Origin of the sequence: Amycolatopsis coloradensis (genome assembly GCF_037997115.1) — a bacterium.
In the GTDB taxonomy this organism is placed as follows: Bacteria; Actinomycetota; Actinomycetes; order Mycobacteriales; family Pseudonocardiaceae; genus Amycolatopsis; species Amycolatopsis coloradensis_A.
Map to the genome: position 1 here is coordinate 345,079 of NZ_CP150484.1, position 49,429 is coordinate 394,507.

At 69.3% G+C, this 49,429-nt stretch carries 46 protein-coding genes; 24 read left to right on the plus strand and 22 right to left on the minus strand.

Annotated features, from left to right (window positions below):
* Window positions 1-70 precede the first annotated feature (70 nt).
* From LCL61_RS01395 to LCL61_RS01415, 5 genes are read right to left on the minus strand one after another with little or no spacing between them, the layout of a single operon-like run.
* Entirely contained in the window at window positions 71-862 is a 792-nt protein-coding gene (locus LCL61_RS01395; RefSeq protein ID WP_340685157.1) for an alpha/beta hydrolase, read from the minus strand.
* Window positions 863-893: 31 nt separating this feature from the next.
* Window positions 894-1,940, minus strand: coding sequence for an NAD(P)H-dependent flavin oxidoreductase (locus LCL61_RS01400; protein WP_340685158.1), 1,047 nt, complete (start codon window positions 1,938-1,940; stop codon window positions 894-896).
* Window positions 1,937-2,662 (minus strand): CoA-transferase subunit beta, encoded by a 726-nt coding sequence (locus tag LCL61_RS01405; protein WP_340685159.1) that lies wholly within the window; start codon window positions 2,660-2,662, stop codon window positions 1,937-1,939. Before LCL61_RS01405 ends, LCL61_RS01400 begins: the two co-directional genes overlap by 4 nt.
* On the minus strand, window positions 2,659-3,519 hold the full coding sequence (locus tag LCL61_RS01410; RefSeq protein ID WP_340685160.1) for a CoA transferase subunit A: 861 nt from the start codon (window positions 3,517-3,519) through the stop codon (window positions 2,659-2,661). Before LCL61_RS01410 ends, LCL61_RS01405 begins: the two co-directional genes overlap by 4 nt.
* Complete coding sequence (locus LCL61_RS01415) at window positions 3,519-4,268, minus strand: enoyl-CoA hydratase family protein (protein WP_340685161.1); 750 nt, start codon at window positions 4,266-4,268, stop codon at window positions 3,519-3,521. Before LCL61_RS01415 ends, LCL61_RS01410 begins: the two co-directional genes overlap by 1 nt.
* Window positions 4,269-4,359: 91 nt before the next feature.
* Here LCL61_RS01415 and LCL61_RS01420 point away from each other — a divergent pair, with 91 nt between their 5' ends.
* Both LCL61_RS01420 and LCL61_RS01425 read left to right on the plus strand, forming a co-directional pair.
* Window positions 4,360-5,157, plus strand: coding sequence for an SDR family oxidoreductase (locus LCL61_RS01420; protein ID WP_340685162.1), 798 nt, complete (start codon window positions 4,360-4,362; stop codon window positions 5,155-5,157).
* Window positions 5,154-6,059, plus strand: a complete 906-nt coding sequence (locus LCL61_RS01425; RefSeq protein ID WP_340685163.1) for an SDR family oxidoreductase — start codon at window positions 5,154-5,156, stop codon at window positions 6,057-6,059. Before LCL61_RS01420 ends, LCL61_RS01425 begins: the two co-directional genes overlap by 4 nt.
* 355 nt (window positions 6,060-6,414) lie before the next feature.
* Here the strand turns inward: LCL61_RS01425 and LCL61_RS01430 are convergent, their stop codons facing one another.
* Window positions 6,415-7,284, minus strand: coding sequence for a GNAT family N-acetyltransferase (locus tag LCL61_RS01430; protein WP_340685164.1), 870 nt, complete (start codon window positions 7,282-7,284; stop codon window positions 6,415-6,417).
* A gap of 63 nt (window positions 7,285-7,347) precedes the next feature.
* Here LCL61_RS01430 and LCL61_RS01435 point away from each other — a divergent pair, with 63 nt between their 5' ends.
* Window positions 7,348-8,193 carry an SCO6745 family protein gene (locus tag LCL61_RS01435; protein WP_340685165.1) on the plus strand — a complete coding sequence of 282 codons (846 nt, stop codon included), beginning with the start codon at window positions 7,348-7,350 and terminating at the stop codon, window positions 8,191-8,193.
* 40 nt (window positions 8,194-8,233) lie between these two features.
* On the plus strand, window positions 8,234-8,719 hold the full coding sequence (locus LCL61_RS01440; RefSeq protein WP_340685166.1) for a pyridoxamine 5'-phosphate oxidase family protein: 486 nt from the start codon (window positions 8,234-8,236) through the stop codon (window positions 8,717-8,719).
* Here LCL61_RS01440 and LCL61_RS01445 read toward each other — a convergent pair.
* On the minus strand, window positions 8,716-9,879 hold the full coding sequence (locus LCL61_RS01445; RefSeq protein WP_340685167.1) for a steroid 3-ketoacyl-CoA thiolase: 1,164 nt from the start codon (window positions 9,877-9,879) through the stop codon (window positions 8,716-8,718). The genes LCL61_RS01440 and LCL61_RS01445 overlap by 4 nt on opposite strands.
* A 243-nt stretch (window positions 9,880-10,122) precedes the next feature.
* Between LCL61_RS01445 and LCL61_RS01450 the strand changes: the two genes are divergently transcribed.
* From LCL61_RS01450 to LCL61_RS01460, 3 genes are read left to right on the plus strand one after another with little or no spacing between them, the layout of a single operon-like run.
* Entirely contained in the window at window positions 10,123-11,349 is a 1,227-nt protein-coding gene (locus LCL61_RS01450; protein ID WP_340685168.1) for a cytochrome P450, read from the plus strand.
* A gap of 27 nt (window positions 11,350-11,376) precedes the next feature.
* Entirely contained in the window at window positions 11,377-12,165 is a 789-nt protein-coding gene (locus tag LCL61_RS01455; protein WP_340685169.1) for a transglutaminase family protein, read from the plus strand.
* Window positions 12,166-12,213: 48 nt separating this feature from the next.
* Window positions 12,214-13,236, plus strand: a complete 1,023-nt coding sequence (locus LCL61_RS01460) for a YhjD/YihY/BrkB family envelope integrity protein (RefSeq protein ID WP_340685170.1) — start codon at window positions 12,214-12,216, stop codon at window positions 13,234-13,236.
* Between the two features lie 81 nt (window positions 13,237-13,317).
* Here the strand turns inward: LCL61_RS01460 and LCL61_RS01465 are convergent, their stop codons facing one another.
* Genes LCL61_RS01465 through LCL61_RS01475 form a run of 3 tightly spaced genes read right to left on the minus strand, consistent with a single transcriptional unit; the run spans window position 13,318 to window position 16,567 of the window.
* Window positions 13,318-14,478, minus strand: a complete 1,161-nt coding sequence (locus tag LCL61_RS01465) for a thiolase domain-containing protein (protein ID WP_340685171.1) — start codon at window positions 14,476-14,478, stop codon at window positions 13,318-13,320.
* The gene (locus LCL61_RS01470) at window positions 14,475-15,530 is read right to left on the minus strand and encodes a thiolase domain-containing protein (protein WP_340685172.1); all 1,056 of its coding nucleotides are present in this window, start codon (window positions 15,528-15,530) and stop codon (window positions 14,475-14,477) included. The genes LCL61_RS01465 and LCL61_RS01470 overlap by 4 nt, the downstream gene beginning before the upstream one ends.
* 8 nt (window positions 15,531-15,538) lie before the next feature.
* Window positions 15,539-16,567, minus strand: coding sequence for a Zn-ribbon domain-containing OB-fold protein (locus tag LCL61_RS01475; protein WP_425341975.1), 1,029 nt, complete (start codon window positions 16,565-16,567; stop codon window positions 15,539-15,541).
* A 53-nt stretch (window positions 16,568-16,620) separates the two neighbouring features.
* Here LCL61_RS01475 and LCL61_RS01480 point away from each other — a divergent pair, with 53 nt between their 5' ends.
* Window positions 16,621-18,180, plus strand: a complete 1,560-nt coding sequence (locus LCL61_RS01480; protein ID WP_340685174.1) for an acyl-CoA synthetase — start codon at window positions 16,621-16,623, stop codon at window positions 18,178-18,180.
* A 13-nt stretch (window positions 18,181-18,193) separates the two neighbouring features.
* On the opposite strand, the gene LCL61_RS01485 is transcribed toward LCL61_RS01480, so the two are convergent.
* A complete protein-coding gene (locus LCL61_RS01485; protein ID WP_340688459.1) occupies window positions 18,194-18,982 on the minus strand; it encodes a crotonase/enoyl-CoA hydratase family protein in 789 nt (262 codons plus the stop codon).
* Window positions 18,983-19,043: 61 nt separating this feature from the next.
* On the opposite strand from LCL61_RS01485, the gene LCL61_RS01490 reads away from it, so the two are divergent.
* Both LCL61_RS01490 and LCL61_RS01495 read left to right on the plus strand, forming a co-directional pair.
* Window positions 19,044-20,660 (plus strand): acyl-CoA synthetase, encoded by a 1,617-nt coding sequence (locus LCL61_RS01490; protein WP_340685175.1) that lies wholly within the window; start codon window positions 19,044-19,046, stop codon window positions 20,658-20,660.
* 8 nt (window positions 20,661-20,668) lie between these two features.
* The gene (locus LCL61_RS01495) at window positions 20,669-21,775 is read left to right on the plus strand and encodes a nitronate monooxygenase family protein (protein ID WP_340685176.1); all 1,107 of its coding nucleotides are present in this window, start codon (window positions 20,669-20,671) and stop codon (window positions 21,773-21,775) included.
* Window positions 21,776-22,074: 299 nt separating this feature from the next.
* On the opposite strand, the gene LCL61_RS01500 is transcribed toward LCL61_RS01495, so the two are convergent.
* Entirely contained in the window at window positions 22,075-22,881 is an 807-nt protein-coding gene (locus LCL61_RS01500) for a serine protease (protein ID WP_340685177.1), read from the minus strand.
* 326 nt (window positions 22,882-23,207) lie between these two features.
* On the opposite strand from LCL61_RS01500, the gene LCL61_RS01505 reads away from it, so the two are divergent.
* The 9 genes from LCL61_RS01505 to LCL61_RS01545 all read left to right on the plus strand — a co-directional run bounded on the left by LCL61_RS01505 (window position 23,208) and on the right by LCL61_RS01545 (window position 30,753).
* On the plus strand, window positions 23,208-23,984 hold the full coding sequence (locus LCL61_RS01505) for a GntR family transcriptional regulator (RefSeq protein ID WP_007033614.1): 777 nt from the start codon (window positions 23,208-23,210) through the stop codon (window positions 23,982-23,984).
* A 182-nt stretch (window positions 23,985-24,166) separates the two neighbouring features.
* A complete protein-coding gene (locus LCL61_RS01510; protein WP_340685178.1) occupies window positions 24,167-25,279 on the plus strand; it encodes a TIGR03364 family FAD-dependent oxidoreductase in 1,113 nt (370 codons plus the stop codon).
* Window positions 25,273-25,947, plus strand: a complete 675-nt coding sequence (locus tag LCL61_RS01515) for a phosphonatase-like hydrolase (protein ID WP_340688460.1) — start codon at window positions 25,273-25,275, stop codon at window positions 25,945-25,947. Before LCL61_RS01510 ends, LCL61_RS01515 begins: the two co-directional genes overlap by 7 nt.
* Window positions 25,948-25,962: 15 nt before the next feature.
* Window positions 25,963-26,982: a 2-aminoethylphosphonate ABC transporter substrate-binding protein gene (locus tag LCL61_RS01520; RefSeq protein WP_340685179.1), complete on the plus strand. Its 1,020-nt coding sequence runs from the start codon at window positions 25,963-25,965 to the stop codon at window positions 26,980-26,982.
* Window positions 26,979-28,040, plus strand: coding sequence for an ABC transporter ATP-binding protein (locus LCL61_RS01525; protein WP_340685180.1), 1,062 nt, complete (start codon window positions 26,979-26,981; stop codon window positions 28,038-28,040). The genes LCL61_RS01520 and LCL61_RS01525 overlap by 4 nt, the downstream gene beginning before the upstream one ends.
* A complete protein-coding gene (locus LCL61_RS01530) occupies window positions 28,037-28,891 on the plus strand; it encodes a 2-aminoethylphosphonate ABC transporter permease subunit (RefSeq protein ID WP_125675330.1) in 855 nt (284 codons plus the stop codon). Before LCL61_RS01525 ends, LCL61_RS01530 begins: the two co-directional genes overlap by 4 nt.
* Window positions 28,869-29,666: an ABC transporter permease gene (locus tag LCL61_RS01535; RefSeq protein ID WP_340685181.1), complete on the plus strand. Its 798-nt coding sequence runs from the start codon at window positions 28,869-28,871 to the stop codon at window positions 29,664-29,666. Before LCL61_RS01530 ends, LCL61_RS01535 begins: the two co-directional genes overlap by 23 nt.
* A gap of 36 nt (window positions 29,667-29,702) precedes the next feature.
* Window positions 29,703-30,173, plus strand: coding sequence for a hypothetical protein (locus tag LCL61_RS01540; protein ID WP_340685182.1), 471 nt, complete (start codon window positions 29,703-29,705; stop codon window positions 30,171-30,173).
* A gap of 172 nt (window positions 30,174-30,345) precedes the next feature.
* Window positions 30,346-30,753, plus strand: a complete 408-nt coding sequence (locus LCL61_RS01545) for a hypothetical protein (protein ID WP_340685183.1) — start codon at window positions 30,346-30,348, stop codon at window positions 30,751-30,753.
* Window positions 30,754-31,058: 305 nt separating this feature from the next.
* On the opposite strand, the gene LCL61_RS01550 is transcribed toward LCL61_RS01545, so the two are convergent.
* The 4 genes from LCL61_RS01550 to LCL61_RS01565 form a co-directional block, all read right to left on the minus strand.
* Window positions 31,059-32,717, minus strand: a complete 1,659-nt coding sequence (locus tag LCL61_RS01550; protein ID WP_125675324.1) for a fumarate hydratase — start codon at window positions 32,715-32,717, stop codon at window positions 31,059-31,061.
* A 572-nt stretch (window positions 32,718-33,289) separates the two neighbouring features.
* A complete protein-coding gene (locus LCL61_RS01555) occupies window positions 33,290-34,321 on the minus strand; it encodes a sigma-70 family RNA polymerase sigma factor (protein ID WP_255632714.1) in 1,032 nt (343 codons plus the stop codon).
* Between the two features lie 246 nt (window positions 34,322-34,567).
* Entirely contained in the window at window positions 34,568-34,993 is a 426-nt protein-coding gene (dtd, locus tag LCL61_RS01560) for a D-aminoacyl-tRNA deacylase (protein WP_340685184.1), read from the minus strand.
* A complete protein-coding gene (locus LCL61_RS01565; protein ID WP_340685185.1) occupies window positions 34,993-36,489 on the minus strand; it encodes a DUF7059 domain-containing protein in 1,497 nt (498 codons plus the stop codon). Before LCL61_RS01565 ends, dtd begins: the two co-directional genes overlap by 1 nt.
* Before the next feature lie 27 nt (window positions 36,490-36,516).
* Between LCL61_RS01565 and LCL61_RS01570 the strand changes: the two genes are divergently transcribed.
* Both LCL61_RS01570 and LCL61_RS01575 read left to right on the plus strand, forming a co-directional pair.
* On the plus strand, window positions 36,517-37,782 hold the full coding sequence (locus LCL61_RS01570) for an amidohydrolase (protein WP_340688461.1): 1,266 nt from the start codon (window positions 36,517-36,519) through the stop codon (window positions 37,780-37,782).
* A 17-nt stretch (window positions 37,783-37,799) separates the two neighbouring features.
* Window positions 37,800-38,153, plus strand: a complete 354-nt coding sequence (locus LCL61_RS01575) for a DUF3099 domain-containing protein (protein ID WP_340688462.1) — start codon at window positions 37,800-37,802, stop codon at window positions 38,151-38,153.
* 45 nt (window positions 38,154-38,198) lie between these two features.
* On the opposite strand, the gene LCL61_RS01580 is transcribed toward LCL61_RS01575, so the two are convergent.
* Genes LCL61_RS01580 through LCL61_RS01595 form a run of 4 tightly spaced genes read right to left on the minus strand, consistent with a single transcriptional unit; the run spans window position 38,199 to window position 41,445 of the window.
* The gene (locus tag LCL61_RS01580; RefSeq protein ID WP_340685186.1) at window positions 38,199-39,071 is read right to left on the minus strand and encodes a sugar kinase; all 873 of its coding nucleotides are present in this window, start codon (window positions 39,069-39,071) and stop codon (window positions 38,199-38,201) included.
* The gene (locus tag LCL61_RS01585; protein ID WP_340685187.1) at window positions 39,068-39,985 is read right to left on the minus strand and encodes a pseudouridine-5'-phosphate glycosidase; all 918 of its coding nucleotides are present in this window, start codon (window positions 39,983-39,985) and stop codon (window positions 39,068-39,070) included. Before LCL61_RS01585 ends, LCL61_RS01580 begins: the two co-directional genes overlap by 4 nt.
* A gap of 9 nt (window positions 39,986-39,994) precedes the next feature.
* Window positions 39,995-40,639, minus strand: coding sequence for a hypothetical protein (locus LCL61_RS01590; RefSeq protein WP_340685188.1), 645 nt, complete (start codon window positions 40,637-40,639; stop codon window positions 39,995-39,997).
* Window positions 40,639-41,445 carry a sporulation protein gene (locus LCL61_RS01595; protein WP_340685189.1) on the minus strand — a complete coding sequence of 269 codons (807 nt, stop codon included), beginning with the start codon at window positions 41,443-41,445 and terminating at the stop codon, window positions 40,639-40,641. Before LCL61_RS01595 ends, LCL61_RS01590 begins: the two co-directional genes overlap by 1 nt.
* Window positions 41,446-41,503: 58 nt before the next feature.
* On the opposite strand from LCL61_RS01595, the gene LCL61_RS01600 reads away from it, so the two are divergent.
* Together LCL61_RS01600 and LCL61_RS01605 are read left to right on the plus strand one after the other, a co-directional pair.
* Complete coding sequence (locus LCL61_RS01600) at window positions 41,504-41,746, plus strand: DUF3039 domain-containing protein (protein WP_007033595.1); 243 nt, start codon at window positions 41,504-41,506, stop codon at window positions 41,744-41,746.
* 120 nt (window positions 41,747-41,866) lie between these two features.
* Complete coding sequence (locus tag LCL61_RS01605) at window positions 41,867-42,703, plus strand: hypothetical protein (protein ID WP_340685190.1); 837 nt, start codon at window positions 41,867-41,869, stop codon at window positions 42,701-42,703.
* Window positions 42,704-42,987: 284 nt separating this feature from the next.
* Here LCL61_RS01605 and LCL61_RS01610 read toward each other — a convergent pair whose 3' ends face one another.
* Together LCL61_RS01610 and LCL61_RS01615 are read right to left on the minus strand one after the other, a co-directional pair.
* Complete coding sequence (locus LCL61_RS01610; RefSeq protein ID WP_340685191.1) at window positions 42,988-46,116, minus strand: efflux RND transporter permease subunit; 3,129 nt, start codon at window positions 46,114-46,116, stop codon at window positions 42,988-42,990.
* A gap of 119 nt (window positions 46,117-46,235) precedes the next feature.
* Window positions 46,236-47,360: a YihY/virulence factor BrkB family protein gene (locus LCL61_RS01615; protein WP_340685192.1), complete on the minus strand. Its 1,125-nt coding sequence runs from the start codon at window positions 47,358-47,360 to the stop codon at window positions 46,236-46,238.
* A gap of 264 nt (window positions 47,361-47,624) precedes the next feature.
* Here LCL61_RS01615 and LCL61_RS01620 point away from each other — a divergent pair, with 264 nt between their 5' ends.
* Window positions 47,625-49,379 carry a DEAD/DEAH box helicase gene (locus LCL61_RS01620; protein ID WP_340685193.1) on the plus strand — a complete coding sequence of 585 codons (1,755 nt, stop codon included), beginning with the start codon at window positions 47,625-47,627 and terminating at the stop codon, window positions 49,377-49,379.
* The last annotated feature ends 50 nt before the right edge of the window (window positions 49,380-49,429 follow it).

Consider the following 49,429-nt stretch of genomic DNA (forward strand, 5'->3'; position numbering starts at 1 on the left):
ACGCTCTTCCGATCTGGCGATTCGGGTTGGAACCCGAATCGCCACTCACGACCACCCCGACACCGCCGCTTCAGGCCTCGAGCAGATCGCGCAGCGCTTCGGTGAACTGGGCGGGATTCCGCTGGGGCGCCAGATGCGCGCCGGGCACCTCCGTGAACGGCAACCCCAGTTCGAGCGCGAGGATCTTCGCGGGCTGGTAGTGGTAGTGCCCTCGGCTGCCGACACCGGCGACGGGGACGATCTCGGTCCTGCTCCGCCGCAGTGCCCGCAGATCGGGAAGGTAGTCGAGGATTTCGGCCAGCTCGCGGCCGAACAGCCGCTTCCAGTCCTCCTCGTTCGGCAGCCGGATCGCGCGCAGCTCGGGCAGCGCGGCGCCGGCGATACCGTCGGTGAATCGTTTGAACGCCCCCATCAGGTCGCCCGCCTGCGCGAGCCGGACCTGGGCGTTGGCCTCGTCGAGCCAGCCGAGCGCGTCGGGCAGCAGCTGGATGGCCGGCGGTTCGTGCGCGACCAGCACGGTCGCCGCGTCCGGGTAACGGGCCACGAGGTCGAGACCGATCATGGCGCCCGCGCTGGTGCCGAACACTCTCGCGGGGGCACCCCCGACGTGCTGGAGCACCGCGTGGGCGTCGTCGGCCTGCTTCGGCACGCTGACCGGGCCGGTACTGGTGTCCGTGCTGCGGAAGTGACCGCGCCGGTCGTACGTGACGACGGTGTAGTCGTCCGCGAGCAGCTTCGTCATCGCCCGGAAGGTGTCCGCCGAGCCCAGCCCGCCCGCGATCAGGAGCAGAAGCGGCCCTTCGCCGGTGCTGCGGACGTATAGCTCACCGTCCTCGACCGGACAACGACTCTCCGAGATCATGGCCGAAGTCAAGCACAGCGTGCCCGGACCCTCACTCCGAGGCCAGCCGCCGCAGGATGCCGGTGGCGTCGGCGACGATCGTCTCGATCAGGTCGCCGACCGCGGGCAGGTCGCCGAGCAGGCCGACGACCTGCCCGGACGCCAGTACCCCGGCGCTCCGATCGCCCTCGACGAGCCCGGCGCGCAACAGCATCGGCGTGTTGGCGGCCATCAGGACCTGCGACCAGGTCCGGTCGCCGCCGCGTTTCATCCGCAGCCCCTCGGTGGCCAGCGAGCGCCACGACAGCCCGGTCAGTTTCCGGAACTTCGAGGCGTTCCGGGCGGCCCTGGCGAGCCCGCGCACCGGACCGGCGGATTCGAGCGCGTCGACCAGTTCCGTCCGGAGCACGCGATGCGGCATCCCGTCCACCTTCCGGGTGACGACGGTGCCGTTGAGGTCACGGGCGAGGTACGCCTGCTTGATCTCGTCCGGGACGGTGCTTTCCCTCGTCAGGAGGAACCGGGTGCCCATGGCGACCCCGGCCGCCCCGTAGGCGAGCGCGGCGGCCAGCCCCCGGCCGTCGAAGAAGCCGCCGGCCGCGACCACTGGGATATCGACCGCGTCCAGCACCGACGGCAGCAGCAGCGTCGTCGCGACCCCGCCGGTGTGCCCGCCGCCCTCACCGCCCTGCACGATGACGGCGTCGGCACCCCAGCCCGCGACCTTCTCCGCGTGCCTGGCCGCACCGACCGAAGGCACGACGAGGATGCCGTTGTCCTTGAGCCGCGCGATCATGTCCTTCTTCGGCGCGAGCGCGAAGGACGCGACGCGGACTTCCTCGGTGATGAGCAGTTCGACCCGGCGCGCGGCGTCTTCGGCGTCCGCACGGAGGTTGACACCGAACGGTTGGGACGTGCGGCTTTTGACCTCCTTGATGGCCGCCGCCAGTTCGTCGTAGGTCATCGTCGCGGACGCGAGGATGCCGAGACCGCCCGCTTCAGCCGTCGCGGACACCAGGCGCGGCCCGGCGACCCAGCCCATTCCGGTCTGAACGATCGGGTGCCGGATCCCGGCCAGTTCGGTCAGCGCGGTCTTCACGACGGGACTTCCTTGTCCCGCAAGGACTTCGGATCCAGGCTGGTGCGGATCAGGAGCAGTTCGGACTCGGTCGGCAGCCGGGACTCGGTGACCCCGTCGGTGACCAGCGGGAACGACGTCGCCTCGACGACCTCGTCCACGGAAACCCCCGGATGCACGGAAAGCAGCCTTGGCGCGTGGTCTTCGCCGCCGAAATCCAGGACGCCGAGGTTGGTGACGACGCGGTGGACGTCATGGTGCCGCAGCCCGGCCTCGCGTGCCCTGGCGTAGCCGACGCCGGACACGACGTCGACCTGCTCGACGAAGACCCGCCTGCTGTGCCGCGGGACCCAGTAGCTCGTGCGGTGATTGGCCGTGTTGCCGGGCCCGCCGCGCACACCGAGAAGTTGTTTCTTGGGGCGCGAATGGTCGCCGATGGCCGAGATGTTCTGGTTGCCCTCGCCGTCGATCTGGTTGGCACCCATCACCACATGCCGTTTTCCGCGCGGTACCACGGTGTCGAGGACCTTGCGGAACGGTTGCCAGCCTTCGACGACGGCGTGCGGGGTCATCAGGTACGCCTCGCCGTCGGACAGCAGGATGTCCGGCTCGAACGTCAGCCTGGCGAGCCGGGCGCCCAGCGACGGGATGAAACCCATGGGGCTCACCACGATTTCGCCGTCGCCGCGGAACAGTTCGGCACAGGCCACGACGGCCACTTCGGCACGACTGATGTCACTCATGCGGACTCCCCGAATTCGGCGGCGGCCTTCTGGTAGTGCGCTTCGTCGCCGGACAGGAACCTGTCGACGAATTCGGGCCACGCGTCGAGATCCTTGGCCGCTTCGGCGTAGTGACGCTGGAAACGTTCGTCGCGCCCGTAGTCCGGGACGGCGGTGGTGAAATGCGCGCCGTTCGGCGTCTCGGCCACCCCGGTGACGAGCATCCGGCTCAGCAGCAGGCTCTGCACCGGCCCCGCTTCGGTGAGCTCGGCCGTCTCCACGATCTTTTCCGTGGACACGTAACACTTTTCGGCGGCGAGGGCGAACAGCTCGTCGAAGTACGGATCGGGCCCGAGGTACTGCGCGTTGCCCCGGGCGTCGGCGCGGTTGAGGTGGACGAAGGCCGCGTCGAGCCTCAACGCGGGCACGGCCAGCAGCTCTTCGGCATCGTCGTACGGCGAGCGGACGGTGCGCAACGACGGGTTCAGATCCGTCACGCCGGAGCCGAGGCCCGCCCGCGTCGGAAGAAATGGAAGCCGTTGCGCGGCAGCGGAAAGCCCGGTGCCGAAAACGCCTTCGTCGTATTCCGTGACGGTGATCGACCCGGATTCCCGCGCCCGGGCGAACCACGGGTCGTAGGGGATCGAGTCCAGCGTGACGAAGCCGAAGACGAGATGCTTGATCTTGCCCGCCGACGCCAGCAGGCCGACGTCCGGGCCGCCGTAGGAGACCACGGTGAGATCCTTGACCGGAGAACGCAGGATCGCGCGCACCAGCGCCATGGGCTTGCGCCGCGAGCCCCAGCCGCCGATCCCGATCGTCATGCCGTCCTTCAGTTCGGCGGCGATCTCGTCCGGCGTCATCCGCTTGTCGGCCATCACTTCCCCTTACCGTCCAAGAACTCCTGGCGCGCGCCGTCCGAGACGCCCGCAAGGTTGAGTTCGAAGGTGAATCCCTGCTCGAAGCGGTAGCTGCGGTGCACGGGCTGGACGTCGATGCCGTTGATGGCCTGTTTCGCGGCGCGGATCACGCGGGTGTCCTTCGCCGCGATCTGCCGCGCGACGCCGAGCGCGGTTTCGTCGAGTTCCTCTCGCGGGACGACGGCGTAGACCGAACCGTGATGGTGCAACTGAGCCGCGGTGATCGTGGAGGCCGTGTAGTACAAGGCCCGCATCAGATGCTGGGGGACCAGACGCGCGAGATGGGTCGCCGCGCCCAGCGCGCCGCGATCGACCTCGGGGAGCCCGAAGGTCGCGTCCTCACTGGCGATCACCACGTCCGCGTTGCCGACCAGGCCGACCCCGCCGCCGAGGCAGAAACCTTGCACCGCGGCGATCACCGGGACCGCGCAGTCGTACACCGCGGAGAACGCCGCCGCGCAGCCCTCGTTCGCGCCGATCAGCGCGCCGTACCCCGGGTCGCGCTGGATCTCCTTGATGTCGACCCCGGCGTTGAACCCGCGGCCCTCCGCGCGCAGCACCACCACGTGGGTCGCCGGATCGCGTCCGGCGTCGGTGACGGCGGACGCGAGGGCGAACCATCCCTTCACGCTCAGCGCGTTCACCGGGGGCGCGTCGACCGTGACCACGGCGATACCGGGCTCCGGTGAGTGGGTGGAAACGGTCATCGGGCACCCTTCTCCGCTACCAAACCTAGCACTTGCTTGGTACGTTAGCAGGACGTCCGGTCCGGGTACAGCGACGTGAAGGAGGCCCGGCATGGCACTCGAACTCCGGCTCGACGGCGCCGTGGTGCTGGTGACCGGCGGGGTACGCGGCGTCGGCGCCGGTGTCACCAGGACTTTTCTGCGCGCCGGAGCCGAAGTGGTCACCTGTGCGCGCACCGAACCCGAGCGGCCCGTCCGCGCCGGGGACAGGGCGTCGACGTTCATCTCCTGCGACGTCCGCGACCCGAAAGAGGTCGACGCGCTCGTCGAAGAGGTCGTCCGGCGGCACGGCAGGCTCGACGTCGTGGTCAACAACGCGGGCGGCGCGCCGTACGCCGAGGCGGCGAACGCGTCGCCGCGGTTCCACGAAAAGATCGTCGCGCTGAACCTGCTGGCACCGTTGAATGTCGCCCGTGCGGCGAACGCGATCATGCAGCAGCAGGAAAGCGGCGGCGTCATCGTGAACATCAGCAGCGTCAGCGCGACGAGACCGTCGCCGGGCACGGCGTCCTACGGCGCGGCGAAAGCGGGACTCGACAACCTGACCGCGTCGCTCGCCGTCGAGTGGGCGCCGAAGGTGCGGGTCAACGGACTCGACGTCGGCATGGTGCGGACGGAGCACTCGTATCTGCACTACGGCGACGAGGCGGGTATCGCCGCGGTGGGCGCGACTGTCCCGTTAGGACGGTTGGCAGACCCGGACGAGATCGGTTCCTGCGCGGTGTTCCTTGCTTCTTCGCTGGCTTCCTACGTCAGCGGCGCCTGCCTGACCGTGCACGGCGGGGGAGAGGTTCCTGCCTTCCTCGCCGCTTCCAATTCCCTGGTGAAAGAACGAAAGGAGCCGGTGTGAGCGGGATCGCCGACGGCCGGATCGTGGTGGTGACCGGAGCCGGTCGTGGCATCGGGCGGGCGCACGCGCTCGCGTTCGCCGCCGAGGGCGCGCGGGTGGTGGTGAACGACCTAGGCGCCGGGATCGACGGAAGCGGAGGATCGGCCGGGCCGGCGCAGGACGTCGTTGACGAGATCGAGGCGCTCGGCGGCAAAGCGGTCGCGAACACCGACGACGTCGCCTCCTGGGACGGCGCCGCCGCGCTGGTGCGGACGGCCGTCGAAACCTTCGGCGGGCTGGACGTCCTGGTCAACAACGCGGGTTTCCTGCGCGACCGGATGCTGGTGAACCTCGGCGAGGACGAATGGGACGCGGTCATCCGCGTCCACCTGAAAGGGCATTTCGCGCCGACGCGGCATGCCGCCGAGTACTGGCGAGCCGAGGCGAAGGCAGGACGGACGCGGGCCGCACGGGTGATCAACACCAGTTCGGGCGCGGGGCTGCTCGGCAGCGTCGGGCAGGGGAATTACGCGGCTGCGAAGTCCGGGATCCTGGGGCTCACGCTGGTCGCCGCCACCGAATTCGCGCGCTACGGCGTCACCGTGAACGCGATCGCCCCGGCCGCCCGCACCCGGATGACCGAAGTCGCCTTCGCCGACGACATGGCCGCGCCGGAGGACGGTTTCGACGCCATGGCACCGGAAAACGTGTCGCCGCTGGTGGTGTGGCTCGGCAGCGAGGAATCGTCCGGGGTCACCGGCCGGGTGTTCGAGGTCGACGGCGGACGCGTATCGATCGCGCAGGGCTGGCGGCACGGCGCGGTACGGGACAAGGGTTCCCGGTGGTCACCGGGTGAACTCGGCCCGGTGGTGGCGGAGCTGCTGGCGGAGGGGCCGGCGCCTGAACCCGTTTACGGGGCTTAGGGTTTCGGTACCGTCTCGTGAGTGGTAAGGACGGTTCTAACCGTCCTTACCACTCACGAGGCATGCTCGCCACGCCACCGCCACCCTTGCTCGCCCCTGCACCCCCTTCATGTACTCGGGAAGGTGTGAAGGTCGAGTTTCCTCGGCTGAGCCGAGGGAAGGGGGCCTTCACGCGGCGCCGCTGTGACTGCTGAGGCTGCTGGTGTTGCTGGGGCTGCGGGTGGCGATCGCGTAGTCCGTGAAGGCCTCCTTCCTTACCTTCAGGGTAGGGAAGGAGGCCTTCACGGACTCACGACCAAGGCCGCCACATTCAAGAGGTGCCTGAGACACCGTTGGCCCTAACCGTCCTTACCGCTCACGGGGCATCCCGTGCCAGGTCCCTGACCTCGGGAAGCCGCTGGAACCCACCCGATTCGTACGTCGCGACGGCGGCGACGTTGGAACTCGGCGTGTTCACGCCCGCGCTCGACGAGCCGAGCTCCCGGAGCGCGGCCGCCGCGGCGACGGTGATCGCCCTGCCATGACCGTGCCCGCGATGGTTCCGGTGCACGCCCATCGGCTCGAGTATTCCGGGCTTACCCGGACCTGCCGACCACACCGCGACCGCCGCGACGGCGTCGCCCCGCTCGTCGTACCCGACCAGGCACCGGCCATCGGCGTACGGCGCACTCGCCGCCATCGTGCGCCACTTCTCGGGGGTGAACTTCGAACCGTCGAACGCCCCTCGCATCACGTCCGCCCATACGTGGCACTCGTCCGGCCCGATGGTCTCGATCCGCAGGTCCGGGGCCTTCACCGGTTCGGTGAGATCGCGGCGCAGCGGGGTCCACGGTTCGTCGGCGCGCCAGCCGTGCTCGGGCAGGACGTCCTGGAGCAGCGCGTCCATCGGGGCCTCGACGGCCACCTTCCCCACCGGCAGCACACCGCGTTCCGGCGCGACGATGTCTTCGGCCATCCGCCGCGCCAGGTCTTCGTCCCGGCGGACGCCGGGTGCGGTCGTCAGGCGCAGCAGATCGGCCCCGTCCAGGAGCCCGACGGCGAGAATCCGCCCGTCCCGGCGCCAGATCCGGACCGCCGCGGCCGTCGCCTCCGCCCCCGAGCGCCAGAACCAGCCGAGGTCACCGGGATGCAGCTGCCAGGCCACGCCCTCGGCTTGCCACTCCCGCAGCGCGTCCACGGCCTCGGGCAGTCCGTCGGGTCCCGGCTTCTCCACGGTGATCGCCATGCCGTGATCACACACCACGCCGCGCTCGGTCGCATCCGGTTTTCGGCGCGGCAAGATGAAGACGTGAAGTCACTTCAGCGCCGTCTCTGGGAAGCGGTCGAGCCGCTGCACGCCGTCGTCTACTTCGCCCCGGAAACGGCGGCCGCGGCCAAAGCGGTGGGCCTGCCGAGCTGGTGGATGGGCTACTTCGCCGGCCGGGTCGCGCCGCTCGGGCCGCTGCCGGAACCGCCCGCGACCGCGATGCTCTTCGGGTTCGCTCCGAGGATGGTCGCGCGATCCCTGCCCGACGCGTGGAAATACGCCGAACCGGCGGTCGTGCTCCGGAGCCGGATGGCCGCCGTCGAGGAAGCCCTGAACCGGATCTTGCCCGCTGACGCGTCTCTGGCTGAACTCGCCGATCTGCTGGACCAGGCCGTCGCCGGTTGCGATTACGCGGCCAAGCCGCTCGCCGCCGCCTGGTCCTCGGTCGCCAGGCCCGCCACGCCCGCCGGCCGGGTGTGGCTCGCGGCGACGGTGTTGCGCGAACACCGCGGGGACGGTCATGTGCTCTCCGCTGTCGCCGCCGGGCTGCGCGGGCTCGACACCACGCTGACTAATATCGGCAGCGGAGCGGTGACCCGCGAGGTCGTCCAGATCAACCGCGGCTGGTCCGATGACGAGTGGGACGAGAGCGTCGCGCGGTTGTCCGAACGGGGCATCCTCGACAGCGATCTGAGGCTCACCGGCCTGGGAATCGCGCTGCGCCAACGGATCGAGGACGAGACCGACCGTCTCGCCGCCGGCCCGCTCGAAGCACTCGGCGAGGACGGGGCCGCCGAAGCCGTGCGGATCGCCGTCCCGCTGAGCCGGCGCATCTTCGACGCCGGGGCGATTCCGCTGCCGAACCCGATGGGGGCGCCGCGGCCCTGACCGCTCGAAAGTGTCGGACCCCGGTGGGACGCTGTTCCGCATGGCGACGTGGCAGCAGTTCAGTGAAGAGGCACCCGCGCTTGCGGGGAAGATCAAAGAGCGGTTCACCGCGGCGAAGTCGCATGTGCTGGCGACGGTCCGGCGGGACGGCTCGCCCCGGGTCAGCGGCAGTGAGGTCGATTTCCGTGAGCGGGACCTGCTGATCGGTTCGATGATCGGCGCGATGAAGGCGAAGGATCTGCGGCGCGACGGCAGGTTCGCGATCCACGCCGCCTCGGCGATCGACGAGGGCGGCGCGGACGCGAAGGTGTCGGGAAAGGCCGTCGAGATCACCGATCCGGCGGAGGTCGCCCGCCTGCAGGGCGATGACGGGGAGGCGCACGTCTTCCGGCTCGACCTCACCGAGGCGGTGCTGACCTGGGTCGAGGGCGACACCATCTATTTCGACTTCTGGAAGGAGGGTCAGGGGAGCAAACGGCTCGCGAGGCCGGACAACGGTCCGGTGGTCGAGGTCGGCTTGGGCTAGATCCGTTCGATGATCGTGCCGGTGGAAAGCGCGCCGCCGGCGCACATCGTCACCAGCGCGGTGCTCGCGTCCCGGCGTTCCAGTTCGTGCAACGCCGTGGTCAGCAGGCGGGCGCCGGTGCTGCCGACGGGATGCCCGAGCGCGATCGCGCCACCGTTCACGTTGACCTTGTCCTCGTCGGGCCGGTGCACCCGCTGCCACGACAACACAACCGAAGCGAACGCCTCGTTGACTTCGAAGAGGTCGAGGTCGCCGATCGACATCCCCGCCTTGGCCAGGACACGTTCGGTCGCCTGCACGGGGCCGTCGAGGTGGTAGTACGGTTCCGCGCCGACCAACGCCTGCGAGACGATCCGCGCTCGCGGCTTGAGGCCCAGTGCCTTGGCCCGGTCCGAGTCCATCAGGAGGAGCGCGGCCGCGCCGTCGGAGATCTGCGACGAAGTCCCGGCCGTGTGCACGCCGCCTTCGAGGACGGGCTTGAGCCTGGCGAGGCCTTCGACGGTCGTCTCACGGAGTCCTTGGTCGCGGGCGACCAGCCGTGTCTCGCCGGTCGGCGCGCCGTCTTCGCCGAGCACGGGGGCCTTCACCGCGACGACCTCGCGGTCGAAATGGCCCGCGGCCCAAGCGGCGGCGGCCTTGGCCTGGGACTCGGTGCCGAACCGGTCGACGTCGTGGCGGGTGATCCCGCGGCGTTCCGCGATCCGCTCGGCCGCGCCGTACTGGTTGGGCATGTCGATCGACCACGACTCCGGACGGGGCGTACCGATGCCCTCACCGCGGTTCGCGCCCAGCGGGACTCGGCTCATCGCCTCGACTCCGCAGGAGACGCCGGCGTCGATGGCACCGGCCGCGATGAGCCCGGCGATCAGGTGCGTCGCCTGCTGCGCCGAGCCGCACTGGGCGTCGATGGTGGTCGCGCCCGTGGTCTCGGGAAGCCCGGCGTGCAGCCACGCGGTGCGCGTGACGTTGCCCGCCTGCTCGCCGGCCTGGGTCACGGCGCCGCCGATCGCCTGCTCGACCAGCGCGGGATCCAGTCCCGCGCGTTCGAGCAGGGCGCGCTGTGCCGCGCCGAGGATCTCGGCGGCGTGCAGCCCCGCGAGGTGGCCCCTGCGCTTGCCGATAGGGGTGCGGACCGCCTCGACGATCACCGGACTACCCACGTTCGCCTCCTGGGAAATACTGTTCACTGCTTCGAAAAGTAGAACACGTTCTTGATTTGAGCAAGTCGCCGCAGGATCGGCTCGATTTTGATCACTGGTCGCCGTTTTCGCTCCATGCTGCGCTCGCGCGATCCGCGGCAGCCGAGTTAACGGGTTTCACTGAAACTCTTCACTTGGTAAACGCCGTATGCTTCAATCGGCTCTAGAACGTGTTTCATTGGCGAACCGCGTAGGAGGTAGCCCGTGGCCGCTCCCCTGATCCCCGCCGGTTTCGATTTCACCGATCCGGATCTTTACGCCACCAGACTGCCTCTGGAGGAGTTCGCCGAACTCCGCCGCACGGCACCGGTCTGGTGGAACCCGCAGCCGCACAACACCGCGGGCTTCCGCGACGACGGCTATTGGGTGGTCAGCCGGCTCGAAGACGTCAAGGCGGTGTCGAGGGACAGCGAGCTGTTCTCCTCCCGGGAGAAGACCGCGATCATCCGGTTCGACGAGAACATGACCGACGACAGTCTCGAAGCCAATCGTCTGGTCCTGCTCAACATGGACGCCCCGCAGCACACGAAGCTGCGGCGGATCGTGTCGAAGGGCTTCACGCCGAGGTCGATCGCGAAGCTCGAGGACACCCTGCGTGATCGCGCGGAGCGCATCGTCAGCGAGGCCAAGAAGAAGGGCTCCGGCGATTTCGTCGTCGACGTCGCGTGCGAACTTCCCTTGCAGGCCATCGCCGAACTGATCGGCATCCCGCAGGAAGACCGGCTCAAGGTCTTCGACTGGTCCAACCAGATGGTCGCCTACGACGACCCCGAGTACGAAGTCGAACCGCTGGCCGCGTCCGCGGAGATCGTCGGTTACGCCTGGAACATGGCCGAAGAACGACGCAAGTGCCCGATGGACGACATCGTCACGAAGCTGGTGCAGGCCGACGTCGACGGCGAGTCGCTGGCCTCCGACGAGTTCGGCTTCTTCGTCATCCTGCTCGCCGTCGCGGGCAATGAGACCACGCGCAACGCGATCACCCACGGGATGAAGGCGTTCCTCGATCACCCGGATCAGTGGGAGCTCTACAAGAAGGAGCGGCCGAAGACCGCCCCGGACGAGATCGTCCGCTGGGCCACGCCGGTGGTCGCCTTCCAGCGCACCGCGACCCGGGACACCGAACTCGGCGGGCAGCACATCCGCAAGGGCGACCGGGTCGGGATGTTCTACAGTTCCGCGAACTTCGATCCGGACCACTTCGACGAGCCGGAGAAGTTCGACATCCTCCGCGAGGACAACCCGCACGTCGGCTTCGGCGGCACGGGTTCGCACTACTGCATCGGCGCCAACCTCGCGCGGCTGGAGATCGACCTGATCTTCAACGCCATCGCCGATGTCATGCCGGACATCGCCGAAGTCTCCCCGCCGGACCGGCTCCGGTCGAGCTGGCTCAACGGGATCAAGCACTACCAGGTCCGCTACGCCTGAACCGGTGCCGTGGGGCACCATGGGGCCATGGGTCCCCACGTTCAGGTCGATGTCGAAATGTCCTTCCGGGTCACGAAATCCGGCCCCGCCGCGTTCGTGGTCGCGCTCGCGGGCGGGGCCGCCCAGGAGGAGTTCGCCTACCCCGCGCCGCCGCGCCAGGTGGCGTTCGAACACCGGACCCGTGCTCAGGTCGTCGACCTGCCGTCCGGGGAGCACGTCGTGCGATACCGGGCCGAACGCGCACTCGATCCGGCCGACGCCGAACCGGTCGGCCAAGACGATCTGATCCGCTACACCAGGCCCAGCCGGTACTGCCCCTCGGACCGGATGGGCGGGCTCGCGCTGGCCCGCTTCGGCGGCTTGCCCGGCACCCGCACCCAGGTCGAGGCGATCGTCCGGCATGTGCGCGAGCACCTGTCCTATGTGGTCGGTTCTGGCTCGCCGACCGATGACGCCGTCGACACCTACCTCGCCGGGGAAGGGGTCTGCCGCGACTACGCGCACGTCTGCATCTCGCTGTGCCGCGTGCTCGACATCCCCGCCCGGTTCGCGGCGGTCTACGCGCCCGGACTGTCCCCAATGGACTTCCACGCCGTGTTCGAGGCCGCGATCGACGGCCGCTGGTACGTGTTCGACGCCACCGGCCTCGCGCCGAGGCAGAGCCTGTGCCGGATCGCGACCGGGCGGGACGCCGCCGACACCGCGTTCCTCTCCACCCTCGGCTGTGAGCTGGACTTTCTCGGCAACACCGTGCTGGCGACCGCGGGCCCGGCGCTGCCGGAGGACGACGGCTCGGAGCTGATCGCGCTCGCTTGATCGCGTGTTGACCACGAGCCGTGACCTCGCTGAGGTAGACATGGGCGTGTGAGGGAGAAGCAAGCACCGACGAAATGGCAGCGGCTGCGTGCCCGCTACCGCTGGCTGGACCACGTGGCCCGGGCCGTGAACCGCTACGTCGAGTACGGCGGTTACCACTACGTCGCGTCGATCACCTATTTCAGCCTGTTCTCGCTGGTGCCCATCCTCATGGTCGCGGTCTCGGTGGCGGGCTTCGTGCTGGCCAGCCAGCCGCAGCTGATCGAGTCGATGCTGAGCGCGATCACCGGCACGTTGCCAGGAGCCCTCGGTGACAAGGCGGGTGAGCTGCTCACCGGGTTCGTGGAGCAGCGCACCAGCGTGGGGCTCATCGGTCTGATCATCGGGTTGTACTCCGGCTGGAACTGGATGAACGCGCTCCGCGACGCGCTCACCGCGCTGTGGGGCCAGAACCGGTCGGATCTCCCGTTGCTGCGCACGATCGCCGCGGATCTGCTCGCGCTGCTCGGCCTCGCGAGCGCGCTGCTGGTCTCCTTCGCCATCACGATTTCCGGGTCCGCGCTCGGCCGGTATCTGCTGGGGCTGGCCGGGGTGGACGACACCGCTTGGGGGCACAACGTGCTGTCGGCGATCTCGATTCCCTTGGCACTGCTGGCCAACTGGCTCGTGTTCCTCTGGGTGCTCACCCGGCTGCCGCGGAAACCGGTGGGGGTCCGCAGCGCGATGCGCGGCGCGGTCGCGCTCGCGCTGGGCTTCGAACTCCTGAAGCAGGCCGGTGGGATCTACCTGCGCTTGATCGGGAACTCGCCGACCGGGGTCGCGTTCGGCTCCATCATCGGCCTGATCTTCTTCATCTCGCTGGTGGCCCGGATGCTGGTGTTCGTGACAGCCTGGACGGCGACCGCGCGTGACGCCCCGCCGGATCCGGTCCGGCCGCCGCCGCCCGTGGTGGTCCGGCCCGTGGTGGCCGCACCGGACCGGCACGGGCTCAAGCCGGTGCTGGTGGGTGCGGTGACCGGGGTGGTCGCGACCCTGGCCGCGCAACGCCTCCGGCCGCGCCGGCGCCCCTGACGCGTGCGGTGAAGGACGCCTTCCCCGCATGCGATGCGACCAAAGCGTCCTTCACCGCGTCCCATGCGGGGAAAGGCCCCTTCAGCTCGGTTTGGCCGATCCCACCACCCACATCGAGAAGAACTGCGAACCGCCGCCGTACGCGTGTCCGAGCGCGATCCGCGCGCCGTCGACCTGGTAGTCCCCGGCCCGGCCCATCACCTGCTTGGCCGCTTCGGAGAACCGGAGCATCCCGGAGGCCCCGATCGGGTTCGACGACAGCACGCCACCCGACGGGTTGACCGGTAGCCGCCCGCCGATCGCGGTCTCGCCGGCTTCGGTGAGCTTCCAGCCCTGACCTTCGTCGGTGAACCCCAGGTTCTCCAGCCACATCGGCTCGAACCACGAGAACGGCACGTAGATCTCGGCTGCGTCCACTTCGGACAGTGGGTCGGTGATGCCCGCGTCCCGCCACAACGCGGCGGCGGCGTCCCGGCCCGCCTGAGGGTTCACCTGGTCCCGTCCGGCGAACGTGGTCGGCTCGGTGCGCATCGCGGTCGCGTGGATCCACGCCGCGCCACCGGGAACGGCGTCGCCCGAGGCTTCGTCTCCGATCACCATCGCGCAGGCGCCGTCCGAAGACGGGCAGGTCTCGTCGTAGCGGATCGGGTCCCACAGCATCTGCGACGCCTGTACCGACTCCACCGTGATGTCGGACTGCCGCAGATGGGCGTACGGATTGAGGGCGCCGTTGCGGCGATCCTTGGCCGCGACGATCGCGCCGACGTGGCCGGGCGCGCCGGACCGCCGGATGTACGAGCGCACGTGCGGCGCGAAATAGCCGCCCGCCCCGGCGCCCACGGGCATCTGGAACGGCGGCAGGATCGACAGGCCCCACATGGCGTTCGACTCGGACTGCTTCTCGAAGGCCACGGTCAGCACCCGCTTGTGCACGCCTGCCTGCACGAGCGACGCCGCGACGAGCGCGGTCGAGCCGCCGACCGAACCGGCGGTGTGCACGCGCAGCAACGGTTTCCCGGTCGCGCCGAGCGCGTCGGCGAGGAACAGTTCGGGCATCATCACGCCCTCGAACAGATCCGGCGCCTTGCCGAGGACGACGGCGTCGATGTCGTCCCAGCCGGTCCCGGCGTCGAGCATCGCCCGGTCGATGGCCTCCCGGAGCAGACCGGGCATGGACACGTCGGTGCGTTTGGCCTTGTGGTGGGTCTGGCCGGTTCCCAGTACGGCGGCGAGGTGCTTCACGAGAGGACCTCCAAGGTCGCGACCAGGTTCTGCTGGAGGACGGGGCCGCTGGTCGCGTGGGCGAGGGTCTTGCGCGCGCTGCCGTCGAGGATGCGGTTCGCCGCCTCGCCGATCCGCGCCAGCCCCGCCGAGAACATCGGATTGCCGGTCAGGACGCCGCCGGAGGGGTTGATCCGCACCTGGTCGCCGAGGCCCAGCGCGTCGCGCAGGATCAGTTCCTGATGTGTGAACGGCGCGTGCAGTTCCGCGACTTCGACGCCGTCGAGGTCGAGCGCCCGCCCGGCGGCCGCCGTCGAAGGCGACTTGGTGAGGTCTCGGACGCCGAGTGCGGGGGAGTCGACGCGGTGTTCGATCCCGGTGATCACCGCCGGGCTGTCGACGAGGTCCGCGGCCCGCTCGGCCGACGCGAGCACGAGCACGGCGGCGCCGTCGGTGATGGGAGCGATGTCGTGGGCCCGCAAGGGATCCGCGAAGTAAGGGGCGTCCAGGAGCTCGGCGACCTCGACCGTTCCGGAGAGCTGCGCGGCCGGGTTCCCGGCGGCGTCCGCGCGGCTGCGCGCGGCGACCTCGGCGAGATCCTTTTCGGACCAAAGGCCGGATTCGAGCCCCAGCCTCGCCTGGATCCCGGCGACGCTCACCGAGTCCGGCCAGAGCGGCGCGACGACGTACGGGTCCATTTGCAAGGCCAGCACCCGGCGCAGTTGCCCGGCGGAAGACTTGCCGAAGCCGTAGACGAGCGCCGTGTCGACCTCGCCCATCCGGATCTTCAGCCAAGCCTCGTACAACGCCCAGGCGGCGTCCATCTCGACGTGCGATTCGTGGATCGGCGGGAAGGCGCCGATGGCGTCGACCGCGGCGATGAACGAGAACGCGCGGCCGGCGAGGTAGTCCGACGAACCCGAGCACCAGAACCCGATGTCCTCTTTGGACAGACCGGTCCGCTCGAAGACCTCGGCGAAGATCGGCACCAGCATTTCCACGCCGTTGGTGGTGCCCGGGGTGCTGCGGACGTTGGGGGCCTGCGCGAAGCCCACGACTGCTACATCTGGCACGGTGGTCCTCACAGATGGTGGGCGAAGGATTCGTACGGTGCGTCGGGCTCGCCGGTCGGCTCGAAATGGCCGATGTTCTCCAGCGACGTCCACCATTCGTCCCGCGGTTTCCAGGCGGCCCGGACCCGCATGCCCATCCGGACGTCGGCGGCGTCGCAGCCGAGGACCAGATGCAGGAACGCGATGTCCGCGCCGTCGAGCAGGATGTACGCGGCCACGTAGGGCGGTTTGATCTTCTGGCCGAGGAACGGCACGTTCACGATGCAGAACGTCGTGACGATGCCGGTGTCGGGCAGTTCGACCTCATCGGTGGTCGGGATGCCGTCGGTCGGGCAGGCGCCACGCGGCGGGATGTAGACCTTCTCGCAGGATGGGCAGCGCTGGCCGATCAGTTTTCCCTCGGCGAGCCCGCGCAGGTACCGGCTTTCCTCCGGTGACGCGGAATGTTCGTAGCGCAGGTGGATCGGTGTGATTACCACGCTGACCGGCGCGCCCTCTTCGCGTTTCGCGACCGGCGGAGGCGCCTCGGTGGCTTCTGTGTCGGGGCCGTCGACGGGCACGAAGTAGGCGATGTCGCGGATGTGGCCGACGGTCTCGTCCGCCCAGCGGATCCGGACCCGTTGTCCGGTGTGGACACTCGCAGGGGAGCCGGCGTCGACCGCGTGCAGGATCGAGCTGTCGGCGCCGTCGAGCCGGATCAGCGCCCACGCGAACGGCCGCGACAACGGCTGGCCGTCGACGGGTTCGGCGATCCAGGACCAGGAGACGATCACGCCCTCGGAAGCCACCGGCACGAATTCGGACAGCGCCTCGGCGGTCACGGGATCGTATTCCAGCGGTGGCACGTGGACGCGGCCGTCGCTGCCCCGGACGCCTTCGACTCGGCGCTCGCGCAGGGCGTTGACGAACCGGCCGAGCACCGGGCCGACCGAACGCGTGTAGTCGAAGCCCACGTTGAGCGGGGCCGACAGCGGGAGTTCAGGTGCGCTCACATTTCGAGTGAAACACGTTCTCGATTTTCCGGCAAGGCAGCTCATCTGGGCCTTGCTGACGGTTGCTCTTGAGTGGAACGCGTTCTAGATTTGCGGGTATGCCGACTGCCACCGGGACACTAGGGGTCTGGAACATCGCCGCGCGGGAGCCGGAACGGGTCGCACTCGTCGATCCGGACGGCCGCTCCATCGGATACGGAGAGCTCGCCGCGAAAGCGAACGCTTACGCGCGGGGGCTGCAAGCCCTCGGGCTCGAAGCCGGTGACGTGGTCGTCGTCCTGCAGCCCAACGGCGACGAACTCGTCGCGGCCTATTTCGCCGCCATCCAGTCCGGCCTGTACATCGTGGTGGTCAACTGGCATCTTGTCGGGCCGGAGGTCGCCTACATCCTCTCTGACAGCGGTGCCAAGGCTTTCCTCGCGCACGAACGCTTCGCCGACGTCGCGATCGCGGCCGCGGACGAGGCAGGCATCCCGGAGCGCGGGCGGTTCGCCGTCGGCGACGTCGAGGGCTTCCGCCGGATCGAGGAACTCGGCTCCGGCGAGGGCGACGGACGTCCGGAGCGGCGCACGGCGGGCTCGCCGATGCTCTACACGTCGGGAACCACGGGGCGGCCCAAGGGCGTCCGGCGGCCACTGACCGGCGCCGACCCCGACTCCGTCCCGGGCGCGTCGACGTGGTTCTTCGGCATCTTCGGGCTCGCGCCGCACGACGACCACGTGCACCTGTGCGGGTCGCCGCTCTATCACACGGCGGTGCTGAACTTCGTCGCGATTTCCCTGCAGCTGGGGCATACCGCGGTGCTGATGGACCGCTGGGACGCCGAGGACATGCTGCGGCTGATCGAGCGGCATCGCGTCACGCACAGTCACATGGTCCCGACGCAGTTCCGCCGTCTGCTCGCGCTGCCGGACGACGTCCGCGCGGCCTACGACCTGGGTTCGCTGCGCGTGATGATCCACGGCGCCGCGCCCTGTCCGCTTGAGGTCAAACGCCGGATGCTCGACTGGTGGGGCCCGGTCGTCACCGAGTACTACGCGGCCACCGAAGGCGGCGGGACGGCGATCTCGGGGAAGGAATGGCTCAGGAAGCCGGGTTCGGTCGGGCTGCCGTGGCCGGGTTCGACGATCAAGATCCTCGACGACGAGGGCACGGAACTGCCCGCCGGCGAGACCGGCACGGTGTACATGAAGATGGGCGACTCGAAGTTCGAGTACCACAAGGATCGGGCCAAGACGGACAAGGCGCGGGTCGGGGACCTGTTCACCCTCGGCGACGTCGGGCATCTCGACGAGGACGGCTACCTCTTCCTGCACGACCGCAAGGCGGACCTGATCATCTCGGGCGGGGTCAACATCTATCCGGCGGAGATCGAGGGCGAACTGGTGATGCACCCGAAGATCGCCGACGTCGCGGTGTTCGGCGTCCCGCACGAGGACTGGGGCGAGGCGATCAAGGCCGTCGTCCAGCCCGCGGACGGTGTCGAGCCCTCCGAGGAGTTGACCGCGGAGATCCTCGAGTACGCGGCCTCCCGCCTCGCGAAGTTCAAACTCCCGCGTTCCGTCGACTACTTGCCCGAACTCCCGCGCGACCCGAACGGAAAGCTCTACAAGCGCAAGCTCCGCGACCCCTACTGGGCCGGTCACCGCGTCCCCTGACGAAACGCGGGGATCAGCGGCCCCGGAAGACGGGCTTGCGCTTCTCGGCGAAGGCGCGGGGGCCTTCCTTCGCGTCTTCGCTCGCGAAGACCTCGATGCCGTACTGGGCGTCGAGCTTGAAGGCCTCTTCCTCGTGCATGCCTTCGGTGTCCCGCATGGTCTTGAGGATCGCGCGGACCGCCAAGGGACCGTTCGCGGAGATGAGGCCCGCGAGTTCGAGTGCCTTGTCCAGCGCCTTCCCGTCCGGGACGACGTGGCCGATCAGGCCGATCTCCAGCGCCTCGGCCGCGGTGATATGCCGTCCGGTCAGCAGGAGGTCGGCGGCGACGGTGTACGGGATCTGACGGGGGAGCCGCACGGCCGAACCGCCCATCGGGAACAGGCTCCACCGCGCCTCGGAAACCCCGAACTTCGCGCTCTCGCCCGCGACCCGGAGGTCCGTACCCTGCAGGATCTCCGTCCCGCCCGCGATCGCGGCGCCTTCCACGGCCGCGATCAACGGCTTCGTCAGCCGGCGGCCCTTGAGCAGGCCTTCGATCCGGCTGGGGTCGAACGTGCCCTTCTCGAACGAGTCCGACGGCGAGTTCTTCGACATCGACTTCAGATCCGCGCCCGCGCAGAACGCGCCGCCCGCGCCGGTGAGCACGCAGCACCGGATGTCGTCGTCCTCGTCGACCCGGTTCCACGCCTCGACCATGATCCCGAGCATCTCGCCGCTGAGCGCGTTGCGGGCCTCCGGCCGGTTCATCGTGACCACGAGGGTGTGTTCGATCTTTTCCACCAGCGCGTGCGGTTCGCCCACCGGGACCTCCGTCAAAAGAGCGGCCATTGCCCAGAACGATAACATGTTCTACTTTGAGGAAGTGGCACTCAACATCGCGGATCTACTCGAGCACGCCGTCGACGCCGTGCCGGAGCGCATCGCGGTCGTCTGCGGCGATCGGCGGGTCACCTTCGCCGAACTGGAAGAGCGCGCCAACCGGCTGGCGCACCATCTCGCCGCACACGGCGTGGGACCCGGATCCCACATCGGTGTCTATTCCCGGAACTCGATCGAGGCCCTGGAATCGATGATCGCCGCGTACAAGCTGCGCGCGATCGCGGTCAACGTCAACTACCGCTACGTCCACGGCGAACTGCGGTACCTGTTCGACAACGCCGACCTCGTGGCGCTGGTCCACGAGCGTCAGTATTCGGACAGGGTCGCCGCCGTTCTGCCGGAGACGCCGAAACTGAAACACGTTGTCGTTGTCGACGACGGAAGCGACGGCGACTACTCGTCCTATGGAGGCGTGGACTACGAAGCCGCGCTCGCCGGAGGCTCCCCCGAGCGGGACTTCGCCGAGCGCAGCGCCGACGACATCTACATCCTCTACACCGGCGGCACCACGGGGTATCCGAAGGGCGTCCTGTGGCGCCACGAGGACATCTGGCGCGCGCTCGGCGGCGGGATCAACTTCGTCACCGGCGAGTACGTCCCGGACGAATGGACGCTCGCCGAACAGGGCAAGTCGGGCAGCCTGGTCCGGCTCCCGGCCGCGCCACTGATCCACGGCGCCGCGCAGTGGGCCGCCTTCGGCGCGCTGTTCACCGGCAGCCCGGTCGTGTTCGTCCCGCGGTTCGACGCGCACGACGTCTGGAAAGCCGTGCAGGACAACAAGGTCCAGGTACTCACCATCGTCGGCGACGCGATGGCTCGGCCGCTGATCGACGCCTACCGCGAGGGCGACTACGACGCGTCGTCGATCGTCGCGGTGTCGAGTCACGCCGCCCTGTTCTCCCAATCGGTGAAGCAGGAGTTCCTCTCGTTGCTCCCGCACGTGGTGATCACCGACGCGATCGGGTCGTCCGAAAGCGGGTTCACCGGCATCGGCATGGTCAGCAAGGACAGTGATCATTCCGCCGGACCCCGGGTCAACTTCGGCAAGGACGCGATCCTGGTGGACGACGACGGCGCGCTCGTCGAACCGAAACCGGGCGCGATCGGCCTGATCGCCCGGCGCGGGCACGTCCCGCTCGGGTACTACAAGGACCCCGCGAAGACCGAGAAGATCTTCGTCGAGGTCGACGGCAAGCGGTACGTCGTCCCGGGTGACTACGCGCGTTACGAGGAAGACCTCACGGTGACCCTGCTCGGACGGGGGTCGCAGTGCGTGAACACCGGCGGCGAGAAGGTGTACCCGGAGGAAGTGGAGGGCGCGCTCAAGTCTCATCCGGACGTCTTCGACGCGCTCGTCATCGGCATCCCCGACGACCGGCTCGGCCAGCGGGTGGCCGCGGTCATCCAGCCGCGCTCCGGCAAGGATCTCGACGTCGCCGCGCTCGAAGCGCACGTACGGACCGAGATCGCCGGCTACAAGGTGCCGCGCAGTCTCTGGCTCGCCGAGGAGATCGGGCGGTCACCCAGCGGGAAACCGGACTATCCCTGGGCACAGCGCTATGCCGCCGAGCACGAGCCCATCACCATTCAACCGGCGTAAGGAGTTTCATGCGGACGTCTCTGTGCGACCGGCTCGGGATCGAACTGCCGATCGTCGGGTTCACCCCGTCCGAGCACGTCGCCGCGGCGATCAGCCGGGCGGGTGGTCTCGGCGTGCTGGGCTGCGTGCGGTTCAACGACGCCGCCGAGCTCGACGCCGTCCTGTCCTGGATGGACGAGAACACCGGCGGAAAGCCCTACGGCGTCGACATCGTGATGCCCGCGAAGATCCCGGCCGAAGGGACGTCGATCGATCTCGCGAAACACATCCCGCAGGGGCATCGCGACTTCGTGGAGCGGACGCTGCGCGATCTCGCGGTGCCGCCGCTGCCCGACGACACCGACGAACGCGCGGGAGTGCTGGGCTGGCTGCATTCGGTCGCCCGGTCCCATGTCGAGGTCGCGCTGAAACACCCCATCCGGCTGATCGCCAACGCGCTGGGGTCGCCGCCGGTGGACGTCATCGAGCAGTGTCACGCGAAGGGCGTGCCGGTCGCGGCCTTGGCGGGCAAGGCCGAACACGCCGTGCGGCACGTCGACAACGGCGTCGACATCGTGGTGGCGCAAGGCTATGAGGCGGGCGGGCACACCGGCGAGATCGCGTCGATGGTCCTGCTGCCCGAGGTGGTGGACGCCGTCGGCGACCGCGTCCCGGTGCTCGCCGCCGGTGGGATCGGCTCGGGCAGGCAGGTCGCGGCAGCGCTCGCGCTGGGCGCGTCCGGGGTGTGGATGGGTTCCTTCTGGCTCGCCACCGAGGAATACCTCCAGACCATGGGGGAGTCCGAGGCGATGCAGCGCGCGCTGGTCGCGGCGGGTTCGTCCGACACCGTCCGGACGCGGATCTACACCGGTAAACCGGCGCGGCTGCTCAAGACGCGGTGGACCGAGGCGTGGGCCGCGCCGGACGCGCCCGAACCGCTGCCGATGCCGCTGCAGAACCTGCTCGTCTCCCACGCGCACAACCGGATCCACCACGCGGCCGATCCGAGCGTGGTCTCGATGCCGGTGGGGCAGATCGTCGGGCGGATGGACCGGGTGCGCCCGGTCGCCGACGTGATCTCGGAGCTGGTGTCGGGGTACGAAGAGACACTGTCGCGTTTGGACAAGACCCGCTGAGGTTGCCGCGAAGTCCGTGAAGGCCTCCTTGCCTACCCTGAAGGTAGTGAAAGAGGCCTTCACTACCTTCAGGGGCGNGACGCTCTTCCGATCTCTCCTTGCCTACCTTCAGGGTAGGGAAGGAGGCCTTCACGGACTTCGCCGGTGAGGTGAGGCTGGGTCACAGTGGCTCTCGCGACACGGTGGCAGGGCGGCCGAGAACTGCCCTCGCCGCGACACGGCAGCCCCTTGAAACGAGAAGGTCCCCTTCACCACGTCGCCGTGGTGAAGGGGACCTTCAGGGCATGCCGTGCGAGAGACTAGAGACCGGCGGCCGCGTTCTTGATCGCGGTCGCGAAGGTGCTCACCTCGGTGTAGACGCCGGGAGCGTGCGCCCGCGCGCAACCCTCGCCCCAGCTGGTGATGCCGACCTGGATCCAGGCACCGGCGCTGTCGCGACGGAACATCGGGCCGCCCGAGTCACCCTGGCAGGTGTCGACGCCGCCGGAGGTGACGTTGCCCGCGCAGATCTCGGCGCTGTCGATCAGGTCGGCGTAGCTGCCGCCCTGCGCCTTGCAGGTCGAGTCGGAGACGAACGGAACGTTGGCTTTGAGGAGGTAACGCTGCTGTGCCCCACCCTCGGTCGCGGCACCCCAGCCGGCGACGGTGAAGGTGCCGCTGTTGTAGGCGGTCGTGGTGGCGATCGGCAGCGTCGGGATGCCGCTGACCGGGCTGGCGAGCTTGATCAGGGCCCAGTCACCACCGGTGGAGGTGGGGTAGGTCGGCGACCGGTACACGTAGGTCGACTTGACCTTCTTGGCCGCGGTGCTCTGCAGGTCCACCACGCCGAGGGTGGCGGTGATACCCGTGTTGGCCCCCGTCCGCGACACACAGTGCGCGGCCGTCAGCACGATCTGCGGGGTGTAGAGCGCACCACCGCAGCCCATGGAAAGCCTTACCATCCAAGGAAATTCGCCCTGAGCGGCGCGGGTGCCACCGACCACGTCGGTGGACGGCGGCTGCGCGGCCGCGGCTTGCGGAGCCGTGGCGAGACCCGCCAGGGTTCCGGCCGCCGCGACGGCGATCAGGGTCTTTTTGAGCAGGCTGAACCGACGCTTGATGTTCAAGGGTTCATTCCTTCCGGCTGTCCACAGTGGAGGCAGGGAGACTGACTGCGGCCAACTGACTACAGCAGGTGGGCATACGCCGGGACAACCAACTTTCTTCGGATCTTTCAGCCGATGGTGGTGATTAACGGACGTCCGGGCCTGATCGCCGACGAATGGCGTGGGCCGGAGTGCCCAACGCCCTTACTCTCGGAGCGGCGGCCGCCGGAACCGCCGGAAGGCTGAACGCCCGCCGGGGGTGCCCTTTCGGCCACGAGTGTGAGCGTGGCATGAACACTTCGTTCGGGTCAGTACAGGCATGGGGAATCGGGCCTAGGATCTGGATCGTGAAAGCGCGTTCGCCTAGACTGCATCCCCCCGCCGACGGCCCGGTCCGGGACGGAATTCCCGAGCACGGTCGCATTCCCCGCTATTACGCGGTCAAAGTCGATCTGCTCGACGTGATCTCCGAATTGGGCCAAGGAGCGGTACTTCCCACCGAAAGGGAACTGTCCGAACGATTCGAGGTTTCCCGCGCGACGGTCCGCCAGGCCGTCGGTGAACTCGTGCTCGAAGGGCGGCTGAGCAGGCGGCAGGGGAGCGGCACGTACGTCGCAGGCCCCAAGCTCGTCCAGCCGCTCGCCTTGGTGAGTTACACCGAAGGGCTCAGGAGGCAGGGCATTCAACCAGGCCGGAATCTGATCTCTTTGGAACGCCGCGAAGCCGGCCCGTCACTGGCTTCGGAACTGGAAATCGATCCCGAAGACGACGTCATCCACATCGAACGGGTGCTGCTCGCCGACGACGAGCGGGTCGGGCTGGAATCGACCTATCTCACCGCCGCGCGATTCCCGACGCTCATGGATGTGTTCGATCCCACACAGTCGCTCTACGCCTGTTTGCGGGAGCGGCTCGGGGTCGTCTTCGACGGCGCCGAGGAGCGGGTCGAGACCGTGCTCGCCACGCCCCGGGAGGCCTTGCTGATCGGGACGAACCCGGCGCTGCCGATGCTGCTGATGCACCGGACGTCGTGGGGTCCCGACGGGATCCCGTTCGAGCGCGTCCGGTCGCTGTTCCGTGGCGACCGGCTCTCCTTCGAGACCCGACTGGGTCGCGTGGAGTAGCCACCTGCCGCATTCGGCCCTCTGAACGCGGTATTTGCGGATTCAACGACCGCATCGAGAGGACGAAACGCGAAGTAATGTAACGCGAATATAACAGGTCTGGTCCACATTTCGGAGGCACTTCACCTGCGGTTAGGGCGGGGGTCACGGAGCGTTGGTGCGCGCAGGCGAGCGTCTGCGGTGTGCGAATCCTCATCATCGGCGGCGGAGTGCTCGGCACCCAGCACGCCTGGCAGGCCGTCGAACGCGGCCACGACGTCGTCCAGATCGAACGGGAACCCGAGGCCAGGGGCGCGTCCGTGCGCAACTTCGGCCTGGTCTGGGTGGGCGGCCGCGCCAGTGGCCCCGAACTGGAGACGGCCGCGCGGGCGCGAGTGCTGTGGGAGCGCATCGGGGAACGGGTCGAAGGAATCGGCTTCCGGCCGAACGGCTCACTCACCGTCGTCCGCACGGAGGCCGAACTCGCCGTCGCCGAGGCCGCGGCCGCGAGCACGGAGGACCGCGGCTTCAAGCTCCTCGACGCCGCCGAGACCCGGGAGTTGAACCCGGCCCTGCGCGGTGACTTCCTCGGCGCGCTCTGGTGTGACCGCGACGCCGCCGTCGAACCGCGCGTCGCTCAGCCCGCCCTGCGCGCCGAGCTGGCGAAATCCGGCCGGTACACCTGGGTGCCCGGCCGTGAGATCCGCGACCTGACCGATCGCGGCGTCGTCGACGACGCGGGCGAAACCCACGAAGGCGACGTCGTGGTGCTGTGCACCGGCGCCTGGACCGGTGGCCTGGTCAAGGAACTCGCCGGGCGGCCCCCGGTCCGCCGGGTGCGGTTGCAGATGGCGCAGACCGAGCCGCTCGGGGAAACCCTCACCACCACGGTCGCCGACGCGGACAGCTTCCGGTACTACCCGGCCTACCGCGGCGAGGCGCTCGACGGTCTCAACGCGGGCCAGCCCCAGGGAGAGATCGCCGCGGCCAACGCCATGCAGCTGCTGATGGTCCAGCGCCTCGACGGCTCGCTGACCATCGGCGACACCCACGAATACGACGAGCCGTTCTCGTTCGACACCGCCGAAGACCCGTACGACCACCTGGCCGAGGTCGCCGGCGAGCTGCTCGGACGGCCGCTGCCGCGCATCGCCCGCCGCTGGGCCGGCGTCTATGCCCAGACCACCGACACCACCCGGATCGTGCATCGCGCCCGCGTCGCGGACAACGCGTGGCTCGTCACCGGACCGGGCGGCCGGGGGATGACCTGTTCCCCCGCCATCGCCGAAGACACCGCAGAGGAGCTGTCCTGGTGAACACCGAACTCGTCGTCCTGGACATGGCCGGGACCACCGTCGCCGACGACGGCCTCGTGATCCGCGCCTTCACCGCGGCGATCGCCGCCGCCGGAGTGTCCGAAGAGGACAGTCGCTTTCCCCGAATGCTCGACTACGTCGTCGAAACGATGGGGCAGTCCAAGATCGTCGTCTTCCGCGCACTGCTCGACGGAGACGAAGAACTCGCCCGGCGCGCGAACACCGCCTTCCAGGACGCCTACGAGAAACTCGTCGCCGACGGCCACTGCGAGCCGATTCCCGGCGCCGAGCAGACGATCCAGGAACTGCGCGCCCAAGGGGTGAAAGTCGCGCTCACCACCGGCTTCGCGCCGGCCACGCAGAACGCGATCCTGGACGTGCTGGGCTGGCGCGGCCTCGCCGACGCCGTGCTGGCCCCGGGCGAGGGCGTCCGAGGCCGCCCGTACCCCGACCTGGTCCTCGCGGCCGCGTTGCGGCTCGAAATCACCGACGTCCGCAGGATCGCCGTCGCCGGTGACACCGCTTCGGACGTCCAGACCGGGCTGCGGTCCGGCGCCTCGATCGTCGCCGGCGTGCTCACCGGATCGGCGAAGAAGCCGGAATTCGAAGCCGCCGGCGCAACCCATGTCCTCGAATCCGTCCGCGATCTCCCCACCCTGCTGTCCTAAAGGAGCTTTGACGACATGAAGAAACTCGCGGCCACCGCCCTCGCCGGGTTGCTCGCCCTCACCCTGGGCGCGTGTGGCGGAACCGCCGGTGGCGCTTCCGGCGACCAGACCGTCACGCTGTACACGGTGGACGGTCTGGAAGACTGGTACGCCCAGCGCTTCGAGGAGTTCAAGGCCAAGACCGGGATCACCGTCCAGGCGGTGACCGCCGGATCGGGAGAGGTCGCCTCGCGGGTGGAGAAGGAGAAGGCCAACACCCAGGCCGACATCCTGGTCACGCTCCCGCCGTTCATCCAGCGGGCCGCGTCGCAGGGCCTGCTCGCCCCCACGGCCCCCGCCGGGATCGACCAGGTCGCCGCCGGGCAGAAGGACGGCCAGGGCCGCTACTTCGCGATCATGAACAACTACCTCAGCTTCATCCGCAACCCGCAGGTCTCGCCCAAGACCTGGGACGACCTCCTGTCCCCGTCGCTCAAGGGCAAGCTCCAGTACTCGACCCCCGGCGAGGCGGGCGACGGCACCGCGGTCCTGCTGCAACTCCAGCACGTGCTCGGTGATCAGGGCGCGCTCGACTACCTCAAGAAGCTCGAAGCCAACAACGTCGGCCCGTCGTCCTCCACCGGCAAGCTCCAGCCGAAGGTGGCCAAGGCCGAGATCCTGGTGGCCAACGGCGATGTCCAGATGAACCTCGCCGCGATCGAGAAGAGCGGCGGTTTCGAGGTCTTCTTCCCGGCCGACGCGCAGGGCAAGCGCTCCACCTTCGCCCTCCCGTACTACGCGGGCCTGGTGAACAACGCGCCGCACGCCGAGAACGCCAAGAAGTTCCTGGACTTCCTGCTTTCGCCCGAGGTGCAGGGCAAGGCCGTCGACGCCTTCGGTGCCCCGTCGCGGACCGACGTCACGCCGTCCGGCCCGCGGGCGGACAAGGTGAAGGCCGCTCTCGACGGGGTCGAGATCTGGCAGCCGGATTGGGACGCCGTCCTCGCGAAGCTCGACGCCGACCTGGCCGCGTACAAGAAGGCCGTGGGCCGATGACCCCGGCGGTCGAATTCCGCGGCGTTTCCGTCCGCTTCGGCCAGACGGCCGCCCTCTCACCACTGGATCTCACCGTGGCGAGAGGGGAGACGCTGGCGATGCTCGGCCCGTCGGGATCCGGCAAGTCGACGGCCCTGAAGGCACTCGCGGGTTTCGTCGCGCCGAGCACCGGCCGGGTCCTGCTCGACGGCGAGGACGTCACCGATCTGCCGCCGCACCGGCGCGGCCTCGGCGTCGTCGTCCAGAGTTACGCGCTGTTCCCGCACATGCGGGTCGAGGCCAACGTCGCTTTCGGCCTCAAGGCGAGGAAAACGCCTCGCACCGAGACGGCGAGCCGGGTCGCCGAAGCGCTGGAGCTGGTCGGGATGGGCAAGTACGCCCGTCGCTACCCGCGTGAGCTTTCGGGCGGGCAGCAGCAGCGGGTCGCGCTCGCGCGGGCACTGGCGATCCGGCCACGCGTGCTGCTGCTCGACGAGCCACTGTCCGCTTTGGACGCCGCCCTGCGCGAGGACATGGTCGCGGAACTCCTGCGGCTGCGGGCCGAACTCCCCGACACCACGCTGATCTACGTCACCCACGACCAGGGCGAGGCACTGGCGCTGGCCGACCGGATCGCCGTCATGCGCGACTCGAAGCTGGTCGAACTCGGCCCGAGCCGCGAGCTCTACCAGCGTCCCTCGACGGAGTTCACCGCGAGCTTCCTCGGCGCTTCCAATCTCATCCCGGTCGAGCTGATCCACCCCGACGGCACCAGGGTCCGGCTCGGCGACCGCGAGCTGGCCGCGGATCCGGCAGGCACGATCCGGGCGGGGCAGTCCGTCGCGCTCGGCGTGCGGCCGCACCGGATCGGGATCACCGCGGTGGACGCCCCCGGCGCGCTGCCCGCGGTGCTGCGCGGTGTCCAATGGCGCGGCACGGGCTTCCGGCTCGACCTCGAACTCGCGCACAACGGGGACGAGGTCCGCGCCGAAGTGCCGGACATCGAGGGACTTCCGAGTGTGGGGGAGCGGGTCGGAGTGTCCATTCCGGACGGCTGCCCGCTGGTGGGCGTCGGATGACCGGCCTCGCACTGGCCGCGACGGCCGCACCGGCGCGGCGGCGGGAGAAACAACCCGGACGCGGCTGGCTCCTGCTGCCGCCGGTGCTCGTCCTGCTCGGGTTCTTCGGCTATCCGCTCGTACTGGTCGTTCTCCAATCACTGGAGTCGAAGACCGGCGAGGTCGGGCTGTCGGTCTGGCTGGACGTGCTGGGCTCGGCGGAATTCCGGGACGCCGCCTGGAAGACCGTCGCGCTCGCGCTCGGCGCCACCGCGGGCTGTGTGGTGCTGGGGACGTTCCTCGCGCTGGTGATCGCTTTCGTGCCGTTCCCCGGCGCGCGAACGCTTTCGCGGCTGGTGGACACCGTGCTCGCGTTCCCGTCGTTCCTCATCGCGCTCGCGTTCACCTTCATCTACGGCAGCGCGGGTATCCTGGGCGCGGGCGGGTTCCTGTACTCGCCGTTCGGGATCCTGCTGGCGGAGATCACCTTCTACACGCCGTTCGTGATGCGGCCGGCGCTCGCCGCGTTCGGCCAGGTCTCGTCGGCGCAGATGGAGGTCGCGGCCAGCCTCGGCGCGAAACCCGGCCGCGTGCTGCGCCAGGTCATCCTCCCGGAAGCCTTGCCGTCACTGGCATCCGGCGCCTGCCTGACCATGCTGCTGGCGATGAACGAGTTCGGCATCGTGCTCTTCCTCGGCGCGAAGGACGTCACGACGCTGCCGATGCTGGTCTACGGCAAGGGGATCGTCACCTTCGACTTCCCGCAGGCCTGTGTCATCGCGGTGGTCAACGTGGTCTTCTCCCTCGCCCTGTACGGAACCTACCGGCGACTGACGAAGGGAGGCCGTCGTGCTGCTGTGGACCAGGCGTAGCCGTGTCCTGCTGTGGGCGGTGTTCGCGGTGTTGTTCACCGCGATCGTGCTGGCGCCGCTGCTGATGATCGCGCTGGCGTCGGTCGCCGGGAACTGGACAGGACTGCTGCCGGGGGCGCTCACCGGCTCGCATTTCGGGCAGGCGCTGTCCGGGGAGACGTTCGCGAGCCTCTCGGTGAGCGTCCAGACCGGTGTCATCGCGTCGCTGGTGTCGGTACTGCTCGGCACGTGGGCCGCGCTCGCGTCGCAGTCGGTGCCGCCGAAGCTGCGGAAGGCCGTCGACACCCTGTTCCACCTGCCGATCGCGGTGCCGTCGGTGGTGCTGGGGCTGGCGCTGCTCGTCGCGTTCAGCCGTCCGCCGCTCGCCTTCAACGGCACGCGCTGGATCGTGCTGCTGGGGCACGTGATGATCCTGCTGCCGTTCTCCTACAGCACGGTCTCCGCCGCGATCGCGCGGATGGATCCGCTGCTGGCACAGGCCGCCGCGAGCCTCGGCGCCTCGCCGGTCCGGGTGCTGCTGCGGGTGCGGCTGCCGGTGCTGCTGCCGTCGATCTCGGCGTCCGCGAGCCTCGCGCTGGCGATGTCGATGGGCGAACTGGGGGCGACGATGATGCTGTACCCGCCGGACTGGCGCACGCTGCCCGCGAGCATCTTCGCGCTCACCGACCGGGGCCAGGTGTTCCTCGCGTCGGCGAGCACGGTACTGCTGCTGGCCGTCACGCTCGCCGGGGTGGTGCTGCTCGGGCTGGCCCGGGGCCGCGCGGCCCAGCGGTGATGCAACCGTTCGCGAGGTTCGTTCCGTCTTGACACCATGATGAACGCAGCGAAGACGCTGGGCGCGGGGCTCGTGCTCGCCGCGACGACGGCGGCCTGCGGCGCGGGCGGCCCCGGAGCGCCGGCGAACACGAGCACCCCTCCGGTCGTCACCACACCTTCGGATCTGCCCACCTCGCTCCCGGCGAGCCCGCCGGTCGCGAAACCGCCGATGTCACGGCCGACCGTCGGCCCGCCACCCTCGGACAAGATGCTGCCGCCGTCCCAGGTCGACACCGAACTGCCCGCGCAGGTCAGCGCCGAGAACGGCGGCCTGAACGTGCACCTCGAACTGAGCGGCTGCGACCAGGCGAGGGCGAACCTCGCCGAAGAGAACGCGCAGCGGGTCGTGGTCCACGTGACCATCGATCACGGGAAGCCGGGGCAGATGTGCCCGCAGGTGATCCGCTACGCCGTCCTGCCGGTGAAACTCGCCGAGCCGGTCGGGGCCCGGACCGTCGTCTTGTGAGCGGGTTGAGATCATGTGCAACCCCACAGCGGCTTCGTTCCGTCCCAGTCACATGAGGTACTTAACGAATGTCATCGGCCTTGGCCTGATCGTCGTTGCGGTATCCGCCTGCGGGGCGCAGAACCAGGCGGCGGAACCCGCGGCCGGACCCGGGAGCGGCACCCTGAGTACCGTGCCGCCGTCGCCGACCGCACCGTCTTCGTCGTCGGCCCCCGCGCCGAGCAGCAAGCCGGGTAGCCAACCGGGTGTGCCGGGTGCGCCTCGCCAGGAGGTTCCGGAAGGCAGCACCAAGCTGCCGGACAAACAGCTCGACGCGTCGGCGCTGCCCGCGGACTACCCGCGCGAGGTGTACACCAGCAACGGCGGGACGATCCTGAACATCCGCGGCCAGGAAGGCGGCTGCGGGCACGCGACGGCGGAGGCCGCGCAGCAGGACGGGACCAGGGTCACCGTCAACCTGACCGAACTGAAGGGCCAGACCGGCCAGATGTGCACGATGGACATCCGGCATCCGGTGATCTCGGTGGCGCTGTCGGCGCCGCTGGGGGAGCGGACCGTGGTCCTGAAGCAGATGCGCTGACCCCTACGCGCGCTATGACCGGTCCGTTCCTTGCAAAATTTGCAAGGAACGGACCATTCATAGCGTCCTGCACCTGACGCAGGGGGAAGCCACCCTGGGCTCGGCACCGGCGCGCTTTTCGCTTCACGTACTGCGACATGGTGCGAAGGTCGAGTTTCCTCGGCTGAGCCGAGGGAAGGGGGCCTTCACGCGCAGCCGTTGCGACTGCTGTGCATTTGGGGCGAACGTGACGATCACCGAGTCCGTGAAGGCCTCCTTCCCTACCCTGAAGGTAGTGAAGGAGGCCTTCACAGACCGGACAGCGACTAGCGGAAGCTGATCTGCAGCACCGGTTCCGACGTGGCCTCGAAGAAGTCGTTGCCCTTGTCGTCGATGACGATGAACGCGGGGAAGTCCTCGACCTCGATCTTCCAGACCGCTTCCATCCCCAGCTCGGCGTACTCGAGGACGTCGACCTTCTTGATGCAGTCCTGCGCGAGCCGCGCGGCCGGGCCGCCGATCGAGCCGAGGTAGAACCCGCCGTGCTCGTTGCACGCGGCGGTCACCTTCTTGGACCGGTTGCCCTTCGCCAGCATCACCAGTGAGCCGCCGGCGGCCTGGAACTGCTCGACGTAGGAGTCCATGCGGCCCGCGGTGGTCGGCCCGAACGAGCCCGACGCGTAACCCTCGGGCGTCTTCGCCGGGCCCGCGTAGTACACGGGGTGGTCGCGAAGGTACTGAGGCATCTCTTCACCCGCGTCGAGCCGCTCGGCGATCTTCGCGTGCGCGATGTCGCGGGCGACGACGAGCGGACCGGTCAGCGACAGGCGGGTCTTCACCGGCAGCTGCGAGAGCTGCGCGCGGATCTCGGCCATCGGCCGGTTCAGGTCGACGGTCACCACCTCGTCGGACAGGTCGTCCTCGGTGACGTCCGGCAGGAACTGCGCCGGGTCGCGCTCCAGCTGTTCCAGGAACACGCCGTCTGCGGTGATCTTCGCCTTCGCCTGGCGGTCGGCCGAGCACGAGACGGCGACACCGACCGGGCAGGACGCGCCGTGACGCGGCAGGCGGATCACCCGGACGTCGTGGCAGAAGTACTTTCCGCCGAACTGCGCGCCGATCCCGAACTGGCGGGTCATCTCCAGCACCTGCTGTTCGAGGTCGACGTCGCGGAAACCGTGGCCCAGCTCGGAACCCTCGGTGGGCAGGTCGTCGAGATAGCGGGCGGAAGCGAGCTTCGCGACCTTCAGGTTGAACTCCGCCGACGTGCCGCCGACGACGATCGCGAGGTGGTACGGCGGGCAGGCCGCGGTGCCGAGGCTGCGCAGCTTCTCGTCGAGGAACTTCGCGAGCCGCTTCGGGTTCAGGACGGCTTTCGTTTCCTGATAGAGGAACGTCTTGTTCGCACTGCCGCCGCCCTTGGCCATGAACAGGAATTCATAGCTCGGGTCGCCTTGACCATCTTTGTGATAGAGCTCGATCTGTGCGGGCAAGTTGGTGCCCGTATTGCGCTCATCCCAGAAATTCACCGGCGCCATCTGTGAATAGCGCAGATTCAACTCCTGATAGGCGTCGAAAATACCGCGCGACAGCGCACGCTCGTCGTCGGCGCCGGTGAGCACGCCCTCGCCGCGTTTGCCGATCACGATCGCGGTGCCGGTGTCCTGGCACATCGGGAGGACACCGCCGGCGGAGATCGCCGCGTTGCGCAGCAGGTCCATCGCGACGAAGCGGTCGTTGCCGCTGGCCTCGGGGTCGTCGACGATCGCGCGCAGCTGCGCCAGGTGTGACGAGCGCAACAGGTGCTGGATGTCGGTGATCGCGGTCTTGGCGAGTTTGGTCAGCGCCTCGGGCTCGACCTTGAGGAACTTCCGGCCCGCGGCTTCGACGACCTCGACACCTTCGGTGCCGATCAGCCGGTACTCGGTGTGGGTGTCCTTGGCGAGCGGAAGGACTTCGGTGTACTGGAACGTGGTGGGCGCCACTGCGCGGGCTCCTTTGCCGGCATCGGGAACCCGCTCACGGTACCCAAGCCCGGCCAAGGCGTCCGCGAGGCCACGGCTGACGTAACCGAGGCCACTGCCGGTGGGCGCCGACGCCGGCGGGCCGAGGGTGTCTTAGGTACGTACTGCCGGTGCGTGGGTGGCGGTTTCGCGTGACTGAACGGACGACACGCGTGCTTAGCGGGACGACACGCGTGTTCGGGCGGAACCCGGCCGCGGTCGTGCCGTCCATCCAGTCACGCGTGTCGTCCGGTCGGTCACGTGACATCGCCGGTGCTGGACCTCGTGAGTGGCAAGGACGGTGAGAACACGAAATGTTCCTCACGACCCACCGGGCGGCTGCAATTCGCACTCCGCATTTTGTCGCCGGGCCCCACAAATTGGTTCGGGAGGCCGGGCCCACCCCGACGGACCCGACCTCCCGGGGAAAGCGATCCGGGCGCGAACGCCCGACCGCGAAGACTTATTGCCTGCTCGACGGTCTCGTGACGCAGGTCATAAGTCAACGCTGCCGAACGGGTGTTGCTTTTTCCGGGCCGAAAGGTGTTGTGGCATTACGAAGCGTAGGCGCGCAGGCGGTCCGCCCGCTCACCCTGACGCAGCTTCGACATGACCTCTCGCTCGATCTGCCGAACGCGCTCACGGGAGAGCCCGAAGTGCTTGCCGATCTGGTCGAGCGTGCGCGGCTGGCCGTCGTCGAGGCCGTAGCGCAGGCGGATCACCTGGGACTCGCGGTCGTCCAGCGTCGCGAGCACGCGACGCAGGTCGTCCTGGAGCAGACCGGAGATCACGGCGCTCTCGGCGTCGGTCGCCTCGGAGTCCTCGATGAAGTCACCGAGCGGGGCGTCCTCCTCGGTGCCGACCGGCATGTCGAGGCTCACCGGGTCACGCGAGTGGTCGAGCAGGTCGGAGATCTTGTGCGCCGGGATACCCGACTCGGCGGCCAGCTCCTCGTGGGTGGCGTCCCGGCCGAGCTGCTGGTGCAGGTCACGCTTGATGCGCGCCAGCTTGTTCACCTGTTCCACCAGGTGGACCGGCAGCCGGATGGTGCGTCCCTGGTCGGCCATCCCCCTGGTGATGGCCTGGCGGATCCACCAGGTGGCGTAGGTCGAGAACTTGAACCCCTTGGAGTAGTCGAACTTCTCCACCGCGCGGATCAGACCCAGGTTCCCCTCCTGGATCAGGTCGAGCAGCGGCATCCCCCGGCCGGTGTAACGCTTCGCGAGCGAGACCACGAGGCGGAGGTTGGCCTCCAGCAGGTGGTTCTTCGCGACGTGGCCGTCACGCACGAGAGCGGACATCTCCGAACGCCGCTTCGGCGTGAGGCCCTCGGCCGTGTCGAGCATGTGCTGGGCGAACACGCCCGCTTCGATGCGCTTGGCCAGCTCGACCTCGTCGGCGGCGGACAGCAGCGCCGTCTTGCCGATTCCGTTGAGGTACACGCGAACGAGGTCCGCGGCCGGGCTCTGGGCGTCGAGGTCGGCGTCGGTGAGCGCCCCCGTGCTCACCGGCTCCTGGGTGGATTGCGCCGGGATACGGCGCTCGCGAATCCCGCGCGCTTCGCGTTCGAGAGTCTGGACTGACATTCTGCCTCCCCGGTCACGGGCTGAACGTGCTGCGGTTGTCCGCCGGGTCCGTCTCGGCGTAGCAGGCCCTGTGGAAAACCGGCTACTCCTCGTCGGCCCAGCTTGGCTGGACACTTGGCTCAACGCCGGGAGGTCCGAAAACGTTCCCGGCCGCTACAGAGGAGACGGGCGGCTGACCTGGGGCGTTGCTCCACCAACCCTGAGCTTTTCCTGAGAATGCCCGTACCGGGGAGAAAGAACCGTGGTCTAGACCTCTAGGAGGACGGTGAACGGACCGTCGTTCACGCTCCGGACCGCCATCATGGCCCCGAAGCGGCCGGTTTCGACCCGCGCGCCGCGTTCGCGCAGCGCGTCGACGACGGCTGTCACGAGGGGCTCGGCGACCTCGGGCCGGGCGGCCGCCGTCCAGGACGGACGGCGGCCTTTGCGGGTGTCGCCGTAAAGAGTGAACTGGCTTACGACGAGCAGGGGAGCGCCGGTGGTGGCGCAGGATTCCTCGTCGCGAAGTATGCGAGCTTCGTGCAGTTTGCGGGCCATCGTCGCCACCTTGGACACGTCGTCGTCGACGTGGATTCCCAGCAGCACCAGCAAACCCGGCTCGTCGATGGCGCCGGTCACTTCGTCGCCGACGGTCACGCTCGCTTCCGTGACCCTCGCCACCACCGCCCGCATCAGACGGCGGGGAGGAGCATGCCGTGCCGGACCAGTTCCCGGACGACGGGCAGCGCGGCTTCGGCCAGCTCTTCCGGTTCGAGACCCTGAGCGGCCGCCAGGAGCACGATCAGGTCCTCCAGGGGAAGCGCGCCCTGGCAGCCCGCGAGCAGCCGTGTCGCGAGTTCGTCCACTTCGTGCGACCACCCGGGACCGTCGGTGCGGTGCAGCCGCTGGACGGTCGTGGCCCAGCCCTCCTCGCCCGGCTCGGCGACGCTCTCCAGAAGCACCGTTTCCGGCACCCGGAACCGGACATCGAGGAGCGAATCACCATTGGCGCGAAGCCATTCCACCCGATCCAGCCAGTTCGCGGCCTCGGCGCCCAGCGGATCGTCGTAGGCCTGGCGCAGGTCTTCGCACACGATCGTCGGAGTCGCGCCGTCCGCCCGCCGGAGGGTGACGAAGCCGAACCCGATCCCCTGGACGTCGTTTTCGTCGAACCAGTCGAGCCACGCTCCGGATTTCGCGCGGCCTTCGGGGGAACGGGGATCGATGCCCGCGTCCCGCAGCCACGTGCCGACGTACAGGCCCGGGTCCGCGATGTCCCGCTGGACGAACCACGCGTCGGTCTCGGCGGGCAGCCAGCGGGTCACCCGATCGCCCCAGTCCTCACCCTTCACGTGCAGCCAGGACGCCAGGAGCTGACCGGTGCCGCCGTCGTTGAGGAACCCGGGCAGCTGACGCACCACGAGCGCGCTGGCGTCGTCACCCGCGAGCCCGGAGTCGCGGTAGGTGTAGTCGACCCGCGGCGGGCCGACCACGAACGGCGGATTGCACACGATCTGGTCGAACCGGCGCCGCGCGACCGGCGCGAACCATTCGCCACGGACGAGTTCGACGTCCAGTTCGTTGAGCCGGAACGTCGCCGCCGCCAGTGCCAGCGCGCGGGCCGAGACGTCGGTCGCGGTGACCTTCTTCGCGTGCCGGGTGGCGTGCAGCGCCTGGACACCGTTGCCGGTGCCGACGTCGAGCAGGCTGCCGACCTCGCGGCGGCTGGTGGCCCGGATCAGGCTGAGCGAGGCGTGTCCGACGCCGAGCACGTGGTCTTCGGGCACGGTCTGGCCGAGGACATCGGCGTCGAGGTCGGAGACGACCCACCACGAGCCTTCGTCGTCGCCGTGCGGGCGGACGTCGAGGCCGGCCCGGTAGCCGTCGGCGGCGGGCACGAGCAGCGTGGCGGCGACCGCGTCATCGACAGACAGTGGCGCGAAAGCGGTCTCGACGTCCTTCTCCGGTTCGGTCGACCCCAGCAGGAAAAGGCGGATCAGCGTGCCGAGCTCGCCCGCGTCGCGGGTCGCGCGGTAGGCGAGTTCCGGTTCGCCGCGGCCGAGGGCGGCGTGCGCGGAGCCGAGGGCGCCGACCACGCCGTCGGTGTCGTACCCCGTCCGGCGGAAGGCGTCCCGCAGCCTCGCGCAGACGTCGTCGGACAGGTCGGGGAGGGCCGCTCGTGTGCTCACGTTCGGTAATACTGCCAGGATGACATGGTGAGCCTCGAGAGTGTCCTGGCACCGCTGCAGGCGGCGCTGCCCGGATTGGAAGACCTGTACACCGACCTCCACCGGCATCCGGAGCTGTCGTTCGCCGAAACCCGCACCGCCGCCGAACTGGCGAAGCGCCTGGAGGCCGACGGTTACGAGGTGCACACCGGGATCGGGCGCACCGGTGTCCTGGGCGTGCTGCGCAACGGCCCCGGCCCGAAGGTGATGTTGCGCGCCGACATCGACGCGCTGCCGGTCGAGGAGAAGACCGGCCTGCCGTACGCGAGCACCGCGCGCGGTGTCGACGCCGACGGCCGCGAAGTCCCGGTGATGCACGCCTGCGGCCACGACATGCACGCCACCTGGCTCTCCGGTGCCGCTTCGCTGCTCGCGGCCGGACGCGAGCACTGGTCCGGCACGTTGATGGTCGTGTTCCAGCCGGGGGAGGAGGCCGGGGATGGCGCCGTCGGCATGGTCCGCGACGGGGTCTTCGGGCCCGCCGGCAAACCCGACGTCGTGCTCGGCCAGCACGTCGTGCCCGGTCCGGCGGGCTGGGTGCTGACCAGGCCGGGCGTGATCATGGCGGCCACCGACGCGCTCCGGATCACCCTGCACGGCCGCGGCGGGCACGGCTCGCGCCCCGAGACCACGGTGGACCCCGCGGTGCTCGCCGCGTCCGTGGTGCTCAAGCTCCAGACCATCGTGTCGCGGGAGATCTCGGCGACCGAGTCGGCGGTGGTGACCGTCGGGTCACTGCACGTCGGCACGGCGCACAACATCATCGCCGACCACGCCGTCCTCGAGGTCAACATCCGGTCGTTCGACCAGGCCGTGCGGGAGAAGGTCGTCGCGGCGGTCGAGCGGATCGTCCAGGGCGAGGCGGCCACCGCGGGTGCGCCGAAACCGCCGGAGATCGAGCGGATCGGCGCGTTCCCGGTCACCGAGAACGACGACGCGGCCACCGAGGGGCTCACCGCCGCCTTCCGTGACCACTTCGGCGAGAGCCGGGTGATGCCCGCGCCGCTGGTCACCGGCAGTGAGGACTTCAGCGAGTTCGGCCGCGCGGCCGGCGTCCCGTCGGTGTTCTGGCTGGTCGGCGGCCTGGACGAGGGCAAGGTGATCGCCGCGATGACCGCCGGGCGCTTCGAACAGGACATCCCGTCGAACCATTCGCCGCTCTTCGCGCCGATCCCGCATCCGACGCTTTCGGCCGGCGTCGAGACGCTCGTGGTCGCGGCTCTGCACCGGCTCACCCACCCGGGTGTCGGATGAGCCGGGCGAGTGGGAGCATGGAAGCCGGAGGTGGTGCTGTGAACGCGCCCGCCCACGGTCCCGAGCCGAGGGAACCCGCTCCGGTGCTGATCACCGAAGCCGCCCCGTCCTACGAAGACCAGCTGGCCAAGCGGAAGCGGAAGTACATCATCATGATGTCGTTCCGCATCCCGTGCCTGATCCTGGCCGGGATCTTCTACCAGACGTGGTGGCTCGCGCTGGCACTGATCGCGATCTCGATCCCGCTGCCCTGGGTCGCCGTCCTGATCGCCAACGACCGGCCGCCGCGCAAGAGCGAGAAGGTCAACCGCTACCAGGCTGAACCGACCCGCATCGAAAGCGGCGGCCATCGCGTCATCGACGGCGGCTGACCCGTTTCGCGCGTGCTATGAAGGAGTCCTTCATGGCATTTTTGGCTAAGGCTGCGGCCCGACCTTCGAAACCGCGCGGGCACCCAGCCGCGTCCCGGCCCGAAGCACCTCCACGGTGGACTCCCCGCGCAGCCACGCCGCGAGCACACCGGCGTCGAACGCGTCGCCGGCGCCGGTGGAGTCGACGCACTCCGCGGGCTGGGACGGCACCGAGGTGATGGTGCCGCTCGCGTCCACCCAGCTGGCGCCGTCGAGACCGGCGGTGACCACGACCTCGCCGACGTAGTCCAGCAGTTCCTTCGCCGCCTCGGGATCGCTCGACCCGGTCAGCGCGACCAGTTCGCTGGTGTTCGGCATCAGCAGGTCGACGCCGCGCACGTCGTCGAGGAAGGCCGCGGGATCGGTGATCAGCGTCGCCGCCTGCGGGTCGACCGACGTCGTCAGCCCGGCCTTCTTCGCCGCCGCCAGCGACGCGAGCGCGGCCGGCCGTGACGACGGGTACAGCAGGACGTAACCCGAGAGGTGCAGGTGGCTCGCCCCGCTCAGGGCCGCCTCGGTGATGTCGGAGGGGCTGAACTTCGCGTTGGCGGCGCGGTCGGCGAGCATGCTCCGCTCACCGGCGCCGTCGACGAGCACCACGACGCAGAACGTCGGCTCCTCGGGGTCCACCGCGAACTCGCAGCGGACGCCCGCCGCTTCCAGTTCGCTCTTCACCATGCGGCCGCCGGAATCGTCCCCGATCCGCGCGACCAGCGTGGTCTCCGTGCCCTCGGCCCGCAGCCACAGCGCGGTGTTCGCGCCCGCGCCGCCACTGGTGAAGTGGACCTTCGCACGGATGTCACCGCCGTGCGGGATGGGGCCTTCGTGTCGCGCGACCACGTCGAGGCCGACGTCGCCGACGACGACGATGCCGCTCACGCGGCGTTCCCGGCGAGCGCGACGGCCACTTCGGTGGCCAGTTCCGCGTTGGACAGCACCAGCGCCTCGTTCGCGTCGAGGCTCACGCCTTCGCTGGCGGTGTGGAAGTGCTCCAGCAGCACGGGCGTGACGTCCTTGCCGTGCACGCCTCGTGACTTGAGGAGTTCCAGCCCTTCGGCGAGCAGCCGGTCGTGCAGTTCCTTGTCCATTTCGGACGCTTCCGGGATCGGGTTCGCCAGCAGGACACCGGAATCCGCGTGCGCCCGGTGGGCGGCGATGACCGAGGCGGCCTGTGTGGCGTCGTCGACCCGCCACGGCACCTCGAAGCCGGACGAGCGGAGGTAGAACGCGGGGAACTCGCCGGTGCGGTAACCCAGCACCGGTACGGAGTTGGTCTCCAGCACTTCGAGTGTCGCGGCGATGTCGAGCACCGACTTCACCCCGGAGCAGACGACCGTGGTCGGCACCTTCGCGAGGACGCCGAGATCCGCCGAGACGTCCCAGCTCTGCGCCGCGCCCTGGTGCACGCCGCCGAGCCCGCCGGTGGCGAACATGCCGATCCCGGCCGCGGCGGCCAGCGCCGCGGTGCTGGCGACCGTGGTCGCGCCGGAGCGGCCGAGGCCGACGGCCGGGCCGATGTCGCGCAGGGAGAGCTTGTCCAGGTCCGCGCCGGGCGCACAAACGCGTTCCAGCTGCTCGCCGGTGAGGCCGATCAGGGGGACGCCGTCGAGGACGGCGATGGTCGCGGGGACGGCGCCGCCGTCGCGCACGACCTTCTCCAGCCGCCGGGCGACGTCGAGGTTGCGGCCGGGCGGGAGACCGTGGGAGAGGATGGTGCTCTCCAGCGCGACGACGGGGTCACCGGCGGCGAGGGCGGAGGCGACCTCTTCGTGAAGGGACAGTTGCGGAGTCACGAACGAACATCATCGGTGATGTGGGTCCGCGTCACGCCATCGGGTCAGTTCGTTCGAGAGGTTCTCGCGCGCCTTGGCCTCCCAGCGTGCCCGCGCGATGTCGCTGCGGTATAGCCGCGGCCTGGCCAGCAGGTTCTCGAGCACGGCGGCGCGGCCCGCCCGCCAGTCCTCGTCGGAGTAGATCGAATACTCCTCCCGGACACCGTTCGCGTACTGCTCGTAGTCCTCCGGCGCGGCGCCGAGGATCGCGAGGTCGGCGTCCAGCAGTGCCGTGGCGAGGAGGTCTTCGTCGGGGGCGGCGTGATGGATCGTGCTGAGGACCAGCTCCTCGGCACGTTCGACGTCGGGCACGGGAACACCGGCGTTGGTGAGTTCGTCGCGGGTCCAGGCCGCGCTCGCCCGTTCGTCCTCGCCGGGACGGGCGTCGTACACGACATCGTGCGTCCAGGCGGCGATGGCGACGAGGGCGCGTTCGCGGGCGCCTAGGCCGAAGGCGACGGCGAGGTCGCCGCTGTCGTGGGCGACGGCCGTGACGTGCCGGAGATCGTGGTACCGGCGATGCGGCTCGGCGTAGCGGGTTTCGAGGTCGTTCCACGCGACGGCGGCGATCCGGTGATCGCCGCCGAGCCTCGTGATCGCGGTGGGCCAGTCCATCAGTCGAAGATCCCGCGCGCCTTGGCCACCTCGTGCAGCCATCCTTCGAGCTGTGGCTCCCAGTTGACCCGGTCGAGCGCCGAGTGGTCGACCTTGAACAGGCCGAGGAACTCCTGGCCGCGTCCGCCGAACCCGCCGCTCTTGGACACCCGGACCCGTTTGGTCACCTCCAGCACGACCTGCGTCTCCGACGGCGAGGACAGGAAGGTCACCGCCACCGAGGTGAAGACGGGCGCGAACCGCGGCGAAGGGGTGAAGCGGATCTCCTGGAAGAACGGGAGCTGCTGGACGGCGCCGTTGATCCGGCCGCGTTCCAGCACGGCCTCGCGGAAGACGAAGCCGATCCGGCTGAAGGCGTCCAAGATCCGTTTCTGGGCGGGCAGCGGCTCGATCGCGGTGCCGTCGACGTCGACCGGGTCCGTCACGGAGTTGGCGATGTCGAGGCAGGTCTGGAGGCCGACGGCCATCCCGTTCAGTGGCTTGCCGAAGACGCTGGAGATCGGTGTCTCCCAGGGCAGGGCCACCTCGAACGGGATGCGGACCTGCTGCCCAGGCCCGATCCGCTCGTTGCCCGCCAGCTGCTGGGTGCCGAACTCGAGGTCCTCGACGCCGGGGCGGCGTTCGTCGGGGAGGGTGACCCTGGCGAGCAGCTTCACCGAGAGGCCGTTGATCTCTTGATCGACTTCGCCGCCGAGCAGCAGGACCTCGCCGCGCAACGGGCGGCCGGGGGAGACCGTGCGGTCGAGCAGCCGGGCGTCGATCTTCGCCCCGCCCGAGCCGAACGTCGCGAGCACCTTCTGGAACATGGGCGAGATCCTGCCAGGTCGTCGGTGTGCGCAGGAGGATTTGGGGCATTATGGAGGGGTGAGTACACAGACCCTTCCGAAGCCGGATACCCGTCCCGAGGGCACCGACGGCACCGACGACGATTCGCCGAAGATGTTCCACTACGTGCGCAAGAACAAGATCGCCGAAAGCGCGGTCATGGGCACGCACGTGGTGGCGCTGTGCGGTGAGGTCTTCCCGGTGACGAAGTCGGCGAAGCCCGGTTCGCCGGTCTGCCCGGACTGCAAGAAGATCTACGACGGTCTCAAGCCGGGCGACTGAGTGTCCGTCCGGTGTCCGAAACCGGACAAAATCTGAAAATCCTTCACATGGTGGCTGCCCGTCCCGGTCTTCGCTGGTAATCAGTACGCGCCAGCGAAAACCCGCCGGGACGGAGCCTTCATGCGTAGAACCGGGATCGTGCTCGCCATCGCCGCGTTGGTCGCGGTGTTCTCACCCGCCGCCGCCCAAGCCGTCACAGGCTGGACCACTGTCGGCTCGGACAACGCCCGCCCGCTCGACGAGGGCCAGGGCCTGGCCACCATCGAACGGCCGTCCGGGACGATCTACCGCTACACCGGGATCGCGACCGTTCCCGTGAACCTGTCGTCCCAGGGCTGGAACCACGTCGGCGACCCTGGCTCCGCGCAGGGCTGGTACGTCGAGCCGTACCAGCGCGACGACAGGGGAGCGAAACTCTTCCGCGTCGAGTCGCCCGACGGGACCTGGGCGAACTACACGCACACGTTGGAGTCGTGGGAGGCGAACAACAACTCGTTCGCCGCCGTGACCCCTGACGCCCGCTGGATGGTGGCCGGTGAGTGGGGCACGATGGACCGGCTCCTCGTGCACCCGATGCCCGGCGTCGCGCATACGAACCCGTCGGCGAACCTGCCGTACGCGTCCGCGATCCGGCTCGACAAGCCGGTGCGGGACATCCAGGGCTGCGACTTCGTCACCGCGACCCGGCTGCTGTGCGCGTCCGACGACCCCGAGGGCTCCCTGTTCGGGACCACGAAGCCGCTGCTGCAGGTCGACCTTTCCGGCGCGCTGTCCGGTTCGGATGTGACCGGGCGGGTCACGTCGCTGGGGCAGCTCCCGCTGAAGAGCATGTGCAGCGGGAACTTCGAGACCGAGGGCATCGACGTCGCCGCCGACGGGACCCTGCGGGTCGTCATGCTTTCGCCCTCGTGGTGCGTGGCCTTCGACAGCAAGACGTGGCGGTTCCGGAAGGCGTGACACCCGTGCTCGGAGCCGGAACTCGCGTGCTTGAAGGCGGAACTCGCGTGCTTGGACGCGTACCGGCTCCAAGCACGCGACTCACGTCCCCAAGCACGTGACCGGTGGCATTCAGCCGGCTAAGTGCGAAGCGGCGAAAGGCACGCCGGGCGCCCACCCAGGCCCCAGCTTTCCAGTACCGCCTTGGTCTCGGCGACCAGCTCNCCGGCCCAGCTCGGCCACCGGGTCGAGACCGTCGCGCTTGAGCCAGGCCCCGGCGTGCCTTCCTCCCCCACCCCCCAGGTCTACGAAGCCGGCTCCGGGGTCAGCGTCTCGGTGGCCGGGGCCGAGGACTGCCGGGCGTCCTTCTTCGCGCGGCGCTTCTCTTTCCGCGTCTCGACCATCGTGTACAGCGTCGGCACCAGGATCAGCGTCAGCAGGGTCGAGCTGACCAGCCCGCCGATGACCACGATCGCCAGCGGCTGCCCGATGAACCCGCCTTGCCCGGTCAGCCCGAGCGCCATCGGGACCAGTGCGAAGATGGTCGCCGCCGCGGTCATCAGGATCGGCCGCAGCCGTCGCCTGCCGCCTTCGACGACGGCGTCGGCGACGCTCATCCCCGAAGCCCGGTACTGGTTGATCAGGTCGATCAGCACGATCGCGTTGGTCACCACGATGCCGACGAGCATCAGCATCCCGATCAGCGCGGGCAGCCCCAGCGCGGTCCCGGTGGCCAGCAGCAGCCCGATCGCGCCGGTCGCCGCGAACGGGATCGACACCAGCAGGATCAGCGGCTGGATCAGGCTGCGGAACGTCGCCACCATGATCAGGTACACGATCGCGACCGCGGCCAGCAGCGCGAGGAACAGGTTCCCGAACGCCTCCTGCTGATCCTCGCTGACGCCGCCGAGCTTGTACGCCGCACCACCGGTGAAGGTCAGTCCGTCCAGTTTGGACTGGATGGCCTTCGTGGTGGCCGCCAGGTCCGCGCCGGTGTTCTTGGCGGTGACCGTGGTGCTCAGCTCGCCCGAGGTGCGGTGCACCGCGGCCGGTCCGTCCACTGTGGACACGGTGGCGACGGAGTCCAGTCGCACCACGCCGGTCGCGCTCGGGATGGGCAGCGCCTTGACCGCGTCGACCGACACCGGGGCCGTGCCCGCGCGCAGCACGATGTCCGTGCGCTGACCGTCGACCGGCAGCTGGGTCACCGTGCGGCCGGCGATGGCCTGGTTCGCGATCTGGCCGATCGTGGTCGCCGAAAGCCCGCTCGCGGCGGCCTTGGCGGCGTCGACCTCGACCTGCACGCGCGGCGAGCCCTGCGCGAGGTCACTGGTCACCTCGGTGAGGTCCGGGATGCCGGACAGCGCCTGGCGGACCTGCTCGGCGGCGGGCTTCAGCGCCGCTTCGTCCGGCGCGGTGACGGTGATCGAGACCTGGTCGGAGTTGAACCCGCCCGCTTCCGCGCCGATCTTCACCTCGCCGAGTTCCGGCTTGTCCAGCTTGCCCCGCAACCGCTCGGAGAGCGCGTCGAGGTCGGTGTCCTTGGCGACGGTGACCTGGATGCTGGTCGCCGTCCCCCCGCCACCGAAGAAGCCGCCTCCGCCGATGCTCACCTGGTAGGTCTCGACGGCGGGTTCGGCGGCGAGCGCCTGCTCCACCGCGCCCGCTGCCTTCTCCTTGGCCTCGGAGCTGGTGCCGGGCGGGAGCTTCTGCGAAAGGCTCAGCGTCGTCGAACCGGACTGGTCGAGGAAGTTGGTGTTCAGCTGCGAGGCCAGCCCGACCGTGCCCCCGAAGATGATCAGCGCCAGCAATACCACGGTGACGCGGCGCCGGGTGGCGAACCGGATCACCGGAACGTACCCGCGCTGCAGCAGCCCGCGGCGTTCCTTGTCCTCGGCGGCCTGGCGTGTGAGCTCGGCCTCGCGTTCGTCCGCCGGGGCCTTGGGCGGCTTGAGGAACCAGTACGCGAGCACCGGCACGATCGTCAGCGACACCAGGAGGGACGCCAGCAGCGCCACGGTGACCGTGATCGCGAACGGCGAGAACAGCTCGCCGACGAACCCGCCCACGAAGGCGATCGGCAGGAACACCGCGACCGTGGTGAGGGTGGACGACGTCACCGCGCCCGCGACCTCGCGCACGCCGTCGAGGACCGCGCGCTGCTTCTCCTCGCCGTACGCCAGATGTCGTTTGATGTTCTCCAGCACCACGATCGAGTCGTCGACCACCCGCCCGATGGCGATGGTGAGCGCGCCGAGGGTGAGCAGGTTCAGCGAAAGATCGCCCGTCCACAACGCCAGCAGCGCCACGACCACCGAGAGCGGGATCGACACCGCCGTCACCAGCGTCGAGCGCACCGACATCAGGAACAGCAGGATCACCACGACCGCGAACGCCAGCCCCAGCAGGCCCTCGGTGGTCAGGCCGCTGATCGCGTCCTTGACCGGGGTGCCCTGGTCGAACACGACGCTCATCTCGGCGCCGATCTTCTTCGACAGCTCGGGCAGCTTGTCCCGCACCGCTTCCGAGATCGCGACCGCGTTCCCGTTTTCCACCATGGTGATCGAGAGCCCGAGGCTCGGCTTGCCGTTGGTGCGCGTGATCGACGTCGGCGGCGCGAAACCCGCCTGGACGTCCGCGACATCACCGAGCTTCACCGGCTTGCCCGCCGGCGCCCCGGGACGCGACGGCTGCGACGGCGTCAGGTAAAGGTTCTTGATCGTGTCCACTGTGGTCGGTCCGCCGCCGACCTGGACGGTGAGCGTCTTGTCGCCTTCGGTCAGTGTCCCGGCCGGGACGGCGGCACCGGCGGTCTGCAGCGTGGTGGCGATCGACGACGGGTCGACCCCCGCGGCCGCCAGCTTCGCGTAGTCGAGCGCGATGGTGACCCGCGGCTGCCGCGCACCGGTCACGTCGACCTCGCGGACGCCGTCGATCTTGCGCAGTTCCGGCGCGACCTCCCCGGTCAGCGCGGGCGCGAGCGCCTGCGGGTCACCGGTGGTCCCGGCGGCGAGCAGCACGACCGGGAGATCGTCTGTGGACCCCGCGGACACCGTCGGCTCGCTGTTCTGCGGCAGCCGTGCCTTGAGCCCGTCGATGACGCGCTGGATCTGCCCTACCGCCGCGTCGATGTCCGTGCCGAACTCGAACTGCGCGGTGATCCGTGACAGCCCCTCCGACGACGTCGAGCTCAGCTCTTCGAGCCCCTTCAACCCCTGCAGCCCGCCTTCGAGCGGCTCGGTGACCTGGCGGTCCACCGCGTCCGGTGACGCGCCCGCGTACGGCGTGATGATCTGCGCCTGCGGGAACTGCAGTGACGGGAACAGCTGCTGCTTCAGCTGTGGCAGGGCGAAGGCGCCGAAGCCGATCACCACCAGGGCGAGCAGCCCGATGAGACTTCGGTTGCGCAGGCTCAGTCTGGCCAGCGTGGACATGGCGGTATCCCCCAGGAATAGCTCGGACGGGCGGGTTACCGCGAGCTTTTCACGGCGGGGGGTGGAGTGGATTCACACCACGGGTGGAATCGGAGTACGACTTCGGGATGAGGTCCCGCTCAATTTCGCCGTTCCGTCACCTGATCGGCTTCGCTCTGCGTTTCCCCGTTCACCGATTGTTCCCGCACGTGTTCGGCGTCACTGTCCGGGGAATCGCCGTTCTGGCGGGGACGGCGGAGCGGGACCGTCGTCCGTTCCCACAGTTTGCGGCCCTCTTCGGCGCGGATCCGTTCGTTCGCGCGTTCCATTTCCAGCCGCCGCCATTTCCGGCGCTGCCGTTTCGTCGCCTTGGCGGGCCACAGTTCCTGCATCGCGCTGTTGAAGTACGCGCCGCCGACCACCGCGAGCCCGATGAAGAACATCAGCAACAGGAACGCGATCGGCGCGGCGAGCGCGCCGTAGGTGTAGCCGGTCTTGGTGATCCAGTTCAGGTAGATCCGCAGCCCGATACTGGAGAGCAGGAACACGACCATGGCGAGCATCGCGCCCGGCAGCCCCCGGTGCCACGGCAGCCTGCGCGGCAGGGCGAGCTTGTACAGCGTCGTCAGCGCGAGCACGATCATCACGGCCAGCACCGGGTAGTACAGCGTGCCGACCCAGTACGACACCGTGTCGCGCCAGTCGGTGGGGAAGAACTGGGGGAGCAGGTCCGGCCCGATCGCCAGCAGCGGCAGCCCGACCACCAGGATGACCAGCCCGGCCAGGTACAGCAGCAGCGCGAAGATCCGCTGCCACACGTCGTTGCGGACGCCGTACTGGTCGTGTGCCACGGTGATGGCGTCGACGAACGACGACATCGCCGACGAACCCGCCCACAGGGAGATCAGGAAGCCGACGGAGACGATTTCGCCCTTGCCGACGAACAGGATGCTGTTGACCGTCGGCTCGATGATGTCGTGGACGGCGTTGTCGCTGAAGATCGTCTTGCTGAAGGTGATGATCCGGTCGTGGACCGCGGTCACGACCTCCTGGCCGAACCAGTCGCCGACGAAGCCGAGGCAACCGAGGAGCCCCAGCAGCAGTGGCGGCAGGGAGAGCGTCTGCCAGAACGCGGCTTCGGCGGCCTCGGAGAAGATGTTGCCGTCCCACGCCTTGCTGAGCGTGCGGCTGAGCAGGCGCAACGGACCCCTGCGGCCCTTCGCGACCTCGGCGGCCGTGTCCGGACGGCCGTTCTCCTCGCTCATGCAGCTCCTCCGACGGCGCCGAGCGCCCTTGACGGTGTCCAGCATGGTCCATGCCGCGCCATTCGGCTCGCCACCCCTGGGTTTTCGGGTGAGTAACCCGACAACGGGGGTGGCGCTTCCGGCGTTCCAGTGGCCCGCGAGGTAGGCTCCCCGGAGTGCCCTCACCTCAGGCGCCGGCGTCGCGGCCGGATACCCAAGTGGGGGTTTTCGCTTGTGTCAGGGTGGATGACCAGGCGTTTCGGGTGAGGGAGGAGGGGAACCTGCATGTCGGAAACGGTTGAACGCGATCGGGGCGAGCTGGGCGCGCCTCCTGCGGCGAAGGACAGCACCGCCCGGCCGCTGCGTGCCTGGCAGCGGCGTGCGCTGACGAAGTACCTCACGAAGAAACCGCAGGACTTCCTGGCCGTCGCGACGCCGGGCGCGGGCAAGACGGTGTTCGGTCTCCGGATCGCCGCCGAGCTGCTGAGCGACCGGACCGTCGAGCGGATCACCATCGTCGCGCCGACGGAACACCTGAAGCACCAGTGGGCCGCCTCGGCCGCGGCCGCCGGTATCGCGATCGACTCGAACTTCCGCAACGGCACCGGCGTCACCTCGCGTGACTACCAAGGTGTAGCGGTGACCTACGCGCAGGTCGCCGCGCATCCGACGCTGCACCGTGTCCGCACCGAGAACCGCAAGACCCTGGTCATCCTGGACGAGATCCACCACGGCGGTGACGCGAAATCCTGGGGTGACGCGGTCCGGGAGGCGTTCACGCCCGCCGTCCGCCGTCTCGCGCTGACCGGGACGCCGTTCCGCAGCGACGACTCGCCGATCCCGTTCGTCACCTACGAACCCGACGGCTCGGGTTTCCAGCGCAGCAAGGCCGACCACTCCTACGGTTACGCCGACGCGCTCGCCGACGGCGTGGTCCGGCCGGTCGTCTTCCTCGCCTACTCCGGCGAGGCCTCCTGGCGCACGAGCGCGGGGGAGGAGTTCACCGCGCGGCTCGGCGAACCGCTGACCGCGGAACAGAACGCGCGGGCCTGGCGCACGGCGCTCGACCCGGCGGGCGAGTGGATCCCGTCGGTGCTGCAGGCCGCCGACACACGCCTCACGCAGCTTCGCGCCAACGGCATCCCGGACGCGGGCGGTCTGGTGATCGCCACCGACCAGGACTCCGCGCGCGCCTACGCCAAGATCCTGCAGCGCATCTCCGGCCAGAACCCGACGGTCGTCCTGTCCGACGACCCCAAGGCGTCCGGCCGGATCAAGGAGTTCTCCGATTCGACCGACCGCTGGCTGGTCGCGGTCCGGATGGTGTCCGAAGGCGTCGACGTGCCGCGGCTGGCGGTCGGCGTCTACGCCACGAGCGCGTCGACCCCGCTGTTCTTCGCGCAGGCCATCGGCCGGTACGTGCGCTCGCGCAAGCCCGGCGAGACGGCTTCGGTGTTCCTGCCGAGTGTGCCGGTGCTGCTGGAACTGGCCAGCGAGCTGGAGGCGCAGCGCGACCACGTCCTCGGCAAGCCGCACCGTGAGAAGGAGGGCTGGGACGACGAGCTCCTGGCCCAGGCCAACCGCACCGAGGACGAGCCGGGCGAGGAGGAGAAGGCGTTCACCTCGTTGGGCGCCTCCGCCGAGCTCGACCAGGTCATCTACGACGGCAACTCCTTCGGCACCGCGGTGTTCTCCGGTTCCGACGAGGAGCAGGAGTACCTCGGCCTGCCGGGGCTGCTCGAACCGGACCAGGTCCGCGCCCTGCTGCGGAAGAGGCAGGAGGAGCAGCTCTCCGACGAGAAGCGGCGCAAGCCCAAGGCCGAGGAGGCCGCGCCGGTCGCGCGGCCGCAGTCGGTCAGCGAGCGGCTCGGCAGCCTGCGCAAGGAGCTGAACGCCCTGGTGGGCGTGCACCACCACCGGACGAAGAAGCCGCACGGCGCGATCCACAACGAACTGCGCCGGGTCTGCGGCGGGCCGCCGACCGCGATGGCTTCGGTGGAGCAACTCGAAGAGCGGATCGTCACCCTGCGCTCCTGGTGACCGCCCCGTACTTCCGCGCGGCGCTGAAGGGAGCTTTCCCCGCATTTCAT

Coding starts and splice junctions, on each gene's coding strand:
- LCL61_RS01415 (WP_340685161.1), bottom strand. CDS start 4,268: ATGACCGTTTCCACCCACTCACCGGAGCCCGGTATCGCCGTGGTCACG.
- LCL61_RS01405 (WP_340685159.1), bottom strand. CDS start 2,662: ATGAGTGACATCAGTCGTGCCGAAGTGGCCGTCGTGGCCTGTGCCGAA.
- LCL61_RS01455 (WP_340685169.1), top strand. CDS start 11,377: ATGGGTCCCCACGTTCAGGTCGATGTCGAAATGTCCTTCCGGGTCACG.
- LCL61_RS01440 (WP_340685166.1), top strand. CDS start 8,234: ATGGCGACGTGGCAGCAGTTCAGTGAAGAGGCACCCGCGCTTGCGGGG.
- LCL61_RS01530 (WP_125675330.1), top strand. CDS start 28,037: ATGACCGGCCTCGCACTGGCCGCGACGGCCGCACCGGCGCGGCGGCGG.
- LCL61_RS01590 (WP_340685188.1), bottom strand. CDS start 40,639: ATGGACTGGCCCACCGCGATCACGAGGCTCGGCGGCGATCACCGGATC.
- LCL61_RS01420 (WP_340685162.1), top strand. CDS start 4,360: ATGGCACTCGAACTCCGGCTCGACGGCGCCGTGGTGCTGGTGACCGGC.
- LCL61_RS01540 (WP_340685182.1), top strand. CDS start 29,703: ATGATGAACGCAGCGAAGACGCTGGGCGCGGGGCTCGTGCTCGCCGCG.
- LCL61_RS01395 (WP_340685157.1), bottom strand. CDS start 862: ATGATCTCGGAGAGTCGTTGTCCGGTCGAGGACGGTGAGCTATACGTC.
- LCL61_RS01620 (WP_340685193.1), top strand. CDS start 47,625: ATGTCGGAAACGGTTGAACGCGATCGGGGCGAGCTGGGCGCGCCTCCT.
- LCL61_RS01480 (WP_340685174.1), top strand. CDS start 16,621: ATGCCGACTGCCACCGGGACACTAGGGGTCTGGAACATCGCCGCGCGG.
- LCL61_RS01555 (WP_255632714.1), bottom strand. CDS start 34,321: ATGTCAGTCCAGACTCTCGAACGCGAAGCGCGCGGGATTCGCGAGCGC.
- LCL61_RS01410 (WP_340685160.1), bottom strand. CDS start 3,519: ATGGCCGACAAGCGGATGACGCCGGACGAGATCGCCGCCGAACTGAAG.
- dtd (WP_340685184.1), bottom strand. CDS start 34,993: ATGCGGGCGGTGGTGGCGAGGGTCACGGAAGCGAGCGTGACCGTCGGC.
- LCL61_RS01605 (WP_340685190.1), top strand. CDS start 41,867: ATGCGTAGAACCGGGATCGTGCTCGCCATCGCCGCGTTGGTCGCGGTG.
- LCL61_RS01595 (WP_340685189.1), bottom strand. CDS start 41,445: ATGTTCCAGAAGGTGCTCGCGACGTTCGGCTCGGGCGGGGCGAAGATC.
- LCL61_RS01525 (WP_340685180.1), top strand. CDS start 26,979: ATGACCCCGGCGGTCGAATTCCGCGGCGTTTCCGTCCGCTTCGGCCAG.
- LCL61_RS01475 (WP_425341975.1), bottom strand. CDS start 16,567: ATGAGCTGCCTTGCCGGAAAATCGAGAACGTGTTTCACTCGAAATGTG.
- LCL61_RS01575 (WP_340688462.1), top strand. CDS start 37,800: ATGGAAGCCGGAGGTGGTGCTGTGAACGCGCCCGCCCACGGTCCCGAG.
- LCL61_RS01495 (WP_340685176.1), top strand. CDS start 20,669: ATGCGGACGTCTCTGTGCGACCGGCTCGGGATCGAACTGCCGATCGTC.
- LCL61_RS01615 (WP_340685192.1), bottom strand. CDS start 47,360: ATGAGCGAGGAGAACGGCCGTCCGGACACGGCCGCCGAGGTCGCGAAG.
- LCL61_RS01520 (WP_340685179.1), top strand. CDS start 25,963: ATGAAGAAACTCGCGGCCACCGCCCTCGCCGGGTTGCTCGCCCTCACC.
- LCL61_RS01610 (WP_340685191.1), bottom strand. CDS start 46,116: ATGTCCACGCTGGCCAGACTGAGCCTGCGCAACCGAAGTCTCATCGGG.
- LCL61_RS01430 (WP_340685164.1), bottom strand. CDS start 7,284: ATGGCGATCACCGTGGAGAAGCCGGGACCCGACGGACTGCCCGAGGCC.